General features: G+C 45.6%; 74 protein-coding genes and 2 tRNA genes (1 of these 76 cut by a window edge). 61 read left to right on the top strand and 15 right to left on the bottom strand.

Annotated features, from left to right (window positions below; genetic code table 11):
• From COU47_03055 to COU47_03075, 5 genes are all read right to left on the bottom strand, one after another.
• Window positions 1-347: hypothetical protein (locus COU47_03055; GenBank protein ID PIR69325.1), on the bottom strand; the 347-nt coding region annotated here is incomplete at its 3' end.
• 11 nt (window positions 348-358) lie between these two features.
• Entirely contained in the window at window positions 359-940 is a 582-nt protein-coding gene (locus COU47_03060; GenBank protein PIR69326.1) for a hypothetical protein, read from the bottom strand.
• Between the two features lie 64 nt (window positions 941-1,004).
• A complete protein-coding gene (locus COU47_03065) occupies window positions 1,005-1,238 on the bottom strand; it encodes an NrdH-redoxin (GenBank protein ID PIR69327.1) in 234 nt (77 codons plus the stop codon).
• A gap of 24 nt (window positions 1,239-1,262) precedes the next feature.
• Complete coding sequence (locus tag COU47_03070; GenBank protein PIR69328.1) at window positions 1,263-2,318, bottom strand: hypothetical protein; 1,056 nt, start codon at window positions 2,316-2,318, stop codon at window positions 1,263-1,265.
• A gap of 4 nt (window positions 2,319-2,322) precedes the next feature.
• Window positions 2,323-2,619 (bottom strand): hypothetical protein, encoded by a 297-nt coding sequence (locus tag COU47_03075; protein ID PIR69329.1) that lies wholly within the window; start codon window positions 2,617-2,619, stop codon window positions 2,323-2,325.
• Between the two features lie 91 nt (window positions 2,620-2,710).
• On the opposite strand from COU47_03075, the gene COU47_03080 reads away from it, so the two are divergent.
• Genes COU47_03080 through COU47_03090 form a run of 3 tightly spaced genes read left to right on the top strand, consistent with a single transcriptional unit; the run spans window position 2,711 to window position 4,191 of the window.
• On the top strand, window positions 2,711-3,103 hold the full coding sequence (locus COU47_03080; GenBank protein PIR69330.1) for a DoxX family protein: 393 nt from the start codon (window positions 2,711-2,713) through the stop codon (window positions 3,101-3,103).
• 6 nt (window positions 3,104-3,109) lie between these two features.
• Window positions 3,110-3,874, top strand: a complete 765-nt coding sequence (locus tag COU47_03085) for a hypothetical protein (protein PIR69331.1) — start codon at window positions 3,110-3,112, stop codon at window positions 3,872-3,874.
• 8 nt (window positions 3,875-3,882) lie between these two features.
• Complete coding sequence (locus tag COU47_03090; GenBank protein ID PIR69332.1) at window positions 3,883-4,191, top strand: hypothetical protein; 309 nt, start codon at window positions 3,883-3,885, stop codon at window positions 4,189-4,191.
• A gap of 120 nt (window positions 4,192-4,311) precedes the next feature.
• Here the strand turns inward: COU47_03090 and COU47_03095 are convergent.
• Window positions 4,312-4,385: transfer RNA gene (locus COU47_03095), tRNA-Gln, on the bottom strand.
• Between the two features lie 101 nt (window positions 4,386-4,486).
• Here COU47_03095 and COU47_03100 point away from each other — a divergent pair.
• The 12 genes from COU47_03100 to dnaX all read left to right on the top strand — a co-directional run bounded on the left by COU47_03100 (window position 4,487) and on the right by dnaX (window position 13,926).
• On the top strand, window positions 4,487-4,762 hold the full coding sequence (locus tag COU47_03100) for a hypothetical protein (protein PIR69333.1): 276 nt from the start codon (window positions 4,487-4,489) through the stop codon (window positions 4,760-4,762).
• Window positions 4,763-4,799: 37 nt separating this feature from the next.
• On the top strand, window positions 4,800-5,885 hold the full coding sequence (locus tag COU47_03105) for a hypothetical protein (GenBank protein PIR69334.1): 1,086 nt from the start codon (window positions 4,800-4,802) through the stop codon (window positions 5,883-5,885).
• A 172-nt stretch (window positions 5,886-6,057) separates the two neighbouring features.
• Window positions 6,058-7,053 (top strand): hypothetical protein, encoded by a 996-nt coding sequence (locus tag COU47_03110; GenBank protein ID PIR69335.1) that lies wholly within the window; start codon window positions 6,058-6,060, stop codon window positions 7,051-7,053.
• Window positions 7,054-7,341: 288 nt separating this feature from the next.
• A complete protein-coding gene (locus COU47_03115; protein ID PIR69438.1) occupies window positions 7,342-7,983 on the top strand; it encodes a hypothetical protein in 642 nt (213 codons plus the stop codon).
• Window positions 7,937-8,407: a hypothetical protein gene (locus COU47_03120; protein PIR69336.1), complete on the top strand. Its 471-nt coding sequence runs from the start codon at window positions 7,937-7,939 to the stop codon at window positions 8,405-8,407. The genes COU47_03115 and COU47_03120 overlap by 47 nt, the downstream gene beginning before the upstream one ends.
• Before the next feature lie 19 nt (window positions 8,408-8,426).
• The gene (locus tag COU47_03125) at window positions 8,427-8,852 is read left to right on the top strand and encodes a hypothetical protein (protein PIR69337.1); all 426 of its coding nucleotides are present in this window, start codon (window positions 8,427-8,429) and stop codon (window positions 8,850-8,852) included.
• Window positions 8,833-10,107, top strand: a complete 1,275-nt coding sequence (locus COU47_03130) for a hypothetical protein (protein PIR69338.1) — start codon at window positions 8,833-8,835, stop codon at window positions 10,105-10,107. Before COU47_03125 ends, COU47_03130 begins: the two co-directional genes overlap by 20 nt.
• A 48-nt stretch (window positions 10,108-10,155) precedes the next feature.
• Window positions 10,156-10,377, top strand: a complete 222-nt coding sequence (locus tag COU47_03135) for a hypothetical protein (GenBank protein PIR69339.1) — start codon at window positions 10,156-10,158, stop codon at window positions 10,375-10,377.
• Between the two features lie 38 nt (window positions 10,378-10,415).
• Complete coding sequence (locus COU47_03140) at window positions 10,416-10,628, top strand: hypothetical protein (protein ID PIR69340.1); 213 nt, start codon at window positions 10,416-10,418, stop codon at window positions 10,626-10,628.
• Window positions 10,629-10,702: 74 nt separating this feature from the next.
• Window positions 10,703-11,896, top strand: a complete 1,194-nt coding sequence (locus COU47_03145; protein PIR69341.1) for a hypothetical protein — start codon at window positions 10,703-10,705, stop codon at window positions 11,894-11,896.
• Window positions 11,897-11,964: 68 nt separating this feature from the next.
• Entirely contained in the window at window positions 11,965-12,669 is a 705-nt protein-coding gene (locus COU47_03150) for a hypothetical protein (GenBank protein ID PIR69342.1), read from the top strand.
• A 15-nt stretch (window positions 12,670-12,684) separates the two neighbouring features.
• The gene (gene dnaX / locus COU47_03155) at window positions 12,685-13,926 is read left to right on the top strand and encodes a DNA polymerase III, subunit gamma and tau (GenBank protein PIR69343.1); all 1,242 of its coding nucleotides are present in this window, start codon (window positions 12,685-12,687) and stop codon (window positions 13,924-13,926) included.
• 32 nt (window positions 13,927-13,958) lie between these two features.
• Here the strand turns inward: dnaX and COU47_03160 are convergent, their stop codons facing one another.
• From COU47_03160 to COU47_03170, 3 genes are all read right to left on the bottom strand, one after another.
• Window positions 13,959-14,234 (bottom strand): hypothetical protein, encoded by a 276-nt coding sequence (locus COU47_03160; protein ID PIR69344.1) that lies wholly within the window; start codon window positions 14,232-14,234, stop codon window positions 13,959-13,961.
• 12 nt (window positions 14,235-14,246) lie between these two features.
• A tRNA-Gln gene (locus tag COU47_03165) sits at window positions 14,247-14,320 on the bottom strand.
• 44 nt (window positions 14,321-14,364) lie between these two features.
• Window positions 14,365-15,831: a hypothetical protein gene (locus COU47_03170; GenBank protein ID PIR69345.1), complete on the bottom strand. Its 1,467-nt coding sequence runs from the start codon at window positions 15,829-15,831 to the stop codon at window positions 14,365-14,367.
• A 127-nt stretch (window positions 15,832-15,958) separates the two neighbouring features.
• Here COU47_03170 and COU47_03175 point away from each other — a divergent pair, with 127 nt between their 5' ends.
• The 4 genes from COU47_03175 (at window position 15,959) to COU47_03190 (ending at window position 19,420) form a co-directional block, all read left to right on the top strand.
• Window positions 15,959-16,900: a hypothetical protein gene (locus COU47_03175; GenBank protein ID PIR69346.1), complete on the top strand. Its 942-nt coding sequence runs from the start codon at window positions 15,959-15,961 to the stop codon at window positions 16,898-16,900.
• 51 nt (window positions 16,901-16,951) lie between these two features.
• Window positions 16,952-18,163, top strand: coding sequence for a hypothetical protein (locus COU47_03180; GenBank protein PIR69347.1), 1,212 nt, complete (start codon window positions 16,952-16,954; stop codon window positions 18,161-18,163).
• Window positions 18,164-18,270: 107 nt separating this feature from the next.
• Complete coding sequence (locus tag COU47_03185; GenBank protein PIR69348.1) at window positions 18,271-18,636, top strand: PadR family transcriptional regulator; 366 nt, start codon at window positions 18,271-18,273, stop codon at window positions 18,634-18,636.
• Window positions 18,626-19,420, top strand: a complete 795-nt coding sequence (locus COU47_03190) for a hypothetical protein (GenBank protein PIR69349.1) — start codon at window positions 18,626-18,628, stop codon at window positions 19,418-19,420. Before COU47_03185 ends, COU47_03190 begins: the two co-directional genes overlap by 11 nt.
• 335 nt (window positions 19,421-19,755) lie before the next feature.
• Here the strand turns inward: COU47_03190 and COU47_03195 are convergent, their stop codons facing one another.
• Window positions 19,756-19,995: a hypothetical protein gene (locus COU47_03195; protein ID PIR69350.1), complete on the bottom strand. Its 240-nt coding sequence runs from the start codon at window positions 19,993-19,995 to the stop codon at window positions 19,756-19,758.
• 166 nt (window positions 19,996-20,161) lie between these two features.
• On the opposite strand from COU47_03195, the gene COU47_03200 reads away from it, so the two are divergent.
• The 12 genes from COU47_03200 to COU47_03255 all read left to right on the top strand — a co-directional run bounded on the left by COU47_03200 (window position 20,162) and on the right by COU47_03255 (window position 28,611).
• A complete protein-coding gene (locus tag COU47_03200) occupies window positions 20,162-20,422 on the top strand; it encodes a hypothetical protein (protein PIR69351.1) in 261 nt (86 codons plus the stop codon).
• A 119-nt stretch (window positions 20,423-20,541) separates the two neighbouring features.
• Window positions 20,542-21,462, top strand: coding sequence for a hypothetical protein (locus COU47_03205; GenBank protein ID PIR69352.1), 921 nt, complete (start codon window positions 20,542-20,544; stop codon window positions 21,460-21,462).
• A 429-nt stretch (window positions 21,463-21,891) separates the two neighbouring features.
• Entirely contained in the window at window positions 21,892-23,694 is a 1,803-nt protein-coding gene (typA, locus tag COU47_03210; protein PIR69439.1) for a translational GTPase TypA, read from the top strand.
• A 72-nt stretch (window positions 23,695-23,766) separates the two neighbouring features.
• Entirely contained in the window at window positions 23,767-24,039 is a 273-nt protein-coding gene (locus COU47_03215) for a hypothetical protein (GenBank protein ID PIR69353.1), read from the top strand.
• Between the two features lie 63 nt (window positions 24,040-24,102).
• On the top strand, window positions 24,103-24,525 hold the full coding sequence (locus COU47_03220) for a hypothetical protein (protein PIR69354.1): 423 nt from the start codon (window positions 24,103-24,105) through the stop codon (window positions 24,523-24,525).
• Window positions 24,526-24,553: 28 nt separating this feature from the next.
• Window positions 24,554-24,739: a hypothetical protein gene (locus COU47_03225; GenBank protein ID PIR69355.1), complete on the top strand. Its 186-nt coding sequence runs from the start codon at window positions 24,554-24,556 to the stop codon at window positions 24,737-24,739.
• Window positions 24,740-24,817: 78 nt separating this feature from the next.
• Complete coding sequence (locus COU47_03230; protein PIR69356.1) at window positions 24,818-26,290, top strand: hypothetical protein; 1,473 nt, start codon at window positions 24,818-24,820, stop codon at window positions 26,288-26,290.
• Between the two features lie 43 nt (window positions 26,291-26,333).
• Window positions 26,334-26,651 (top strand): hypothetical protein, encoded by a 318-nt coding sequence (locus COU47_03235; GenBank protein PIR69357.1) that lies wholly within the window; start codon window positions 26,334-26,336, stop codon window positions 26,649-26,651.
• 68 nt (window positions 26,652-26,719) lie between these two features.
• Entirely contained in the window at window positions 26,720-27,079 is a 360-nt protein-coding gene (locus tag COU47_03240) for a hypothetical protein (protein ID PIR69358.1), read from the top strand.
• 9 nt (window positions 27,080-27,088) lie between these two features.
• Window positions 27,089-27,481: a cupin domain-containing protein gene (locus COU47_03245; GenBank protein PIR69359.1), complete on the top strand. Its 393-nt coding sequence runs from the start codon at window positions 27,089-27,091 to the stop codon at window positions 27,479-27,481.
• 51 nt (window positions 27,482-27,532) lie between these two features.
• Entirely contained in the window at window positions 27,533-27,895 is a 363-nt protein-coding gene (locus COU47_03250) for a hypothetical protein (protein PIR69360.1), read from the top strand.
• A complete protein-coding gene (locus tag COU47_03255) occupies window positions 27,892-28,611 on the top strand; it encodes a hypothetical protein (protein ID PIR69361.1) in 720 nt (239 codons plus the stop codon). Before COU47_03250 ends, COU47_03255 begins: the two co-directional genes overlap by 4 nt.
• 50 nt (window positions 28,612-28,661) lie before the next feature.
• Here the strand turns inward: COU47_03255 and COU47_03260 are convergent, their stop codons facing one another.
• Window positions 28,662-28,997, bottom strand: a complete 336-nt coding sequence (locus tag COU47_03260) for a hypothetical protein (protein ID PIR69362.1) — start codon at window positions 28,995-28,997, stop codon at window positions 28,662-28,664.
• A 26-nt stretch (window positions 28,998-29,023) separates the two neighbouring features.
• Between COU47_03260 and COU47_03265 the strand changes: the two genes are divergently transcribed.
• The 3 genes from COU47_03265 (at window position 29,024) to COU47_03275 (ending at window position 30,843) form a co-directional block, all read left to right on the top strand.
• The gene (locus COU47_03265; protein PIR69363.1) at window positions 29,024-29,251 is read left to right on the top strand and encodes a hypothetical protein; all 228 of its coding nucleotides are present in this window, start codon (window positions 29,024-29,026) and stop codon (window positions 29,249-29,251) included.
• Window positions 29,252-29,374: 123 nt separating this feature from the next.
• Window positions 29,375-30,418, top strand: coding sequence for an arginine kinase (locus tag COU47_03270; GenBank protein PIR69364.1), 1,044 nt, complete (start codon window positions 29,375-29,377; stop codon window positions 30,416-30,418).
• Between the two features lie 11 nt (window positions 30,419-30,429).
• Window positions 30,430-30,843, top strand: a complete 414-nt coding sequence (locus COU47_03275; GenBank protein PIR69365.1) for a hypothetical protein — start codon at window positions 30,430-30,432, stop codon at window positions 30,841-30,843.
• Window positions 30,844-30,998: 155 nt separating this feature from the next.
• Here the strand turns inward: COU47_03275 and COU47_03280 are convergent, their stop codons facing one another.
• Window positions 30,999-31,628, bottom strand: a complete 630-nt coding sequence (locus tag COU47_03280) for a hypothetical protein (GenBank protein ID PIR69366.1) — start codon at window positions 31,626-31,628, stop codon at window positions 30,999-31,001.
• A 48-nt stretch (window positions 31,629-31,676) separates the two neighbouring features.
• Between COU47_03280 and COU47_03285 the strand changes: the two genes are divergently transcribed.
• From COU47_03285 to COU47_03295, 3 genes are all read left to right on the top strand, one after another.
• On the top strand, window positions 31,677-32,207 hold the full coding sequence (locus COU47_03285) for a hypothetical protein (protein PIR69367.1): 531 nt from the start codon (window positions 31,677-31,679) through the stop codon (window positions 32,205-32,207).
• Between the two features lie 98 nt (window positions 32,208-32,305).
• Complete coding sequence (locus tag COU47_03290; GenBank protein ID PIR69368.1) at window positions 32,306-33,082, top strand: hypothetical protein; 777 nt, start codon at window positions 32,306-32,308, stop codon at window positions 33,080-33,082.
• 118 nt (window positions 33,083-33,200) lie between these two features.
• Window positions 33,201-33,971: a hypothetical protein gene (locus COU47_03295; GenBank protein ID PIR69369.1), complete on the top strand. Its 771-nt coding sequence runs from the start codon at window positions 33,201-33,203 to the stop codon at window positions 33,969-33,971.
• A 46-nt stretch (window positions 33,972-34,017) separates the two neighbouring features.
• On the opposite strand, the gene COU47_03300 is transcribed toward COU47_03295, so the two are convergent.
• Entirely contained in the window at window positions 34,018-34,662 is a 645-nt protein-coding gene (locus COU47_03300) for a hypothetical protein (protein ID PIR69370.1), read from the bottom strand.
• Between the two features lie 144 nt (window positions 34,663-34,806).
• On the opposite strand from COU47_03300, the gene COU47_03305 reads away from it, so the two are divergent.
• From COU47_03305 to COU47_03355, 11 genes are all read left to right on the top strand, one after another.
• Window positions 34,807-35,163 (top strand): hypothetical protein, encoded by a 357-nt coding sequence (locus tag COU47_03305; GenBank protein ID PIR69371.1) that lies wholly within the window; start codon window positions 34,807-34,809, stop codon window positions 35,161-35,163.
• Complete coding sequence (locus tag COU47_03310) at window positions 35,164-35,409, top strand: hypothetical protein (GenBank protein PIR69372.1); 246 nt, start codon at window positions 35,164-35,166, stop codon at window positions 35,407-35,409.
• 87 nt (window positions 35,410-35,496) lie between these two features.
• Window positions 35,497-35,706, top strand: a complete 210-nt coding sequence (locus COU47_03315; protein ID PIR69373.1) for a transcriptional regulator — start codon at window positions 35,497-35,499, stop codon at window positions 35,704-35,706.
• A 4-nt stretch (window positions 35,707-35,710) separates the two neighbouring features.
• A complete protein-coding gene (locus COU47_03320; protein ID PIR69374.1) occupies window positions 35,711-36,079 on the top strand; it encodes a hypothetical protein in 369 nt (122 codons plus the stop codon).
• A gap of 187 nt (window positions 36,080-36,266) precedes the next feature.
• Complete coding sequence (locus COU47_03325) at window positions 36,267-36,827, top strand: hypothetical protein (GenBank protein ID PIR69375.1); 561 nt, start codon at window positions 36,267-36,269, stop codon at window positions 36,825-36,827.
• 2 nt (window positions 36,828-36,829) lie between these two features.
• Window positions 36,830-37,444: a hypothetical protein gene (locus tag COU47_03330; GenBank protein ID PIR69376.1), complete on the top strand. Its 615-nt coding sequence runs from the start codon at window positions 36,830-36,832 to the stop codon at window positions 37,442-37,444.
• A gap of 2 nt (window positions 37,445-37,446) precedes the next feature.
• Window positions 37,447-38,151, top strand: coding sequence for a cytochrome C biogenesis protein (locus COU47_03335; GenBank protein ID PIR69377.1), 705 nt, complete (start codon window positions 37,447-37,449; stop codon window positions 38,149-38,151).
• On the top strand, window positions 38,151-39,281 hold the full coding sequence (locus tag COU47_03340; GenBank protein PIR69378.1) for a thiol-disulfide isomerase: 1,131 nt from the start codon (window positions 38,151-38,153) through the stop codon (window positions 39,279-39,281). Before COU47_03335 ends, COU47_03340 begins: the two co-directional genes overlap by 1 nt.
• 61 nt (window positions 39,282-39,342) lie before the next feature.
• Complete coding sequence (gene msrA / locus COU47_03345) at window positions 39,343-39,885, top strand: peptide-methionine (S)-S-oxide reductase (protein ID PIR69379.1); 543 nt, start codon at window positions 39,343-39,345, stop codon at window positions 39,883-39,885.
• A gap of 1 nt (window position 39,886) precedes the next feature.
• Window positions 39,887-40,423, top strand: a complete 537-nt coding sequence (locus tag COU47_03350; protein PIR69380.1) for a hypothetical protein — start codon at window positions 39,887-39,889, stop codon at window positions 40,421-40,423.
• Window positions 40,424-40,436: 13 nt separating this feature from the next.
• Entirely contained in the window at window positions 40,437-41,198 is a 762-nt protein-coding gene (locus tag COU47_03355; protein PIR69381.1) for a hypothetical protein, read from the top strand.
• Window positions 41,199-41,437: 239 nt separating this feature from the next.
• On the opposite strand, the gene COU47_03360 is transcribed toward COU47_03355, so the two are convergent.
• Window positions 41,438-42,202: a ZIP family metal transporter gene (locus COU47_03360; protein PIR69382.1), complete on the bottom strand. Its 765-nt coding sequence runs from the start codon at window positions 42,200-42,202 to the stop codon at window positions 41,438-41,440.
• A 392-nt stretch (window positions 42,203-42,594) separates the two neighbouring features.
• Between COU47_03360 and COU47_03365 the strand changes: the two genes are divergently transcribed.
• The 10 genes from COU47_03365 to COU47_03410 all read left to right on the top strand — a co-directional run bounded on the left by COU47_03365 (window position 42,595) and on the right by COU47_03410 (window position 51,252).
• Window positions 42,595-43,014 (top strand): hypothetical protein, encoded by a 420-nt coding sequence (locus tag COU47_03365; GenBank protein PIR69383.1) that lies wholly within the window; start codon window positions 42,595-42,597, stop codon window positions 43,012-43,014.
• Window positions 43,005-44,126, top strand: a complete 1,122-nt coding sequence (locus tag COU47_03370; GenBank protein ID PIR69384.1) for a hypothetical protein — start codon at window positions 43,005-43,007, stop codon at window positions 44,124-44,126. The genes COU47_03365 and COU47_03370 overlap by 10 nt, the downstream gene beginning before the upstream one ends.
• A gap of 133 nt (window positions 44,127-44,259) precedes the next feature.
• Window positions 44,260-44,700, top strand: coding sequence for a hypothetical protein (locus tag COU47_03375; protein ID PIR69385.1), 441 nt, complete (start codon window positions 44,260-44,262; stop codon window positions 44,698-44,700).
• Between the two features lie 302 nt (window positions 44,701-45,002).
• Window positions 45,003-45,803: a hypothetical protein gene (locus tag COU47_03380; protein ID PIR69386.1), complete on the top strand. Its 801-nt coding sequence runs from the start codon at window positions 45,003-45,005 to the stop codon at window positions 45,801-45,803.
• 54 nt (window positions 45,804-45,857) lie between these two features.
• The gene (locus COU47_03385; protein PIR69440.1) at window positions 45,858-46,109 is read left to right on the top strand and encodes a hypothetical protein; all 252 of its coding nucleotides are present in this window, start codon (window positions 45,858-45,860) and stop codon (window positions 46,107-46,109) included.
• Window positions 46,109-47,686: a hypothetical protein gene (locus COU47_03390; protein PIR69387.1), complete on the top strand. Its 1,578-nt coding sequence runs from the start codon at window positions 46,109-46,111 to the stop codon at window positions 47,684-47,686. Before COU47_03385 ends, COU47_03390 begins: the two co-directional genes overlap by 1 nt.
• Before the next feature lies 1 nt (window position 47,687).
• A complete protein-coding gene (locus tag COU47_03395; GenBank protein ID PIR69388.1) occupies window positions 47,688-48,398 on the top strand; it encodes a macrolide ABC transporter ATP-binding protein in 711 nt (236 codons plus the stop codon).
• 4 nt (window positions 48,399-48,402) lie between these two features.
• Complete coding sequence (locus COU47_03400) at window positions 48,403-49,647, top strand: hypothetical protein (protein PIR69389.1); 1,245 nt, start codon at window positions 48,403-48,405, stop codon at window positions 49,645-49,647.
• 64 nt (window positions 49,648-49,711) lie between these two features.
• A complete protein-coding gene (locus COU47_03405) occupies window positions 49,712-50,512 on the top strand; it encodes a hypothetical protein (protein PIR69390.1) in 801 nt (266 codons plus the stop codon).
• Between the two features lie 17 nt (window positions 50,513-50,529).
• Window positions 50,530-51,252, top strand: a complete 723-nt coding sequence (locus COU47_03410; GenBank protein PIR69391.1) for a hypothetical protein — start codon at window positions 50,530-50,532, stop codon at window positions 51,250-51,252.
• A 52-nt stretch (window positions 51,253-51,304) separates the two neighbouring features.
• Here the strand turns inward: COU47_03410 and COU47_03415 are convergent, their stop codons facing one another.
• The gene (locus COU47_03415; GenBank protein ID PIR69392.1) at window positions 51,305-52,117 is read right to left on the bottom strand and encodes a hypothetical protein; all 813 of its coding nucleotides are present in this window, start codon (window positions 52,115-52,117) and stop codon (window positions 51,305-51,307) included.
• Between the two features lie 52 nt (window positions 52,118-52,169).
• Between COU47_03415 and COU47_03420 the strand changes: the two genes are divergently transcribed.
• From COU47_03420 to COU47_03430, 3 genes are all read left to right on the top strand, one after another.
• Window positions 52,170-53,027 (top strand): hypothetical protein, encoded by an 858-nt coding sequence (locus tag COU47_03420; GenBank protein PIR69393.1) that lies wholly within the window; start codon window positions 52,170-52,172, stop codon window positions 53,025-53,027.
• A gap of 171 nt (window positions 53,028-53,198) precedes the next feature.
• Window positions 53,199-54,464, top strand: a complete 1,266-nt coding sequence (locus COU47_03425; protein PIR69394.1) for a hypothetical protein — start codon at window positions 53,199-53,201, stop codon at window positions 54,462-54,464.
• A gap of 154 nt (window positions 54,465-54,618) precedes the next feature.
• Window positions 54,619-54,898: the start of an oligoendopeptidase gene (locus COU47_03430; protein PIR69395.1), read on the top strand. The gene runs 1,538 nt beyond the window's last position; the window shows 280 of its 1,818 coding nt (coding positions 1-280); its start codon is at window positions 54,619-54,621; the stop codon falls past the right edge of the window.

The raw sequence follows: 54,898 nt of genomic DNA on the forward strand, positions 1-54,898 counted from the left end.
ACTCTACCTTGCGCATAGTTGGCAAAATGTCTATATACCCAATTCACTTCTCCATCATATTCCTCCACAATTCTTGTTAGTGTGGGATGAAGTCTAGCACAAAATGAGCAGTTAAAATCTGAATATTCAATAACAGTAACTTTGGCATCAGTAGCGCCACGGATATGATCATCCTCACTTGGCATTCTGAATTCACCTGATGGCTGTGCACCTGTGTTATTAGCGTTATTGTCACTCGCTACTGTTCCATTGTTGTTGCCAGTAAAAAAGACTGCTCCAGCAATTAAAAGTCCCGCGGCAATAATCGCCAACGGTACTCCATATCCATTTTGTACATTTGTTTGCATATATTTACGTGTTAAAAGCCACCATGGCCTGTTTGTACACCACGCACCTTTTCTGGTCCGCGGTTGTCATATCTTTTAATAAAATCACTGACACGGCCTTCGTCCACGACACCATTTTCTATATCAAACGTATCTACTCGTCCCCAGGCAACCAGTGAAATATCGCCCTCGTTTTTTGGTCGCGGCGACACCACAACATATTGACCAGCAAATGATTCGAGGTCGTCAATTATCTTCTGATCAAGATCGGGAAGGTAGGCAATCCAAATATCTCCATGTTCAAGGTTATGGATTACTCGTTCATCAGGAAGTGGTTCATCGTAAAAACCACCACGAGCTGGTGAGGCATAATGCCAACCAGAAGACGGAGGATTTGAATTATATTCTGGGTGTTCTGCACCATCCGCAATATGGTCACGTCCTTGTATGTCATATGCCACACTGAAGTCTTCTCCGTCAGGACCAGCTGTTTGTGCAAGCAAGAATAAGCCATATCCAATAGAAACTACGACAAGGATCCACAGAGCATACTTTGTAAATGATTTCTGTAGCCTTACTCGTTTAGCTTGTGTGCGTTCTTTCTCCCGCGCCATTTCACGCTCCTGCTTTTTTTGTTCGTAATTTTTTTTGGTTCTTCCTCCATATCTATCTCTTTAATTAAAGCTCAAGTAACGACTTAACTTTTGGTTCATCAAATCCTACAATCATTTCATCATCAATAAAGATAACCGGTACGCCCATCTGGCCACTTTTTTGGACCATTTCCTGTCTCTTTTCAACATCACTTGAAACATCGTGATCAGTGAATTCGATATTATTCTCTTTAAAAAATTCCTTGGCTGCGTGACAGAAGTGACAGGTTGGTGTTGAGTAAATTGTTACGTTTTTCATATATATTGTTTTTATTAGTAATAATTACTTGTAAAGCTCGGTCTCTGGATGTACCGCAAGCCACGAGAACCAAAAGCCTGGTATTGAGGCAAGCGGTGCTCCGTCTGCGGTAAATGTTATTTCTCCAGAATCGGTTTTGCTGACTTTAATCTCACGTCCGGCAAATGTGTCAGCTATCGTGCCGGAAAGCGCATCATCATGGTATGCCTTAAACGCTCCATCAATCTCTATTCCGTGCACCAATGCTTTTGGATGTAGCCGTGTGTCACTGAATGTTGCGCCGAAAGAAACTGACTCGCTGGTGTAATAATCGCCGTATGGATCACGACCATAGTTCCGAGCAGCTCCAGTATCTTGTGAGAGTACTTTTGTATTGGGATGCACTTCCTTCCAATCCCCGAAACGAACCACATCAGAACGAACAATTGGGAGTTTTTTTCCTGTGTGTACACCGAGAACTGCTTCACCGAGTACTTGGGACCAAAGAGATTCGTTTTCTTCGCTTCCAGCTCGGTTGTACATTAAGAGATTCGATTGCCACAGCCGCCCTGATACCCCAAACTCTTGCACTTCGCCATCAACCCGTCGTTCAAACACAATGCCGGTCGCACACAAAGGACAATATGTTACTAATACTGGCTCACCGGCAATAGTGTCATTTACGATCTCATGCCAAACGAGAATGCTGTATGGGTAAAAACGACTTTCGCCACCCACAGTTAAGCCAAGTCCCGGGTCACTGTTGTTAAGAAACGTGGCTTCAGAAACCGAAATAAACTTAGGGTCATCAATAGAAGGAATGCCGTCTTTACCAGGACCACCAGAAAGGATTTCATTCAAGGGGATAGAATGTTTAACCCCATCTGTTACTAAAATGTCTCTTTGTGTTTGCATTGTTTGTATTGAAGAATTAACGGATGATGACTCCTCTAGATTCTGCACCCCACTATTTTCTTGCTGTTCTTGTTCATTTAAGAAAGTAGTCTCACCACTCGGGAGTGGAAACACCCTATTCTGAAAATACCAAAAGCCGAGTGCTCCAAGTGCGACAATTATGATAATGATGAGTGAGTATTTCATAAAACTATTTTAAAGATTCAATTACTTTAGCGACCTTTTTAGTAAGAGGGGTGTCTGCAGGCAAATAACACTTCTTCTTTCCCATGCGGATACTCTTTACGACCCCACGGGCTTCCAAATATGCCAACTGATGCGATGTGGCTGACTGGGTTATACCGACATTCTCAGACAATTCGTTGACGCACAAATCTCTCTTTGTGGAGAGTAGTAATTTCATTAGATCGTAACGATTGGTATTTGAAAGAATCTTCATAACCACTCGAGCAGTATCACCTTTAGTATTATATGATGATTTTGACATATGTTCATATGTTATACACAAGCGTTTCTTCTGTCAAATTTTATATCTTGATATACTGGTAGCTGTATATTATTAGTTAGCTTTCAATACTATGGAAATCACATTACTTGTTGGGCGTATCATTTTCGGAGGTTTTTTCTTCATGATGGGAATGATGCACTTTAAAAATTTGAAGGATATGACCGCATACGCAGCATCCAAAGGCACTCCTGCCCCAGCATTAGCCGTTGCTGGTTCCGGCCTCCTTATTCTTCTTGGTGGTCTTGGAGTTATTCTGGGTACGTATGTGGATATCTCACTTATTCTTATTGCCATCTTCCTATTTTTTGTAACGCCAAAAATGCATCAATTCTGGAAAGAGACTGATCCAAACGTAAAGATGATGGAGATGCAACAGTTTTTGAAGAATATGGCGCTCCTCGGGGCAACGCTCGTATTGTATGCTCTTTCTTCTTCAGGGTGGCCATTAAGCATTAATTTCTAACGCATTATGAAAACATTTACACAGATACAAAAAGCAGATAACAAAACTCACGATAACCCAATTGTGTTAGTACACGGCTCATGGGGATCGTCAGCAATGTGGATGGGCTATACGCAGTTCCTTACTTCAAAGGGCTGGGATGTATATGCGCTTGATCTGCGCGGACATGGGAATAGTGAGGGCGAAGTTAGAGGAGCAACGATGAAAAACTATGCCGATGATATTGCTCAGGTTGTTGCGGAAAATGATCTTGAGAACCCAGTTGTTATTGGTCACTCTATGGGAGGTCTTGTGGCACTTATGTATGTTGCGGAGCACGGAGCAGAAGCTGTCGTTGCTATTGACCCAAGCCCAAGTAAAGAAGTACAGGGTGAAGGTGAAAAGAAAGATTACCCGGAGACATATTCACCTATGGACGCAGGAATGCCTACTGACCCGATGGAAGTTATGAAAGCACTGCCTGATATTCCGCAAGAAAAACTGATGAAGATGAAAGAGATGCTCGGTATGGAATCTGGTGTTGCCAGAAGTGAACGCAAGCTTGGTATTGGAATACCAAAAGAAAGACTCACCATGCCGGTATTGTTCGTTGGCGGTGAACTTGGTGAATCAGTACCATTTGGTATCGGTATCGAAACCGCAGAAGCTATGGCTGACTATTACCAAAAAGATGTTATAGAAATAAAAGGAGCGACACATCCAGGTATTCTTATTGGCGAGCATGCCATGGAGGCTGTTACTCAAATTGAAGACTGGCTTTCAAAGCAGTAATTGATTGTATGTATAATCCTCAGAACCTTCACGAGTGTGAGATCGAAAAGAAACGAAACCCTCGGAGAATTGTTGATGGTCTTATGACTGCAATCGGTGGTGTCGCATCTGTTTCAAGCATCCCACAGGTAATAAAGATTTACGAAACAGGGACAGTGTCAGGTATTTCTCTTACTACCCAACTAGTCGCACTATTTGCAGTCTGTTCCTGGTTTTTATATGGTTTGTATATTCACAATAAACCACTTGCGATAACAAGCGGTTTATCAATTCTAGTACTGGCCACGGTAGTCGTTCAAATATTTATTTATCAATAAGCCCATAAAAGAAAAACCACCCTATCGGGTGGTTTTTCTTTCTGGCTACTGCTCTCAGCAGGTATGCAATTTTTGGAATAGAAACTGGTGATTTGACCCGTCTCGGTCACTCTCACTAGTTGGCTGCGGGACTAGGATTCGAACCTAGGTTACTTGATTCAGAGTCAAGCGTCCTACCACTAGACGATCCCGCAAGTATAATTACAATACATAAAAAATATTTCTTTTTCAATCGCAGTTGACTTTTCGGGATGTATTGATATTCTTTTATAAAGCACAGTTCTCTGGGAGGTGTATGGTGAAAGAAAAAAAAAGGAAAGAGACGATGCATGACGAAAAGTGCCCGCCGCTTGCAGGAGTTGAAGAGGTAATGATGGAAACACTGGATGCAGCAGAACCCATGACCGGCACGATGCTCCACGCCATACTGGAGGAGCGAGGGTATTCTCAATCTGTCGTTAATGAGCATTTGTGGTCGCTTATTGACCGGGGATACATAGAAATGACTGATGACGGCAGGTTCATCAAACACGAAACACCCATGCAAAACGCTTCATGCGATTTTGTATAAATAAAAACGAGGCACATGCCTCGTTTTTTTATATGGCGTGTGGTATATTGCTCATATGAGAAAGATATTTATTGTTGTTCTTATTGTAATGGCGGCAGCACTTGTCGGGTACTATTTCGGCTTTGATATCGGATTTGAGCGCGCAATCAATCTTTTTAGGGGAGCAGATGACGGAATAGCAAGTACGCGCACATATACAAATAGCGATGTCGGCTTTTCGTTTTCGTACCGGTCCTCTCCGGACGGGTATGTAGAAAGCCACATTCCAAGCGACGACGCATTCGGATTTAAGGGCGGGGTCATACTATACAAAGAAACCGACTGGAATGAATTGCAGGCAAGCGATATCCCCCGCGAAGGTCCCCCAGGCATTATTGTTGAAGTATTCGAAAACCCCGGCTTGTTTTCAGCGCGGGAGTGGGCGACAGAAAACCCCCGTTCCAATTACGGACTTTCTTTTGATGGAACGGTGCAGGACATTATGCAAGACAGCGTTATGGGCGTTCGGTATTCTTTTGACGGGCTGTATGCTGCAGAGGCGGTTGTGTTTGTATATAACGAAAACATCATCATGATGACTGTTTCGTATTTTGAAAAAAATGACGGCCGCATAGATGATTTTAATGCGTTCCTTGATACTCTGATGTTTGGCGGCATAGAAACATTTGAAGATTGCGTGCGCGCGGGCTTTCCGGTGATGGAGAGTTACCCTCGCCAGTGCCGGGACGACAACGGAAACATGTTTACTGAATTTGTCGGCAACGAGCTCGAAAAAACGGACCTTATCCGTATTGATTCGCCCCGCCCCAACCAAGGTATCACAAGTCCGCTTACGCTCACGGGAGAAGCGCGCGGTGTCTGGTATTTTGAGGCGTCGTTCCCCATTATCCTTACGGATTGGGATGGACGCATTATCGCCGAGCATTACGCAGAGGCGCAAAGCGAATGGATGACCGAAAACTTTGTTCCATTTGAGGGCGTGCTTGAGTTTGAAAAGCCGTATAGCGATATGGGGACTATTCCCGATTTTATGAAGCGCGGCACACTCATACTCAAAAAAGACAATCCGTCCGGACTCCCCGAGCACGATGACGCGCTCGAAATACCAATTCTGTTTGAGTAATATACAACTACAGAGGGGTTTAGGGTGGTGACGGGCATGTTTCTTCGTGAACGAAATCTCTAGTAGAATGACCACAAAAACAACCCAAAGGGGTTGTTTTTGTGTGGCTTGACTGTTTCAGCATTTTCTTGTACACTTGTTATTAAATTCATTAAAAGGAGGTGTTTGTTTTATGCGGAAGAATATCATTTTTTCTGTATTGGTTTTGTGTCTTGTGTTGGCTGCGATTAGTGCGCGTGCTGCAACGACATGCCAATTTGAGATATCGGGCGATACCATGTCTCTTACCGGAAGTTGTATGACCGACGAGACTATATTTGTTCCCGACGGCATGACGCTTGATTGCGGCGGGTACGAGATAATCGCCGTTGACCCGTTGGTCGGGGCATTCACCGGGGCGGTAATCAAAAACGGTGGGACAACTGCCCATGTAACGCGCTGCATCGTCAGCGCTGTAGATCTGCAAAACGCCTGTAAGGGCGGGGATGATAGATTGCGTGGCATTCTGTTCGAGGGCGCATCCGGTTCTATTACACAGAATTCGGTAGACAACATTAATAAGGGAGCGTCGGGTTGCCAGGAAGGGAATGCGATAGAAGTACGCAATGCTCCGTTTGACGGTACGCATCCGGACACGCAAAGTGTTGAAGTGGCTCATAACCAAGTTACCAATTGGCAAAAGACCGGCATAGTGTGCAATGGTGATGTGTATTGCGATATGCGTCACAATGCTGTCGGGGCTTCAGCTACCCAGCTAAATCTTGCAGCAAACAGCATTCAGGTAGGATTTGGCGCAACCGGCATCGTCGAGCACAATTATGTGGAAGGCAACCAATGGCTTGGCGCATCTGATTTTGGAGCGACTGCCATGCTGTTATACGATGTTGATGGAGTGATTGTCCGCCAGAACAACATTCGCGGCAATGCCGATATCGGTATCTATGGCTTTACGACGAATTCCATCATCGACAACAACAGAGTTTTTGATGACGATACGATATACTCGGAATTCGGAGAACAGCACGGTGACTTCGGCATCATTGACCTGGGAAGCGGGAATGCATTCACAAACAACAAGGTGAAGGATTTCACGGATCCGTATTACGGCATTGAGGGAGGAAAGAACAAGGCAATCCCCGGTCCTCAAAAAGAGAACATTTTCTTTTAGTTCTTTAGACGAAACAATATAAAATACACGTATTAAGACAAAACAGCCCTACGGGGCTGTTTTTATATGAGCAGAATGCAATTGAGTACGCGTTTGTTTTGATATATACTGTAAAAATACTACTATTAATTTTCTATACATATGGCTGACGGACAATTTACGCCGGAGAGCAATATGCCTCCGACTCAAAACCAAGGTGAATTATCAAAAAAAGAACGCCGCGAACGGCGGAGACAGGAGCGCAAAGCAGAGCAGCGTTCAGCCCAAAAAAAAGGAGGCATGAAACGGATGCTTGTGTGGGTTGGGGTTGTCGCCGCGATAGCACTTGTGATATATGGCATTGTCCTCGGTGTTCTCAAAACTGCGGAAAATTCTCCGGTGCCGTCCTCGGTAGACGCAATATCCGAAACCGATTGGGTAAAGGGGGAGCGCACCGCACCCGTTATTGTGGTTGAGTACGGAGACTTTCAGTGTCCTGCGTGTAAGGCGTATTATCCGGTTGTAAAATCATTAAGTCAGGAATTTTCAGGCACAGATGTTGCGTTTGTGTTCCGGCACTTCCCGCTGCGGTCTACGCATCCAAATGCAGAAGACGCATCGCGCGCCGCACAAGCATCGGGTCTTCAGGGTAAGTTTTGGGAAATGCACGACTTGCTGTACGAGCGGCAGGATGATTGGGCAAGGGTCCGCAATCCGAATGATATTTTCAAAAAATACGCCGAAGAGATTGGTATTGATGTTGCGCAATTTGAATCCGACATAGATAGCGATGCGGTAAAGAGCGCAGTAGATACCAATCTGTCGGGAGGTCTGTCGGCAGGAGTGAATTCTACGCCGAGCTTCTTTATTAACGGAAATTATATCTCTAATCCTTCAAGTATTGATGAATTCAGAGCACACATCACAGATGCCCTCGGTACTTCCTCCTAAGTGGGTTCTTATAGTATTCGCGCTTGTAGCATTTATTGGGTTTATAGATGCGGTGTATCTTACGGCTGTCCATTTTTTGGGGCAGTCTCCCGGGTGTTCCATACTTGAGGGATGCGAAGAGGTTACATCAAGCGAGTACGCAACTATTGGCTTTATACCGATATCGCTTTTTGGCGCGGTGTACTATTTGTTTGTGTTTTTGCTTACCATTCTTGCACTTGATGGGGGAAAGCGCGGCGCACTTATCGCCGCCATTATTACCACATGGATAGCGTTTGCGGTTACCTTAGTGCTCGTATTCCTTCAGGTGTTTGTTATTAAGGCTCTCTGCCTCTATTGCATGGCATCTGCGTTAACCACAACAATCCTTTTTGTTATGGGTCTCGTCTTGCTACAATATAAGAAAGGCCGATCGCTTTCATAATTAGTATTCATATATTTATATGTTTAAAACCATATCAGTTTTTCTTTTGCGTGTTGGGCTCGGCAGTCTCTTTTTTTACGCGGGCATCACAAAAGTCATGAATCCCGATTGGAGTGCCGCAGGGTACTTGGCAAATGCCAAAACATTCCCATCTTTGTATCAATGGCTTGCATCCGCGGGCAACATCGGATGGGTGAATTTTGTGAATGAATGGGGGCTCACGCTTATCGGCGCGTCATTAATCCTCGGCATTTTTGTACGATGGTCAGCATTTGCAGGAATTATAATAATGCTCTTGTACTACTTCCCAATCCTTCAATTCCCGCATGTCGGAGACCACTCCTACATTGTTGATGAACACATTATCTACTCGCTTGTGCTTTTGGTATTCATTGCCATCAAGGCGGGGCATTCTTGGGGCATAGATGGGCTGCGTTCGAAATAATAGCGCATTAGGCAAAATGTTTTCTTCTATACAGAAAAGAACAATCCCTCTTTTTTTGGCCGGCATACTTTTTGCCGGCCTTTTGCCTGTTTCGTCCCTGCACGCGCAAACTATCGATGTTGCAGGACTGATTGATCTTTTAGAAAAGCAAATAGCGGCTCTTCAAGAAAAAATAGCGGAATTAGAAAATGTGTCCGGCGGAGATGCCACCCTGGAAACATTCGGCGACATTGGGTTTTTTCAATCGTATCTTGAGCGGGGAATAATGAGCGATGAAGTAAAAGATTTACAGGAGTTTTTGGGAACGCTTCCCGGCATATATCCAGAGCATATTATTTCCGGTTATTTCGGTCCGCTTACCGAAAGCGCAGTCAAGCGGTTCCAGGCAACATATGACATAGAAACACTGGGTGTGGTGGGGCCGAAAACCCGGGCAAAATTAAATGAGCTCTTAAGGCAGGGGCAGCAAAAGGTCCCTCCGGTGACGACGCCAAGCTTGGGCGGAAGTGAACCAATAGACACAACGCCCGCACCGGAGGAACAGCCGCAAGCAACAATGCCTCCAAGCAAACCCGTCGAATTGCCAACACCGGCGTCATTTCATTTAGAACCAAAGCCCAGCTATGACGAAGCGGTTCTCGCGCAAAAAATACATGATCTTGTAAATAATGAACGGGCAAAAGCAGGCCTTGCGCCGCTCGTATGGGATTGGCAGATAGCGCAGGTTGCATTTTTGCATAGCGCAGACCAGGCGCGCGATAATCAGGAGCTTACCGATCCTGATATTCTTTGCAACTATCCGCTTATCCGCCACGAAGGGTTCTTGTTCGGGTATTCGTTAAAAGAGCGTTTTGATAACAAAAACCTTGCGTTCAGAAGAGGTGGAGAAAATATCGGAATCCTTTCTGCGGTAAAAGATCTTGTATACCAATTTCCGCAAGATAATCCTCCTGCAGAATGCCCGGATATCCCGACATTCCCAGTAGGTGACGGTACGCAGGAAGAACGCACGGCACTCTATCAAAGCATTTTTCAGCAATCACTTGAAGCAGTACGCGGTGCCGACCGCGGTATTGTGTGGGTAAATCGTTCTTGGCACTCGGCGGATGAGGTGGCGGTGCGCATCGTTGAGGGGTGGATGAATTCTCCCGGGCACAAGGCAAACATCTTAACGCCATATTTTGATAGTGATGGTATCGGTGTGGTTGCGGTAAATGACTTTTTTGTTATTACACACGATTTTGTCGACAAATAGCCTTTTGGTATAATAAACATATACAATTATTAGTAATTATAATGATGTATGGCAATATTTGATTTTCTTAAAAAGAAAGAAGATGCCCCGAAGGCTGGAGTGCCGGTAGATGGCCACATGTACACATGCCAAAAGTGCGGCAAGCAAAAAACAAAGGCCGAAGGCGTGTTTATGCTTGAGGGCTCAACATTTTGCTGCAAGGAATGTTGTGGCGACCCCGCAAAAGGCGAGCATAAAGAGAAAAAAGATGGCGTGTGCGAATTTTGTTAGCTCGTAACTATTATTGATTTTAGTATCGCTATAGTACTATGTGGAAAAATTGGATTTTAGGAGTGCTTGGACTGTGGGTCATTCTTATGCCATTTTTGGGCATGCCGCCTACGCTTATGCGCACCATTTATATTGTGACGGGTATCGCAATAGCGGTGCTTGGGTTCTGGTCGGCGACTGCAAGGCATGGTCACAGCGATGATGATCTTCCTCCGCAGCACATGGAACAGCGCTTTCCTCCGCAGCAGTAAATTGTGCGAATTGGATTCTTGCCTGATAAAGCCCTTTGTTAAGGGCTTTATTTTATAGTAGGATAGAACTAACAATGAGCGCGCTCAAAAAACATCATTGGCTAGGAATCCTTTTTGTATTAGGCGGTATATTGATTGCCGTTATTTTATTTTCTGCGCCCAGTAAATCAGAGAGTCCTGTGTATATAAAACAAAACCAGGCCGAGGATATGAAAAACGAAACCGCAAATATTGATGTAGCGACAGATAGCGGACCAAAAAAACCAACTCCGCCTCCTCCCGTCTATGTGGCGACACCTGAACCGCTTAAGGCAATTTATATGACAAGCTGGGTTGCGGGCACTCCAAGTTGGCGCAAGGATCTCATGCAGTTTATTGATGAATCTGAGGCAAATGCCATTGTTATTGATGTAAAAGACTATACCGGCTATGTTTCTTTTGACACTGACAACCAAGCCATCCAGGAGCTCGGTTCAATTGAGAACCGCATTCCTGATATCCAGTCGTTTATCCGGGAACTGAATGACCGGGGTATCTATACCATTGCGCGTATCAGCGTGTTCCAAGACCCGTACTTTGTAAAACAGCGCCCGGATCTTGCGGTAAAAACATTGAATGGAGCCGTTTGGAAAGATCGCAAAGGCATCAGCTGGGTAGATATGGGGGCGAAAGAATATTGGGACTACATTGTAGAGATCGCTAAGGCATCGCACGAAGTCGGTTTTGACGAGATTAATTTTGACTACATCCGCTTTCCATCGGATGGCAACATGAAAGACATCTCGTATGATTATTATGATGAGGTTAATGTAACTAAGGCGGAAGCGCTGGAACAATTCTTTGCGTATCTTTCTCGAGAAGTAAAGCCGTTGGGCATACCGATATCCGCTGATCTTTTTGGTATGACTACCTCCAATTACGATGACTTAGGCATCGGGCAGGTGCTTGAGCGCGCAGCTCCCCATTTTGATTACATAGCGCCCATGGTGTATCCGTCGCATTACCCTCCGACATTTATTGGTCTTGCGAGTCCTGCGCATCACCCGTACGAAGTGATTTATTACGCAATGACCAAGGGCGTTGAGCGTTTGATTGCTGCGAGCTCTTCTCCGTCAAAGCTCCGCCCATGGATACAGGATTTTGATCTGGGGGCAACATATGATGCCGCAATGATACGCCAAGAAATGCAGGCAGTGTACGACGCCGGACTTACCAGCTGGATGTCGTGGGATCCGTCGAACAAATACACCAGGGATGCGTACCGATAGGCATTTCCATTTTCCTTCGGTTTGCGTTATAGTGGTCTCTATACATTATTAATTCATATTTCATACATATGACGGAAGAAACTCAAGAAACAAAACAAGAAGTAAAAAAAGCAGGATTTTCTATTTCAACACCGGTTGCAATTATCGTTGCAGGATTATTTATTGCGGGTGCGGTTATCTATGCAAACAAGACTCCCCAGCAGCCGGCGCCAAATGGAGGCCAGCAGCAATTAAGTGCGAAAGAAGTACAAAAAATATTAACGGTGCGTGATGACGATTATATTTTGGGCAATCCTGACGCGCCGGTAACATTTTTTGAATTCGGTGATTTTGAGTGCCCCTTCTGTGCAAAATTCCACGCAGAAGCATGGCAGGACATTGTTGCAAACTATGTAGACACAGGGAAGGTCCGGGTCATCTGGAGACATTTTCCGCTCAATTCTATTCATCCGTTAGCACAACCCGCAGCGGAAGCTTCAGAGTGTGCGGGCGAGCAGGGCAAGTTTTGGGAATACCATGATGGTGTCTACGAAACGCCGAGCCTTACCGCATCAGCGCTTATTTCTGTTGGGCAGGATATTGGTCTGGATATGAACGCGTTTCAGGCATGTCTTGAAGCGGGGACATACAGCCAGAAGGTGGCCGACGATTTTGACTTAGGACGGAAAGTAAATGTTACCGGGACCCCGACATTTTTCATCAATGGAAATCCGATCATAGGCGCGTTGCCGTTTTCAGACTTTGAGCCGGTTATTGAGCAGGAATTACGGTAAGTATCTTTTTCATCTTTGCTAGAGGAGAAAAAACAGGGCATGTGCCCTGTTTTTTCTTTCCCGTTTTTTTGTGGTAATCTAGTAAGGATGAAAGAGGAATTTGTACTCTATCGCAAATACCGGCCGCAGCATTTCAGTGAAGTATTTGGCCAAGAGCATATCGTAAATGTGCTCTCAAACGCTCTTCTGCAAAAGCGGATTGCGCACGCCTATCTCTTTTCTGGCCCGCGCGGTTCGGGCAAGACCAGCATCGCACGCATCTTTGCGCGCGCGGTAAATTGCGCTGTTTTAGCTCGTCCGGAGAACGATTCGTCAAAACGGGCATCCCGTATAAGTCCGCAAAGCTCCGGCGGAAAAACTCCGCCATGCAATGCGTGCGAATCATGCAAAGCATTCATGTCTGGGCAAACGCTCGATTTGATAGAAATGGACGCCGCATCAAACCGGGGGATTGAGGAGGTGCGTGCACTTAAAGAAGGCGCGCTTACGCTGCCTTCGCAGGGTGTCTACAAGGTGTATATTATCGACGAGATGCACATGATGACGGCGCCCGCATTCAATGCGTTCTTAAAGATACTCGAAGAGCCGCCCGCGCATGTCATATTCATTATGGCAACAACCGAGCCCGAAAAAATTCCGGACACGATTATTTCGCGCACGCAGCATTTGCATTTCCACGCGTTACCCGAGGCAACGGTAACGAAAGCGCTTGCGCATGTCGCGAAAAAAGAAGGTTTTACGATAGACGCTGAAGCAGTATCGCTCTTGTCCTTTTTGTCAGAGGGCTCGCTCCGGGATGGATTGAATTTATTGCTGCAGGTACAGGGGATTGCAGGGAAAACCGTAACCGCAAAGCATGTCCGCGATGTGTTCGGGGTGCCTGCACGCGAGCTTGTGGAGGGCCTTATGGATGCTATTTGCAGCAAGAACGCGGATGCCGCAGCGCACGCCATATCCGAAATGAGCAAAATATCCGTTTCGTATGATGTTTTTTTACAGCAAACAATCCGCAACTTCCGTTTTCTGCTTTTAGCGACCCTTGACCCGAAGTTCTCCGATAGCATGAAGGGTTTGATAGGAGAGCAGGAGTTTGACTACATTGCGGGGAAGAGAGGAACATTGACGGGAGAGGAATTGCGTACGATTCTTGCGACGCTCCTGTATACGGCAAATGTGCATTACCAAAGCCCGTACCCATCATTACCCTTGGAGCTTGCGGTATCAAAAATAATGTCTGTGCTTCTGCGCACGGCATAAAAAAGAAGGCGCTGCGCCTTCTTTTTAATTTATCATTGTTTTATTTTATTATTCTCCACCGGGAGAATTTTTTTATATAGCCCCCATGGCTGTGTCCATCCGCGCGTTTTCCACCGGAAAAGGAAATGTACGCAGATGCTTATAGCGAATAGCGCAAGAAATACATATCCGGTAACCGATAACCCTTGCCACGCATATACAACGCCCGCTATCCCGGATATTACAATATATTTGATAATGCGAAACGCGCGCGATTGTCCGCGGATGACAATGTATTTTTCTTTTTCGTACACATCTCTAAAAGCCATGATAGTTCTCCTTTGCTGTCGGGCTTGGATTCGAACCAAGATTAACGGCTTCAAAGGCCGCTGTCCTACCATTGGACGACCCGACAATATTAAAAATGATAATAGAAATAACGCCGTAAATCAATCGGGCTTATTTCAACACGCTCCACATAACGGGGTCTTCGCCTCCGTCAAATTTAAAGACGGCAACTCCCCGTACGCCGAGTTTTCGTGCGAGCGCAACTTTGTCTGCAATCGCTTGTGCATCGCTCCATGAGAGAAAATTAAACGATACAGCTCCTGTCCCCGCATTAGCGTTATGTACGATAAGCGAGTTTTCTATGGTGTGCCGTATTGATTCGTCTTCAGGGGGTGCTACTATCGCAAGCGTTTTTGGATCATAGGTAAGCCCCAGCTCTCCTGCGCTGTTCCGGATGGGAGAAACATTAAGAGCTGTTGCAATATCCGCCGCATAACCGGGATTGAACGGCCAGAGTACTTTGTATTGATATTTTTCTCCGAAGATAGATGTTACCGCATATTCGTACCCGTATGTAGGTATGCCGATTATCAATTTGTTTCTTGAGATGGTCTGCGCGGCAAGGGTAACGAGTGATTCCACCCAGTCAGTATCGGCTACGGGAGCGTAGGGGGCGCTTCGTAAGCCGTTTAAAACCAAATCTATTGTGCCCTGGTCGTACGCCATTATCTCCACACGGTCACAGTATTTATTCATCTCAACATAATCGTTCGCGTAGTCAGTCGCGTCCCCGGGGATAGTTGCCCCCGGACTATAGCGGTGCTCAAGGGGCATGCGTGCTTCTATTGTGCAGTACACCCATTTATTCCCCATGCGCTGATAGAGTCCGCGCAAAAATGTAGAAAAGTATGTTATTGTGTCATGCCGTTTTGCTTCAAAATCTATATCAATGCCGTCAAAGTCATTTTCTTTTACAAGTTGCGCTATTTCGTCTTCAAGTGCTATCCGCTTTTGCGTGTTGCTTAGTATTGCGTGTATCGAATCACCGTTGCCCCACATAATTGTCGGGACAACTCGCACATTATTCCGTTTTGCTTCAGCGATAAAACTCTTCCACGGCTCTTCGTTAATCTTTGCGGTGTCGGCAAGCGTGCCGTCGCTTTTGACGCTGTAACCGAACGGCATTATGCTTGTAAGCTGCGGGAGATGAGGCAGCACATCAAGCGTTCCGCTTGCAGCGCGCCAGTAGGGAATCCATCCGCTAAATTCAAACGGACCCCGTGCAGCGGGAGTGAGTTTTGCGGGATTGATTGTTGTCGGATTGTCCGCAGCAGCTCCCACTGACGCAAGGGCGGCCCGTGTCTTGGGACCGACAACGCCGTAGCCGGTTGTTGCAGACGAGCCCGAGCAAACCACATTATGGTCGCATTGGAATGTCTTGACTGCAGTGTCCGTGAGCGGCCCAAAATATCCTGTTGATTTTCCTACAGCAAGATATCCGAATGAAATAAGCTGCTTTTGGACAGAGACAACATCGTCTCCCGAAACACCATACGAAAGGGAGCGTTCCGCGGCAGACGCCCCCGGAGGTACCAGAGCCAAAAGTCCAACGAACAAGAAAAATGCGATGCGTTTCATGTTCTTATAATAGCAGATTTTTGCTTGATTAGATTGGCTCTTGTAGCTCTACGGTTCCCGCGTTCGCCGTTGAAATAGAACACGCAATATGTCATACTAGCGTCTATACTATTAGTTACTAAAAGGTATGAAATATATTATATACATGTTTGTGCTTGCCGTTGCGTTCGTTTTTAGCGTTACTAGCGCAGGCGCGGCAAGCGATTATTATTTGAAAATAGGCGACATTAAGGGCGAGTCTACTGATACAAAAGGCGAGGCGTCAATGGAATTTCACATTCAGGCAGTACGGGTAGGTTCTGAAACAGAGATAGAAATAGAGAACGAGATGGAGGAAGAACATTCCGAAGACGAAAGCGAAAATGACGATTCAATGAAAGAAGAGCGTTTTGAGCAAGATGGCATGATGAAGGGGGATGACGATTCTGATAGTGCGGATGACGCGACGATGGAGGATGAAGACGATGATGATGGCCAGACCCTTCGCGGCGTATACATTAAACTCGGCGATATTAAGGGGGAATCAAGCGGCAGTGGTAATATGAACGCGACATTCTTTTCTGATTCGGAGATTCGCGTATCGGGAGTAGAGGTACGCGGGTGGGACCCGGTTCTCAAGGAAAGCGTTAGGGGTGCTGCGTCAGGAGTTCCGGAGACAACAGAAGAGCTTGCTGTGCTTGCGGCATCTGCGGTGTCCGAGGATGAAAACCTTGAAAGCGTTTCGTTAAATTTTGAAAAGATAACTTGGGAGTATAAATCATATGGCAAGCTTCTTGGGTTTATCCCCGTGTCTTTCACAAAGACCATAACCGTATCAACGGATCCCGAGACAACAGGTGAAGTAAAAGTAAAATTTCCATGGTATCGTTTTCTGACACGCGTTGATGTATCAGGAAAAGAGCTGGGGCAGGAGATAAGCTCTGCGTTTAAAGGTGAGGGCATCGCGGGGCTGAACCCCGAACACGAACCGCCGACAATTGAAACGCGCGCCCGCATTTTTACAACCATCTCAAATGTGCTCAAAGCACGCCATGAAGCAGCAATGGGCTCCATACGGAATATCAAATAAAGCACCCGATATACAAAACAGTTCCGCTTTTAGCGGAACTGTTTTTGCGTTATGATATGCGTGTATGTAAAAACGGGCATCGCTCCCGTCATTATCAGCTATCTATTGTATATGAACAAAAAACTATTGTTATCAGGGTTTATTGCGGCAATGATTGCCGTACCCGTAACGTTGCACGCAGCGGATTTTTTCCCGCATGACCGTGACAGCAAGAACATGCAAAATGTCTTTGTTGCGGGAGCGGAGGCCTTTCATAATTTATATGTTGCAGGCGGCTCAGTTACCATCGCACAAGACATTTTGGGTGATCTCTTTGGCGCGGGCGGGAGTGTGAATGTTGCAGGGAACACCGAGAAAGACTTATTTGCGGCAGGTGGCATTGTGAATGTTACGCGCCCGGTAGGCGAGGATGCGCGTCTTGCAGGCGGCACTGTTTCGGTTGATGCGCCCATTGGAGGCGATCTTCTCCTTGCGGGAGGAACGCTTATTCTTACCAATTCCGTACAAGTCGGAGGCGACTTATGGGCGGCAGGCGGCACGATTACTTTTGGGGGAAATGTTGCGGGTGAGGCTCGCATTGCAGGAGGCGAAATATTTATTAATGGGACAATCACAGGGCCGGTAACCATAAAAGCCGAGCGCTTGTCATTCGGCTCGCAGGCACATGTTGCAGGTCCTATAACATACCGCGGCGTAAACGAAGCGGTTATCCAGAGCGGTGCGGATGTTGGTGTAATAGATTTTGAAAAGAAAGAAGCGCGGGCAACGGGTGTGCGTGATGCTTTCAAGTTCAGCTTGGGCGCGTTCTTTTTTGCAAAACTCCTCATGATGATTGTTGTCGCGCTCCTTCTCATTAAATTTTTCGGCAAAAAAGTATCAGGCGTTGTTGCGTCCTCATCCGAAAAATTCTGGAGCAATCTCGGCATCGGTGTTTTGGGGCTTATCGCAACTCCCATTATTTCAATCATCCTTATGGTGACAGTATTGGGCGCGTTTGCGGGCATCCTGCTCTTGATAGCATTCATCTTCTTTGTGCTTATCGGGTGTACCATCGCGTCTCTCTTTATCGGGCGTTTGATAGAAAAGCTCCTTAAGATGAAGTTTGATTCGCGTCTTACTTGGAAAACCGTTCTTATCGGTATCATGGCAGGAGCTATCATTGGACTTATCCCGTTTGTCGGGTGGATTGCGATGTTTGTTTTCTACGCGATAGGGTTTGGGGCTATGCTCCGGGCGCTTCGTGGAACACTTGAAGCCTCATAACAAGAGAAGTACAAAAACACCCCGCAAAAGTGGGGTGTTTTTTGATTGGCGTACCGCGTATGTCTCTACCTATTGACATATATCCGTAACGGATATAATATAAAAACATGATAAAAAAAGAAACAATCTATACGCCCCTTACCCCTGCCGTGCTCCATATTCTTCTTGCGCTTTCTATAGAGGATCGCCACGGCTACGGCATTATGAAGCAAGTCGAGATTGATTCGCGGGGAAAGGTAAGCATGGGGCCGGGCACACTGTACGGCTCAATAGGCCGCATGATTGATGCCGGGCTCGTACGCGAGAGTGACAAAAAGACAGACCCCGACATGGATGATGAGCGGCGGATTTATTACACAATAACCGGTCTTGGCAAAAAAGCGCTTGCGGCTGAACTAGAACGCTATCGCGAAGTAGTAGCGGTTGCAAGGCAGCAGCGGTTTTCTCCTAACACCTTTGTGTATGTCATCTAAGAGCGCGTCACAAAAATATCGGCGTTGGTATGCGGCATTGCTCCGCTTGTATCCGGCATCGTACCGGGTGCGCTTCGGCGAGGGGATGGAGCAAACATTTAACGACATTCTCCGCGAGCGTGCCGGCGAAGAAAAAGGATTGTTTGTTTTTATGCTTTGGATGTGCGTCGAAACATCCGTGGGCATTATTAAAGAAAATATAACAAATGTGTTTATGCGAACAACCACAAAAAGACTAAGTATCTGGGCTGTTGCCGTATCATTCATATTATCGATACCCCTTGTGTTAACTCTTCTGGGCAGTGGCACAGCAGGAGAGGGGTGGCATTGGACATTGCCTGATTTTGTACTCATTGGAGGCGCCCTATTCAGCATTGCGCTCGCATATGAATTAATAGCAAGAAGGACAAAGATAACAGTGTACCGAGCAGCTTTCAGTCTTGGGCTTGCGGGAGCATTTCTCCTTTTCTGGGTAAATGGTGCCGTCGGCATTATTGGAAACGAAGGCCAGCCTGCCAACGTGCTGTATGGCGCAGTATTTGTAGTCGGTCTCGTTGGCTCTCTGGCATCGCGCTTTCAGCCAAAAGGAATGGCGCGCACATTGTTTGTGGCAGCGATTGTTCAAATGCTGGTTCCGGTAGCGGCACTCATTATCTGGCCGTCTTCAGCAATCTCCTGGTCTCCGAGCGTTCTCGGCGTGTTTATTCTCAGCGCATTCTTTGCCGCATTTTTTCTTGTATCTGCCATGTTGTTCCAGCGTGCAGATGCTCTGGCATCAAAATAGAAGATTTGCTTGAGAAAAAAATAACCCGCATATCGCTCTCTGCGATACGCGGGTTTTTGATTATCTTTTTTTCGGCGGTGTTTCCTTGTTGGGCTTCTTGTTAGAAGTTTTTACGGGAGACCGTCCCTCAAATGCTTTCAAGAAGCGTTTTTTTTGTTTCACCTTTTTAGATCCTTGAAAAAATCCTGATCTCATCTAATCCTCCTCCCCGAAGATTAATCTGTGTAAGACAAAAAGTACCAGCATCGTTACTGCTATAGTACCTCCAAGCGAAGATACGATAATCCGGAAGTTATATAACACTATTCCATAGTCATCCATTATCTTCCTCCTTGTTAGTATGGTGGTCTTGTGCCCCCGCTTCTCCGCGGTTTCGGTTCCATAATATCTTTTATTTGCTCATGAAAATCACGCGACGAGGTTCGTTTTGGCTTCCATGCGTACCCATATGGGTATGTGGGCGGTATCGCATTCATGATTTTGTCATAGTTGCTTGCAAAAACGAGCACTAATGTCATGAATGCAAATACTATGACAAAAATAAAAAGAACAAATACAACGACATCAACCCTCATTGTCTTTTCTCCTGTATTTTTTCAAATATTCTTAGTTGCAATCATACCTTATTTTTAAGGGAAAGTCAATCCCGTTAAACGCTGGTAAAAGCGAGCAGAGTGTCTCATTGACAAAAATTATTTTATATGCTACTTTGCTTTTAACTTAACAAAGGAGGAAAGTCTGTTGGCAAAAAATAGGCTAGAAACGCACATAACGAGTTATACATATATAAACAGCTATGGGTCCACGCTTACGGTAGATCCTGCCCCCCGTCCAAAAGGCAGGATGGACGATATGACCACCGAGGATTTCGAAAAGAGATATAGAGCAGAGGGCGAGGCGGTCGCGGACCACTTACGGCGCACATTCTGCACAAGAACCCTTGCAGAGACAGTAAAAGCACTTCAAGAAAATCATGACATACGAATGATGTCGCAAAAGTAGCTCTAAAAAAGACAGCCATAAGAATTACACCCTCCATGCCGTGGCATGGAGGGTTTTTATTTTATAGAGCACAAAAGCATGCTATATTTGAAATGCTTATTATTTAGCACGCTTTTATTATGAAAACATTTCTACTTCTTATTATCATTGCGGGTGTTGTTATTGCGGGGGGGTTATTTTTCTTCGGGAAAAAGGCAGACATCGGCGAAGCGCCGATGGGAGCCGCAAGCCCGAAAGACGCAACCTACATTATAGAGGACGAATCAGTAACGCTTACGGACGGAGTATCAGAGGTGTATGCTATCGAGGGCTCGGCCGCAAAAACAACCACGCGCTATTTTGGAAACGAGGTTTATCACGACTTTAACGGAGACGGCAGAGAGGATGTCGCGTTTTTGCTTACACAAGAGACGGGCGGTTCGGGCACATTTTTTTATGTGGCAGCTGCTCTTAACACCGAAAACGGCTATGTCGGGTCCCGGGCGCTCTTTTTAGGAGACCGCATCGCTCCGCAATCAACGCATATGTCTACAAACCCACGCCAAAAAAATGTTATCGTTGTAAATTACGCTGACCGTGCGCCTGATGAAAGCTTTACAGATCGGCCTTCTGTCGGCAAAAGCATATGGCTTATACTGAATACCCATGCAATGCAGTTCGGGGAGGTAGTCCAGGATTTTGAGGGAGAAGCAAATCTTTCAATGATGTCTTTGGATATGAAAAAGTGGCTTTGGATGCGCGCGGACTTCAGCGATGGGCGCGAGATAATACCAAAAGAACCGACGGCATTCACAATCTCATTTTCTGATGACAGTACATTTTCTGCGACAACCGACTGCAACTCTATGAGCGGCTCGTACGAGACGGATCAAAACACTATCATGTTTAAAGATATCGCCATGACAAAAATATATTGCGAAGGCTCTCAAGAAGGGGATTTTGCGCAATTCCTTACGGATACCATAAAGTATCACTTTACTTCCCATGGCGAACTCATTCTTGAGCTTGCGTCCGGCAGCGGAACAGTAACATTTCGATAGGGAAAAGTTTTAAAGCAGCGAACAAACAGCCCGCCACTTCTGTGGCGGGCTGTTTGTGTAAAGGAAATAATCACCGTTCGCTTGAGTGCTATTGTATGATGCGTACAGTGTGCTATAACAAGGAGGCACTATTATTCACATATATATATGGCAAAAAGAGACACGGGGCTTAAGCCTCACATCAAATCAAAACGCTCGCACAAGACAAAAAAGAGACTCGCCATCAAGAAACAAATGCTTGAGGCGCTTGCGGCAAAACGGCGCCGCAAATAAACGGGAGCTTTTGCAGAACAAAAATAGCGCGTCATGCGCTATTTTTTGTGCCCTTCGGCCCGAGTGCCTATTGTACAAATCGCCATGTGTGCTATAATGGATAAACACTCGGATTTTCTCGCTTTTCCCTTCGGGGGAGGGCATTTTTTTATTCCAATGAACAACCAAGAGATACGAAACATCGCAATAATCGCCCACGTGGACCACGGCAAAACAACGCTCACCGATGCCCTTATGCGCCAGACCGGTGCGGTAGAGGCGGGCGTATCTATGGATTCAAACTCGCTTGAGCAAGAGCGGGGTATTACCATTTACGCAAAGAATGCCTCAGTTACATACAAAGGCACAAAGTTAAATATCGTAGATACGCCGGGACACGCGGACTTTGGTTCCGAAGTAGAACGCGTACTCCGTTCTATTGATGCGGTGCTGTTGGTGGTAGACGCGCAAGAGGGTCCCATGCCGCAGACGCGCTTTGTACTCAAAAAATCGCTTGAGCTTGGATTAAAGCCTATTGTTGTTATCAATAAGATAGACAAGCCCGCAGCAGACCCAAACTGGTGCGAGGAGCAGGTGTTGGAATTATTCCTTGAGCTTGGCGCAAACGACGGGCAGGCAAATTTTAAAGTGGTCTATACCATCGGGCGCGAAGGTGTCGCAAAAAAATCACTTGCCGACGACATGAAAGATTTAACTCCGCTCCTGGACACCATTTTAGAAACAGTCCCGCCCGCGACCTCCTACAAAGAAGGCGATGCTCTTAAGGCGCAGGTGTTCAATCTCGGATACGATAATTTTACGGGGCGTCTCGCGGTTGCCCGCATTTACGAAGGCAAGGTTACGGACGGCGCGCGCATTTTTATAAAACAAAAAGGAGGAGAGACGCGTGCGGCAAAAGTAGCAAAAATATCTACATTCACGGGACTGCAGCAGGTAGCAACACCCGAAGCGTTTGCAGGCGACATTGTTCTTATCGCGGGGCTTGGCGACATTATGATAGGCGATACGCTCACAACGGACGAGAATGCCTCAGCGCTTCCGGCCATCGCAATTGACGAGCCGACCATCAGTTTGGATTTTATGCCGAACACATCGCCTTTTGCGGGGCGCGAAGGCAAATTTGTAACAAGTAGACAGCTAAGCGACCGTCTTAAAAAAGAACTGGAGATAAACGTCGGCTTGCACGTGGATTTTGCCGAGACCGATAAATTCAGGGTGTACGGGCGGGGAGAGATGCACATCGCAATCCTTTTAGAAAACATGCGCCGCGAAGGGTATGAGGTTTCGGTCTCGCAGCCCCAAGTAATCATTCGCCAGAACGAAGAAGGCAAAAAAGAAGAGCCGTTTGAGGAGGTGATAGTAGATACACCGAGCGAATTCCAGGGCGTCATTATTGAACGTCTCTCAAACCGCGCGTTCATCATGCAAAATATGATAACGGAAAATAATCAGGTACGGCTTATTTTTGAAGGGCCAACTCGCGGGCTTTTGGGATACCGCGGGCAATTTGTGATTGATACAAAAGGCGAAGGTATTTTGTGTTCGCGCGTTACGGGCTTTAAGCCGTTTGCGGGGGACATAAAAAAGCGCGCAACAGGGTCTATGGTGTCTATGGCGTCGGGAAAGGCGCTCGGGTTTTCGTTATGGAACTTGCAGGAGCGCGGGACCTTGTATATCGGGCACGGTGAAGAAGTATACGAAGGCATGGTCATAGGCTCCACATCCAAGGGGCATGACATGGAAGTAAACCCGACAAAAGGAAAACAGCTTACCAATGTCCGCTCGTCGGGTTCGGATGAGGCAATTACACTCACGCCGCATCAGGTGCTCACAATCGAGAACGGGCTTGAAGTAATGACGGACGATGAATTTTTGGAAGTAACTCCAAAGTCCGTACGGCTCCGCAAAAGCAAACTCAAAGCAATTGACCGCGTAAAGCACCGCCGCGATGCGGAATAACAATCTGCGCGCTTGACTGTAAAAAATACGTATTTATAGTAATCTCGCAGGAGAAAAAAAGGAGGGTTTAATATGTTGATGAAAAGTGTACTGAGATGGTCTGGGCTTGGTGCGTGGGGGCTTGTGCTTTTCTTGATAAGCGCTATTAGTGTTTCAGTAACATTGCTTGGCATTGCAGGTTTCTTGTTCTTTATAATTGGCATGATCTTGTGGAATTCCTCCGCCACTCTAACAGGTTTAGCATGGATACTATTTTTTTCTGCGGTTTTTCTTTTTGGTGGAGGGGTGATTTTAATTGCCCTGACTGACGAATGGAAATCGTTCAAAGAAGAAATTTTTGGATAATTCAAAAAGCGGAATAGCGTATACACGCATTCCGCTTTTATTTTTTAATAGTATAATGAAAGTATGAGCTGGGTCATCTATGCAATTTTGTCGGCATTCTTTGCGTCATTGGTCGCTATCTTTGGAAAGATAGGCGTGCGGGGGATAGATAGCAACCTTATGGTCGCGATACGCACGGTCATTATTGTTGCGTTTGCGTGGGGTATTGTCTTTGTGCAGGGAAACGCGGCTGATATTTTTAAGATACCAAAATACACTTATACCTTCATCATTCTTTCGGCGATTGCAACCGGACTTTCGTGGCTTTTTTATTACAAGGCGCTTCAATTGGGAGAAGCGTCGCGCGTTGCTCCTATTGACAAATTAAGTGTTGCGCTTACTATTATTTTGGCATTCGTTTTTTTGAGCGAAAAGCCAACGCTCGGCAATGTTTTAGGCGGTTCGCTCGTTGCGGCAGGAGTATTGGTGACAACGCTTATTAAATAAATTATTATTAGCACTATTTTAACAGGGTATGAAAATATTTAAAAAACACACATTTGAATGGTGGGAGGTGAGCTTTTTAAAGATTGGGCTTGGGTCTCTCGGTGTTCTTTTGGGTCTGTATTTCCGGGAAGCGCTCATGAGTGTTATGTGGCTCTGGTGGGCGATTCTGATTGTCACTGTCTTTTATTTTGGCGGGCGCATGCTAAAGGAATAACAGCTCTCGTATACTACCCCCGGTGCATCCGGGGATTTTTTATTTGCGTTATTTGTCACATGCGGCATAATAGATTTTATGAAAAAAATACTCATTATCGCGGTTATTATTGTGGGCGCTGCCGGGCTTTTCTTTTGGAAGGGTCCGTCTCCAAAAGCGGGATACACCGCGCTTGCCCCTGACACTATTGGCGGGGAAGGCGTGCTCTATACCTACACTATAAAAGGAGAATCAAACGGAGGCGGGGCGCTTTCGTTGTCGTTTACTGACGACGGCAATTATTCATTAATCAATATTGCGCTTGACCTGAATGACAGCGGTGCATACGAGGATGACGAGTGGGTAGCTGAAAACCAGATTAGTTATGTCCAGAGAGGTACGGACAACAATTTTGCGGTAGACTTGCCCGAAGGAGAGCTGCCAAGCACTATTACAGGTATTGCAGCATTTTCGGCGGAACCCATGACAGAAGGCTGGTGGGACGGCGAGAATACGCGTACGATAACTATTACTACGGAATCATTTGAATTGAATGATATTTTGGGACTTGATGTCCCGGGCAATGGTCCGGGAGTGTACAGAGGGTATGCCGACGGTTTTTCGGCGCGCATGCCTGTCGCGTATGCCCAAACCTTTCCCACGGTGAATGTAGACAGCCAGCTGAATATCGGCGATTTGCGCCAATCAAATATGGAATGCGCGCCGACATCCATTACGAACAACCTTACCGGGCTTGCGGGCGCGAACGGCAGGAACGATTTGCCTTCAGCAGAGACCATGGTAGACCAGCTCAAATCGGATCTCAAATTTGGCGATGAAGGCGTTGCGGGTGTTTTGGATAAAAATTACATTGCAGGCAAAAACGCGTTTATGCGAAGATATAATCTTCCTATTGTTACGACCGAAATATCAAACCCGTCTATTGAAGATATAGCAAACGCGATACAAAGCGGCGCTGTTGTAGAAATGGATCTTGCGTTTATCGAAGTAACTCCACAAGGGAACAATCATGTCGCAAGCCATGTCGTAACGCTTACTGGCGTATCTTCAAACGGCTCGAGTGCTACGCTTCGCGGGCGCGATTCAGCTACACCTACCGGGAACGAGTCATGGCAGTTTTTCCCCAAGCGCGCCGGCCAACCGTCTTCTCAAATGCACTACCCCATGTGGAGGAAGGGCGCCACAGTTATAAATAAAATATACATACAGCGGTATGTATCAGTTGATGATGCGGTTGCGGCAGGTGTGTTGCCGCAGGGCGTTGTGGGGAGCACCTACCCGGTAGACATGCTTGTTATTGGCGGGAAATATTATCCCAAAGACCAGTTTACGGTTGGCAACAACCCAGAGGACGCATGCGGAGCGCCGCACTATCACAAACACACAACCGCGTACGGCTTGCAGTCAAAAACAAGCATTGCGATAGTGCAGGCAAATGATCCCAATCCAAACTCCTGCGGATTCGGTAAAGTATCTGATGTACCCACCGAAACCGTCCGCTTAACATGGGAGCAGCAGCAGGCGATTGCCGGCGCTCTTTTAACACCCTAGCTGCTCACTTGTTTGAGGAAGAATACTTATGTTTAATAGAAGCATGAAAAAACCTACACTTATTGCGCACGCATTTTTGCATGCAATTGCGGGCACTCTATATATTGCTGCTGTCGCAACATTTATGAGCCGTGTCGGGCAAATTCTCGGACCGGATAAGCCGGGTGAGATTTTGGGTCCGGTGGTATTTCTTCTCATGTTTGTGATTTCGGCGGCAATCATGGGTTCTATTGTATTGCTGCGTCCTATCATCTGGTATTTAGATGGCAAGAAAAAAGAAGCATTAGGGTTCTTATTATATACCGTTGCATTTTTGATACTTATTGCTCTTACTGCAGTTGCATTAATCGCAATATTTTAAATGTATCTTGCAGTGTAAAAAATCCGCCTACACAGAGGCGGATTTTTGCGTTATCATAGAAGGCGATCATGACATCAAAAACAGTTCTTATATTGCATAGTATTGTATTCGGCTCGTTTGTGCTGTTTTCGTTAAGTTCGCCCATTTTTGCAGTATGGTATTCGGAATTTTTTTCTTCTTATTTTTTCCCGGCAGCGATAGTTCTGACGCCAGTCGTGTTCGGGTTGTGGTATATGTTTCGGGGATGCCCGTTTACCGTATGGGAAAATTATTTTCGTAAGCGCGAGCGCAAACTGCTCATAGCAAAGAATTCGTGTATTTATCACTATGCGCTTGAGTGGTTCAATGTCCGGATTCCGCTACGGCTCATCCAGCCCGTGCTTGTTTTGCTTTTTATCATTCCCATATTTGTGGGGCTTGTGGTATAACATAATAGTATGAAAGGATTTATCACCAACATAGAAAAGTTAACGCTTGAGAACACCGATTACCGGCGTGTCTTGTATACTGCGAAAAACAGCCAGCTGGTGCTTATGAGCCTCAAGCCCGGGGAAGAGATAGGCGAAGAGATACACGAGGAGCATGACCAGTTCATTCGTTTTGAAAGCGGGACGGCAAAAGTTATTTTGAACAAGACCGAAGAGCATGAAGTGGCGGGGGACGATGCGGTCGTTGTTCCTGCGGGCATGTGGCACAATGTCATAAACACTGGAGACGAAGATCTCAAGCTCTACACTATCTATTCACCGCCCGAGCACAAAGACGGCACGCTCCAGCCGACAAAGGCGGACGAAAAAGAGGAGCATTTTGACGGACAGACGACCGAATAAACGGCTCATACGGGGTGTGAGCCGTTTATTTTTGGTATTATAATAAGAACAATGAAAATGCTTACCTGGACATCGCGGATGCTCGGATTATTTTTTATCGCTTTTGTGAGCGTATTTGCGCTTGATGTATTCGGGCAAGGATATGGCAAGGGCGAATTATTGCTCGCGCTTTTTGTGCATCTTATTCCGTCGTTCCTGCTTGTCGCGGCGCTTGTTGTTTCATGGCGCAAGCCAGATGTGGGCGGCGCATTTTTTATCGCGCTCGGGGTGGTTTCTGTTTTCTTTTTTCATACATACAGAGATTTTTTCAGTTTCGGCTTGATTACTCTCCCCGCGCTCATTATCGGTGCTTTGTTTTTATTGCAGTGCGGGCAGTCGGGGATGACGCTCTTTTTGCAGCATAAGAAAAAATGACAGAGATTTCTCTCGTTATCTTTTTAGCAAGCGCGCTTGTAGCCGAGGCCGTGGGGACAATCGCGGGATTTGGTTCGGGGCTTATGCTTACGCCGATCGCGGCATTCTTCTTTGATATTAAAACGACCATTGCCATCGTAGGCCTTTTTCATTTTATCGGACAGTTTGTGGACGGTATTATCTGGTGGCGGTATATAAATTGGCGGATAGGGTTATTGTTTTCTGTCGGAGGGATATTATTTTCCTTTGTGGGAGCCTATCTTATTGCCTATATTCCGGGGCGTGGCCTTGAGATATTGCTCGGCGTTTTTTTAATAGCGTATGCAATTCTCTCGCTTATCGGGAAGGAGGCGCGCTTACCCCGCTCGGATGGCGCTATAGTAATTACGGGGGGCGTCGTCGGGTTTGTCGCGGGAGTTATCGGTACTGCGGGCGCAATACGGACCGCGGCATTATCATCACTTCATTTAAAAAAAGAATATTTTTTAGGGACATCTTTTGCGATAGCGTTTTTCGTGGATATCACGCGTATAGGGGTGTATTTTAAAACAGGTCTGTTGGAAGTTAATTTCTTTTTATGGGGAGCTGTGCTTGTTGTCGCGGTGCTCGGGAGTTTCGCGGGGAAAGCGCTTGTGTCGCGGATTCCCGCGCCATTGTTCAATAAAATTATTTATAGTATTTTGCTTCTTGCCGGCATCCGGTTTTTGTTTTTGTAAAAACGAAATAGAAAAAACCCCGCATATGCGGGGTTTTTATCGTAAAATAATTAGAATGCCTTTTCTGCGTATTTTCCGATGAGGGGCAGGGGGCGGTTGATGTGCTTTACCGCAGAATATGTCCACACTACAAGTTCAAATATGAGGAACGCGCGGATAGCCCACAGCAAGAGAGGCTGGAGAGAATAGAATCCCCAATACCCCACGAGCGACAATACGCCCTGGAGGGCGAGTGCCGTTACTACAAGGCCGATAAGCTGTTTTTTCGCGTGCACTGAATGATGGAACATGATTGATATGCAGGCGGAATCAATAATAAACGACGGATGCCCGTCCGCCGGCGGGCATGTGTGTATAAAAACAGCATACCGTATTTTCTTTAGCATTCATAGATTTGATATACTGAACATATATGTATACATTTTTAAGTTCGGGGGCAGTTGCCGACTGCCTCAAGACGGTGGGGGACGCGGCGCTTTGCAGCACGCTCCATACCGCGTATCCGCCCTTGTGGTGGGTATCAACCACATTCGGTACTATCGTATTTAGCCTATTCTTTCTTACCTGGGCGCTGGTACTCGTAAATCTTGGCTTACTTATGTTCTTTTTGGTGCATAAGCTCTTCGGGAAAAAGAAATAAACGCGACAATATATATAAATAGGAGGTTTTATAAGACCTTATTTTTTGTTTTTGTCAAGGTTACCATGTGAGCATATTTGGGTATACTGCGTTATAGATTTAGTTCACATAAAAGGAGGCTATATGACACACCAAGACATCCTTTCCGCGTTACGCGGCAGTTCGTCTCTTCTTGCAAAGCATTTAGAGCCGGAATTATTAGATTCACTGGAAGGCGCACGCACAAGCCGTGGTTTTGCGATTGCTGATGTTATCCGTTCCGGGGTTGAAAACACCGATAGCGGAGTGGGGGTATACATCCCTGACGAAGAATCCCTTGAGACCTTTGGTCCATTTTTAAAAAAGATAATTACGGCATACCATGGGTTTGGCGAGGGCGATTCGCATAGACGTGATTTTGCGGTTGCCGAAGATGAACTAAAAGATTTGGATCCGACGGGCGAGTTTATTATTTCTACGCGGGTTCGTGTCGGGCGGAATCTCAAAGGGTATCCCTTTGCGCCGGGCATCACTCAGGAAGAGCGGAAAGAGGTTGAACAAAAGATAGTCTCAGCACTCGGTACATTAACGGATGATCTTGCGGGCATGTATTATCCGCTTGCGGGGATGAAAGAAGATATACGCGCGCAGTTAGTCGCCGACCACTTTTTATTCAAGCAGGGCGACCGCTTTTTGGAGAGTGCCGGTGCAAACCGCGACTGGCCTGATGCTCGGGGTATTTTTCATTCCGCAGACAAGAAGTTCTTGGTATGGGTGAACGAAGAAGACCAGCTGCGCATCATCTCTATGGAACAGGGCGGCAATCTTCACTCGGTGTACAACCGCTTGGTGCGCGCATTCACGGCGCTCGAGAAGAAGCTGGACTTTGCCTATTCCGAGAGATACGGATTCCTTTCAAGCTGTCCTACGAATTTAGGAACCGCAATGCGTGCAAGCGTGCATATTAAGCTTGCGGGGCTTGAGAAAAGCGGAAAGCTCAAAGAAGCATGCGATGCGCTTAAGCTTTCGGTGCGCGGGATACACGGAGAACATTCCGAAAGTGCAGGCGGCGTATATGATATTTCAAACAAGCAGCGGCTCGGCATTTCGGAAGCAGACATCATCCGGGTGCTTGCGAACGGCGTTCGTAATCTTATAGCGCTTGAGAAAAGCCACCTGAAAAAATAGCTATTCTATCTGTGCATAAACCGGGCATCCGCCCGGTTTTGTTTTTATATGTGGTGCTGTATGATGGGTATGCTTATATGTTCAGCCAATTGATTGCACAGATACACGCGGGTATCACCCCTGATGTTATGGGATGGTTTGTTACCGCAATCACCATTACATACTCTGTTATTGGTCTTCCTGCGCAAATCTATAAAAATTGGAAGCGCAAATCACTCGAAGGATTTTCAAACATATTGTGCGTGTTGGTGTTTTTTACATTTTGGGGGTGGTTTTTGTACGGCATTATTCAGAGTGATAACTATATTATTATTGCAAACGCTCCGGGTGCCGTTGCGGTAACCGTTTTATTGTTCCAGATGTTTTTATACCGGAAAAATCCGGTACGGATTTCTGCAGGCACGTCTGCAAAAAATACTCTATGAAAAACTACGCAAAGACCGGCGGGAAAAAAGGAATGCCCGCGTATCGCACACCTTCGGCGTTCCGGTATAAAAAACATGTGGCAATAGTTACCCTAAAAACAAACCGTACTAAGAAAAAGCCGTATAAAAAATAAAAGAGCGGCTCATCCGTTCTTTTATTTTTTTTCGGGTTCCTTCCATTCAGTCATTTTTATTACTTCTCGCTCCATGGAATCCGCAAGGCGCAGTGATTTTTCTATCTTTGGATGGAAGAGGGGGGTGTGAGGTATGTAATCTAATTTTTCAACGAGATCCCAGGCATCTTTATCGGTAACGACCCAATCCGGACTGTATGTTGCGAGATTAAAAGGCCGTGAGTAACTCCTTAGTGTTTTGGTCCCGTCTTCTACATAATATTCATTGAAGTAGGAAAGCATGAGTTCGCGCAGGGACCGGTATATCGGATCGCGGTAGCGAAGTATCACATGGTTTGTTTTGCTGAGCGCTCCCCATCGGTTATGGCGCTTAAATACGGTAACGACATGATTGTCGTCTTCGTCTATGGTGTTGAGATCTACGATGAGGGGCTTTTCGCCGTGATACCAAAGAATGGCTGCGGCGAGCATTGCCCCTTCCATGCAATGGGCTTCTTTGTGGCGCAGCGTGTAGAGCGGAGAGCGATATGTTTCTCCTCCTAATTCAAAATTAATAGGAAGCGTATCTAGAAAGTCTTGTATCTTATGAGGAGAATTTAATGTCTTAAAAATTTTAAATTCTTTGTGTTGAAAATAAGGAAATGGTTTCACATATATAGTGTATCAATATTTTTTTATACAGAATAGAATATATATTGTATGGGATTCGATCTTACGCTATTCAATGCGTTGCATGCATATGCCGGGCAATCCCGGATTGCTGACTGGATAATCATTTTTTTTGCGGAATATGCCCAATATCCCGTTATAGTTGCATTTTTTATACTATTATATGTGTCGCACTATTCGCGGCAGAGAAAAATACAGCTATTGTGGGTTTCGTTCGCATCTGTTTTTCTTTCACGGGCTATTATTACTGAAATAATCCGGTTGTTCTATCATCGGGAGCGTCCACTTTTTGATATGAATGTTCATGCGCTTTTCTCTGAGTATTCCTGGTCGTTTCCCTCGGGGCACGCGGCTTTCTTTTTTGCGTTTGCGGCGGCAATATACTTTTACAACAAGGCCTGGGGCGTGTGGTTTTTCGTTGCGGCATTGCTTATCTCTATGAGCCGGGTTGTCGGGGGCGTCCACTACCCGGTGGATGTGTTAGGAGGAGCGGTTGTCGGTATTGTGTCCGCTTCTGTTGTTTTCTTTGTTATAAAAAAGGTGTCGGGGGAGAAGCGTTGACCGGCATAGGGATTGACATATATATGTTTTTTATCTATAATTTTAAAAATTCAGCATGTTGAAAATAGGAGGTATTGAGCATGATTCGATTACGAATAATGTTGTCTTTCATCATGGCTGTTCTTGGTGTCGGATCTTTTTGGGTGATTGATGTTAGCTGGGGTGCACTTTTTGTGTTCGGGCTCCTCGGCATCATGACCCTGCTTTTCGTATCTGCATTTATTATATTCGTGTCCTCGTTCATGCAGGTAGGCATGTTGCCGAACGGACAACTCTGCTACAATCCGAATAATTGGTATTGGCGAGTGATGGATTCGATATGGGGCAATGGGTGGGGTGATACCGTCTCTCTTTGCAAGGCATACTGGCGTACCGTAGAAACTATAATTTTAGGGATGCTTGTAGCGGTTATCGCGGCATTCTTAATCGGTGTTGTGCCTGCTATCGTGTACGCGTTCATAAAAGACGCAAGGAGCTCCCTCATGGTAACAGGCGGTGTTATCGGAGCCTTGTCGTTCATAATCGGCATGATATGGCTTGATAACAAATATTCCTGGTTTGGTTACGTCTGGAAGACGGTTGTTGCGTTGATACTTTTTGGTTTGCTTGTGGTGTTCCCAAGCATGGAGATAATGCAGGAGCGCGGAATCTTATTTTGGCCCGCGTTACTTGTATATCTCAAATATGCAGGCCTGATTGTGGGCTCGGTTGTAGCAGCGATTGCAGTAATAGTTGGGTGTGTGGCGGGCGCGATATACGCGACACCGGCGCTCCGCAATTCTGTAGTGTGGCAGGGGTATTCTTTTGTAAAAGAAGAGACGTGCCCGATACTTGTTAGTTGCCCCACAGCAGGAATAAAAGAAAAAACCTCATAACAACAGTGAATAAAAAAGCGTATCCGTTGCGATGCGCTTTTTATGTTATTGAGATTGTGTTTCGTCCCCTCCCGTAGCATAATAGGGAAAAGAATTATTATTTATTTTTGATTTGTATATGAAAGCGGTTATTATTTCTATTCTTGTAATAGTATTAGTGGCGGGCGCGCTGTATGTCAGGAACATGCAAAAAGACGCATACCCCGGAGGAGACGAACCCCTAAACGGGATAAGCGACGCCATGTCCGGTTATTTTGAAAAACAAATGATTGCGCGGGGCGTTGACGCTATAGGCGGCCAGCCCATTGAAGGGTTTGACGCGCATTTGCTTATGATTGCGTTTCCCGGGCTCGTGGTGAATGATTTTGATGGTGTGGAGACATTTGAGGGGCGATATAGTGTCGTAGACGGCGCGCTTGAGTTTATGCGCGAGCAAGAGAGCCCGATATCTTCTGCGGAACTCACGATTTCATCGGAGGGCTACAAACAATTGCTTTTGCATGTGTCGCGCCGTTTGAAAGCCGACATCTCAAGCGACAGCGCGATAGATGCGCTTATTGATTTAATTGATGTGCAGGCATTCGTCTCGATGAGGCTTGGAGAAACCGCAGGAGACTTGGATGTTACTATTACGCCGCTTGAAGTGCTTGAGGATAGCCGTTGTCCGACGGACGCGGTGTGTATCCAGGCGGGGACTATACGGCTTCGTGCCCGTTTAGTAAGCGGACTTGGAGAGGCTAATCAAATATTTGTTCTCGGTATGCCTATTACTACGGAGGCTGAAGAAATAACGCTTGTATCTGCAGAGCCAGAGCCATTTGCGGGTGTACTGATAGAAGACAGCGAATATCTGTTTCGGTTTGAAATAACAAAACGGAAGTCATTTTAGACACACTATAAAAAATCCGCCGCGATATGCGGCGGTTTTTGTATAATTATGCTTTCTCTTTCCAGTCGGCATTCATTTTGCCGGCTGAGCGTTTAAACATCTGGATGAATGTTTTGAGTGGCATATCCCAAATAGATGGATAGGTGTCGGTCCGTGCGGTATAGTCGTCACGCAAATCGCGGCGGACAGTACGCTTGCCTTTTTCTTCGTTAAGTGTTTGATAATCATCTTTCCCCGGTGTTTTTTCGTGTTCACCGAAACCGCACACGACGCATAAGCGGTATCCGCTCGTATCATCATCATAATCATGTATATACGAACCCTCGTAGCCGTCGTAGCTCAGGACACATGGGTGGGGGCACTCCCTTCCTAATGTTTCTTTCATTGCGTCAATGTCATTCAGCAGCGTGCTGTATTGGCGGACGGTGATATCGCCGTTTGATGTTTTTGCCATAGCGCAAAGAATCTTATTTCTGAGGGCTATGGCGGCTTCTGGTATCCCGGTTTCTATAAAGATACGGTCGGAGATTGTCTTGATATCCCGTTCCGCATCCCGGATATGTTCTTCAAGACTGTGTATGTTCCCCAGCATTTTTTTTGATTCTGCCAACAGTTCTTGTTTTTGCTGCTTGAGCTTTTTGATGTATTGCTTTGTCTCCTCAAGCTTCTTTTTGAGATTAGCGCTTCCCATGGGGGCGTCTCCTTTGTGAAAGAATGTATTTTTCCTACTATATCAAAAGCGAAGAGGAACAAAAAATAGGCGAGATAGGTGTAATGGAATAGGTTGACAAAACATAAAAAATATGATAGAATCCTCCGCAGAGGAGGATTAATAATGAACGAAGAACAAAAAAAGAAAAGATCGGTAGTTTTTTGGGTTGCGTATGCTGTATATTATGTAATTACCTTTTTTACGGCTCCGTGGTTCCGGGCAAAATTATATCTTGCTTGGGATGAATATCAGGAGTTCGGGCATTATCGGGAACGGGTATCCGTTGTGGACGTTATCTGGGCTATGCAGCATTTTTTTGCGGATAAATGGGAGCGGCAGTATTATTATAGGCAACGCATTAAACGGTACCCTCGCTTACGCTGGCTTGTTCTGTTCACTCCATGGATATTTGAAAAGCCGGCAATGTTTGATTTAATAGTGCGGGAGGGGCTCACAAAAAAAGTTTTGCGGGAGGTATGAATGGGGCTTACTATCATGCTGGGCGGCAAGTGTTTACGCGCTCTGGCGGAGCGCGGGGAATGCGAGATACTTATGAGAAGGTCTTACGCTCGCATTATCGATCCAGGCAACATTATTGCTATCCCAATTGTTCTTGCTCGCGAACAAAATATAGAACACATGCCTGTTCTTGTTGAGAGCATACAAGACACGAATAAGCGGGGCATAGTATCCGTCTCGCTCAAAAGAGCAGAAGAAAAAAAATAAATCCCAAGACGCTGTTTTAGCTGCGGCCGAACGAAATATGTTCGGCCGTTTTTATTTTTTTAATATTTGGTATAGTATGACTGCATCATGAGAGAATATGTTTCAAATAGTGTATATGATTTGCGGAGCAAGCGGGGCATCACACAGCAGGAGCTCGCAGACAGCCTAGGCGTTACCCGTCAGACCGTTATTGCGATAGAAAAAGGAAATTATATCCCTTCGGTGCTTTTAGCATTAAAGATATCACGGTTTTTTAGGGAACCGGTTGAAAAAATTTTTATTTTTAGTAAGAAATGATAGTATGCACACTGTGTTTGCAAAGGAAATCATAATATCGGTCATTCTTATAGCGCTTGGTATTCTGTTTTTGAATCCTTTTATGATATGGATGCCCGCACCCCTGCTCTATATGGTTAGCGCGGTATTCGTCATATTGTTCGCTGTGTTTTTGGTGTTTGTGTGGCGCGAGCGCGTGCGCGATGAACGCGAGGACTTGCATCGGATGATTGCGGCGCGCATCGGGTACTTGTTAGGCATGGCAACGCTTGCGAGCGTGCTTTTGGTGCAGGCGGTTATGACGCATCATACTGACCCCTGGATTATTGCGGCGCTTCTTATTATGGTCATGGGGAAGACCGTAGGCATGATCTATAGCAGGATGCGATATTGATCTATCCACAGGAGATGTAAAGCATGCTTTACATCTTTTTTAAAAGCGCTATACTGGTGAGTATACCCGAGGAGAAGCTTGCTCTCGGCATAAGAACTTTTGCCAGTTGCTTCTAACGGGACAGGGTCTTTTTATTTTTTATTAGCACTTATAGATTTTTTTAATCATGAAATCAAAAGGATTTATTATGCCGCTTATTATTGTGATAATCGCGGCGGGTATTATTGGCGCTGTAGTGTACATGCAGCGATCATCCGATACATACAAGGGCGATGACGCCATGATGGAAGATGACATGACGAAGGATGATGCCATGATGGAAGGAGATGAAATGATGGAAGGAGACGCAACCATGGAAGTACCCGCGCCGGGCAATGAAGGGGTTGATGAAATGATGGAAGGCGGTGATGTGATGATGGAGGGTGAATCTCCAAAAACAGTTACTGTCACCTATACGCAGAATGGCTTTTCTCCGTCTCCCGTGAATGTGAGTGTCGGTGACACGGTCCGTTTTATGAATGAAAGCGGGCGCTCATTTTGGCCTGCATCCGCGTTTCATCCGACACACACCGTATATCCCGGTTCGGACATAAAAAAATGCGGCACAGCAGAAGCAGCAACTATTTTTGACGCGTGCCGAGAAATTGTTTCCGGGCAGTCGTACTCTTTTACGTTCACTGAAGCGGGGACATGGAATTATCATGACCATCTGAACGCATCGGAGTTTGGTTCTATTATAGTGAAATAGCCATGCGCGAAACCCGCACAGGATTTGGAACGGTCATTCTGATAGTTTTTGCGGCGATTATTCTTTTGGGTGGCGGCGCATACATTGTTTTAGAGAAGAACACCGCTACTGATCGCGGCAGCGAGGAGCGTATGGATACCGAAAAAGATACGGGCATGACGGAGGAAGAAGCACCGAAAAAAGATGATAAAGATAATACCGCGAGCAAGGATTCAATGGATGGCGCAGACACAGAGACATCTTTTAGCAGCGTGGTGCTTGCGGGGTCGGAGTCACTGCTCCTTGATTTTTCAAAAATGGATTACGAAAAAGCTCTTTCCTCAAAAAAGATAGTAGTGCTTTACTTTTATGCGAACTGGTGCCCGATATGTAAGGCGGAATTTCCGAAGATGCAATCGGCGTTCAACGGGTTTTCAGATGCAGATATTATCGGTTTCCGTGTGAACTTTAACGATAACGAAACCGACCAATACGAAAAAGACCTTGCGCGCCAGTTCGGTGTTGCCTATCAGCATACGAAAGTCATCTTGAAAAATGGAGAGCGGGTACTCAAATCTCCTGAGTCATGGGAAGAGAACCGCTACATATCCGAAATTAATGCCATAGCAGTGAATTAATTATGCTTGATGTGTCGTTCATCGTCGCTTTTTTAGCAGGGTTGGTATCGTTTTTATCTCCCTGTGTGCTCCCGATAGTCCCGGGCTTTTTGGCGTATCTTTCAGGAACATCTACTTCGGAATCCGCAAGCCGGCTCCGTATCTTTTTGAACAGCTTTGTGTTTGTTCTCGGATTTTCGGTCGTATTTGCCCTGTTGGGTGTGCTCCTGAACACGCTTTTAGAATCGGTTGCGTATGATGTTCAGATATGGCTCGCGAGGATTGGCGGTGCGATCATTATCTTTTTTGGGTTGTATCTTGCTGGGCTCTTTCATATCCCGTTCTTAGAACAGCAGCATAAATTCGCCGTAAAAAAGAAATTCGCAAATTCATACATCACCTCATTTTTATTCGGCGCTGCGTTTGCTGCCGGGTGGACTCCATGCGTGGGTGCAGCGCTTGGCGCTATTCTTGGACTGGCGGCCACCGCTCCCGGGAAAGCATTTTATCTCTTGTTTATGTATTCATTAGGGCTTGGCGTTCCGTTTCTGATCGTGGGGCTTTTTGTTTCCCGCGCAGAGGCTTATATCAACCGGTATGCAGGAGCACTTTCGTATGTAAGCAAGGCATTCGGCATCATTCTGATCGTTCTCGGAGTGCTTGTTTTTACCCAGAGCTTGAATTTGATAGCAAATTTCGGTTTTCTTAATAACTTGTTGCTGCAGTGATGACTGTATCAAAACAAACAATCTTTTCTGTTGTAGTACTGGTGCTTGTTGTGGGTGCGATAGTGTATCTTGAATCACGGAAAGCGGACATCCCGTCATTATTGGGGAACCAAGATGTAACTATCTTGAACGAAGGAGAGCGCGTTGCCGAAAAAGAAAAAAAATTTGAACCGGCAAAAGAAATATCAACGCCGGACGGATTTATCAATACCGATGGTGTTACGATAAGCGAGCTTATCGGTAAAAAAATCATCTTGGTTGATTTTTGGACATATTCCTGTATCAATTGCCAGCGCACTACCCCGTATTTAAATTCATGGTATGAAAAATATGCGGACGACGGGCTGGTTATTTTGGGTCTTCACACGCCCGAGTTTGAATTTGAGAAAGATTATGACAACGTGGCTCGTGCGGTGGAGAAATTTGGCATTGAATATCCGGTTGTATTAGATAACGACTATTCTACATGGCGATCGTATGAGAACCGGTATTGGCCACGCAAATACTTGATAGATATAGATGGCTTTATTGTGTATGACCACATTGGTGAAGGAGCGTACGAAGAAACGGAACAGAAGATAGTAGAATTGTTAAATGAACGGAGCGCCGTATTAGGAGAAGATGCGGTTACGCTGGACGAAAAAAACCCGGAGTATATCCAGGATGTTGAGTTTGATAAGGTGCAGTCTCCCGAAATGTATTTTGGGTACGACCGTTTGCAATATATTGGAAATACATTTTTACGCTCATGTTTGGATTCGGTTTGCGATTTTGATGCAAAAACAGATATTCAGCGAAATACATTTAATTTAGATGGCTCGTGGCAGATAGGGCCGGAGGATACGGTGCTCAAGAACGGCGAGGGTGCAATCATACTCGGGTTTTCTGCGTCAAAAGTAAATCTTGTTGCCGGGACTGACGGTGGCGAGATAGAAGCAGAGATATATCTTGATGGAGAGCGGGTTGATGCGGCATACAAGGGCGCGGATGTTGATGAAAATGGTGTTGTGCGGTTCGGCGCACATGACCTGTATAATCTGATAGATTTGCATGGAGACTACGGCGAGCATGTCCTCTGGATAATGATAAAGCAGCCCGGACTCCAGGCATTTGCGTTTACGTTCGGGTAATATGCAAAATGTATAAATAACAAAAATACCGCCTATGCGGTATTTTTGTTATGATGACGATATGAATAAAAAAGTAATTGTTTTTGGCGGAGGCTGTTTTTGGTGCACCGAAGCCGTGTTCAAAATGCTTAAGGGTGTTCTTTCTGTAACCCCGGGTTATGCGGGCGGTACGACAAAAGACCCTTCCTATGAAGACGTATCAGCGCATAAAACAGGACATGCCGAAGTCGTGCGCATTGAATATGATGCTGATATCATGCCGCTCCATGATTTGTTAACGGTATTTTTTGCAACGCATGACCCGACAACGCCCAACCGCCAGGGAAATGATGTCGGTGAACAGTATCGCTCCATTATTTTGTACACGGACGAAGAGCAAAAAAAAGAAGCGGAAGCGTTTATCGAAAAATTAAACGGATCAATGGAGGAAGGCGAGCCAATAATAACCGCAATACAGCCGCTTGATGCGTTTTATGAAGCAGAAGATTATCACAAAGATTATTTTGAGAAAAATCCGCAAAATCCCTATTGTCAAATAGTTATCAACCCCAAGCTCGACAAGGTCCAAAAGGAATTTGCAGAGCTGGTAAAAGAAAATGAATAGTATGCACGAACACACTCATGGGCAGGAACACGCGGGACATGTGGATACGTCAGCGATTCGCCGTTCATTCCGCGATTTTATTCCCCTTGTGGTTATTTTTGGGGTTATTGCTCTTTTCACGATTATGCAAAGCATGCGAGCGGGTGCGTGGGAGACCGCGTATCTTATGCGCAATTTTATGGGAGCATTTTTTATCGTATTCGGAGGATTTAAAATCATACGATGGAAGGGCTTTGTGGATGCATACCAGATATACGACATTGTCGCAAAACGAAGTAGGGTGTATGGGTATACATACCCCATAATAGAGTTAGGGCTTGGGTTTTCGTATCTTTTTTCGTTCCAACTTGCTCTTGTTCAAGTAATAACAATAGCAATCATGTGCATCGGGGCTATTGGAGTAGGGCAGGAGCTAGTGAAAAAGAACACCATCCCATGTGCTTGTCTTGGTGTGGTGTTTAAAATACCTATGACCAAAGTAACGTTTTTTGAAGACATTCTCATGGCGGCAATGGCTGCGGGGATGTTTTTTGTGTAATACTGAATTGTGTATGTTTGAATTAACTAACAGGGTGGCGTTAGTGACAGGAGCGCGTCGAGGTATGGGGCGTACGCATGCGCTTGCGTTGGCGCATCAAGGCGCTTCCGTTGCGGTAACTGACATTGATGCGAATGAGTGCATGCCGGTTGTGGAAGAAATAACAAAAGCGGGAGGCAAGGCGGCATGTTTCAAAATGGATGTTTCCAATAAAGCAGAAGTGGAAGCAGTGTTTGATGATGTTATCAAACAGTTTGGGAGGCTCGATATTTTGGTGAACAATGCGGGTATTTATAAATCGCGCCCCGCGCTAGATATAACGGAAAAAGAATGGGACCAAATGATAGATATAGATCTCAAGGGGCAATTTTTGTGCGCTCAGCGCGCAGCACGCGAGATGGCAAAAAATTCTTGGGGTAGGATTATTAACATTGCCTCAATTGCTTCGGGGCAGACGGGTGTGGGTATTTTGGGTGGCACCCACTATACAGCGGCAAAGGGCGGAGTTATCGGGATGACGGAATCGCTTGCTATAGAATTTGCGCCATTGGGTATTTTGGTAAACGCTATAGCCCCGGGCGCTATTGATACGCCGATGGTAAATGCAGCAGAGATGCCAAAGGAGGCAATGGAGGGGCTCATTGCTTCTTTGCCGCTGAAACGGATAGGAAAGTCCGAAGAAGTGTCTGCCGCTGTAGTGTTTTTGGCTTCGGATGAGGCAAGCTATATTACCGGTTCTACGATATATGTAGATGGCGGGTGGCTTGCGGCGTAGTGTTCAGTTATCCACTTGTAATTTTTGCGGGAAAGAGTACTATGAAGATAGCAGTACTCTTATATAGGGCGGTTCCGATCAAATAATTTTTTATATGCGTCCAAATCGCGAAAATCCGAGGATTTTATGCCGAGGGCGCACACTATATAAGAGCGGACTAACTGCCAAAAAGGAGTACTGCAACAAAAAAATCCCACATGCTGGGGATTTTTTTGTTTTTAAGATACTGTTTTTAGGAGCTACTCAAAGAAAAGCAAGGAGAACATTGCGGCAATTCCTACGAGGATAAAGAGTATTTCAAGGAGCGATTGTTTTGTGCCGTGCTGCTTATGAAGCTCGGGGATAAGATCTGCGGTTGCAATATAGATAAAGTTTCCCGCTGCAAGCGCAATGATAAAGGGGAGCAGCGGCTCTATGGTACCCCCAAAGATAACTACAAGAAGAACGCCCGTTATAGCAACTAGTGCAGAGAGGAAATTAAACCAGAGCGCTTTTGCTTTTGAATATCCTGCGTGAATCAGTATGCCAAAATCCCCGATTTCTTGAGGAATTTCATGAAGGATTATCGCAAGTGTTGTCGCAATGCCCACCTCAACACTTATAAGATAGCTTGCGCCGATAATAATGCCGTCTACGAGGTTGTGGAGGCCGTCCGAAAGCAGAATGAGCCTGCCCACAGGAAGAATGTCTTGGCAGTCTTCGCAATCTGTAGGTTTTTCGTGGTGGTGATGGTGCCAGCCGAGTATTTTTTCAAATATAAAAAAGAATACAATGCCCGCGATAACGAGAAGCGGAATAAGCGGCGAGCCGCCGCCCGTCTCGAGTGCCTCGGGAATCAGGTGCAAAAAAGCGTCGCCGAGAAGCGCACCTATCGCAAGCGCGACAAGAAAAAATACCGCTTTGCGTATCTTTTTTTCATCTATTGAGATGATGATAAGTCCGATAAGCGCGATAAGGCTTACCGCAAAAACACTTATGAGAGCATAGAATGTGTGTGTTTCCATATATCCTCTTTTTATATTAAAATGGACCTTTGCATTTGACTATAGCGCATACGCACACCATGTCAAGTAGATGCGAATTATTTGCATTTATTTTGTGTGTGCGCTATTATATTGAAAATCCCAAACCAAGGAGGTATATATGAGCAAGACCACTGATGGCCTGAGTGTTTTTTTGTGCCATACGGGGAGTTGTTGTGCGAGCATCAGTTCCACAGAAGACGGAGGTATGCGTATTGAGGATGCTGATAAGCCAGAACGCGGCGGTATCACTCTTACCCGGGATGAGGTTGCGGAGCTTAAGCGAGCAATACAGAACGGCAATATATAGTTCTTTTATAAGGCCGCGCACGAACGCGGCTTTATTGTGACATTGTGTGGGATATAATGGTCGTATGAAGCAAAAAAAAGAAAAATTTAAAACAATACTTCATGATGCGGGTTATAGAGTTACGGCAGAGAGAATGGCGACGCTCCTGCTTCTTTCTCGTTCAAAAAAGCCCCTTTCCGTGCATGATATCGCGCGCGTATTGCGAAGCGTGCTTGACCAAGCGACAGCATACCGCATACTTCGATTATTTGAGCGATCAGGAATTGTCCGGCGTGTTGAATTTGGTAAAGGACGCGTGTATTACGAAATAGCTGATGCGAAAGACCATCACCATATCGTATGCACTGAATGCGGTGCTATAGAGGATTTTGAAGGATGTACCGCAGAACGCATAGAAAAAGAGGCGCTTAAACAATCAAGGCGCTTTTCTTCCGTGCGGAAACACTCGTTAGAATTATTCGGCGTTTGCAAATCATGCGCATAAATGCACGCATTATATTGCATATGTGGTGTGCCGGTCTTTTTATTCTAGGGCCTGTATTTGTTTTGGCTCAAGAACAAGCAATTCCCGAAATGTTTCGATTGAAAGTGCTGGATATTACTCAGGAAGGAGAACGCCCCATTATCGGGACGGACGCCAAAGCGTTTTTTCAAAATATACGAGGCGAAGTTCTTTCGGGCGAGAAAAAAGGCGATACTATAGAACTTGAAAACGATAGGATGCGTCTTCGTGTGGGAGATACTATATTTGTGCGCGCGTTGGAAGCGCCCACCGGGGAAACATTTTATACTGTGGATGACGTCGATAGGCGCAATTCTTTGTTCTTTTTTGTAGGATTATTTATGTTGCTTGTGATCGTATTCGGGGGGAAGCAAGGCATCCGCGCGCTTATGAGTCTTGCCGGCAGTTTTTTTGTTATTTTTTATTTTTTGCTTCCGTCTATTCTTTCGGGCGTATCGCCACTCTTGGTGAGCGCAGGTGTTTCTATTGTTATTCTGGTGATCGCTATTTATTTTACTCATGGCTTGACGCGCACATCAACAGCGGCACTCCTCGGTACCATTGTTACTATTTGTGTTACCGTGCTTTTAGCGCTCATTTCGGTACGGGCAACCCGTTTATCCGGTTTTACCGATGACACAAGTGTTTTTTTGAATTTTAATACCGCGGGCGCTTTGGATTTTCAGGGATTATTACTGGGAGCCATTATTATTGGTGTTTTGGGACTTCTTGATGATATAGCAATAACGCAAGCGGCTGCGGTAAAAGAGATTTTTCATGTGGACGCCTCGCTTTCGCGGAAAGATGTGTATGCTCGCGCGCTTCGTATAGGCAAGGAGCATGTAGGAGCGTTAGTGAATACGCTTGCACTTGCGTATACGGGCGCGGCACTTCCGTTATTGCTTCTCTTTTATGGATCTGAAGCATCTGTTTTTTTGATAATAAATAGAGAAATATTTGCATCAGAAATTATCCGCACTATGGTAGGAAGTATTGGCATTATTCTTGCGGTGCCCATTACTACGGGTCTTGCGGTATTATTTTTGGTGCAGAAAAAAAGAAGGGATCCGGAAAAAGGAAACATCTGTGCTTGAAGAGAAAAAGAATATGTTTTTCAAGTAACTATTTTTTAAGTCCTCCATGGGGGACTTTTTTATTTTCTCCAACATTTGATTCTTAGGGAGATAAATGCTATATTTTCCAAAGTTCTTCCACAGGAGGTTTTTGATGCAGAAAACAAACAAGGCGTTTTTGTTCTTTGTTCTGTTAATTGGATTTCTTTTCGTGGGATTTTCTAGCGGAGCCGATGAAACGCCGATATTGCCTGATTATACTGACGCGCCATTTCAGTTTGTGGCGGACAATGTGACAGGAAGCTCTGTTTTTCATCCGGAACAAGCGTTAACGAGGATCGAATGGTATGACACCGGAAATATTCAGCGGCCTGATATGGTAGCAGAGCCGAGCATGAACCATTTTGTCAGAGAAACCGTGTTCATATATACGCGAGAGAACGGCGTGCGTTATGCGGAATGGATACATCGCAGTACCGCTGTGTATAGGTATGCTTTTGTCCGGCGGACCAGAATCTACGGCTTCGTATGGGATAGCGCGAGAAATATGTTTATTTTTGACAAAAAGAAGGAGTTCAACTCATCCACGTATTAGAAAAAAACTAAAATTCAAAAGCTCCCGCCAAGGAGCTTTTATTATTTTTGTTATGGTACACTATAAAAATACGATCCGATTATTATTTGTTATAAGAATACTATGGAACATTTTGTTTGTACTGGTGGCTGTGGGGGTATATCGGGCACTCCAGGCGTCTGTCAGACAGAAAGCTGCCCGCATCACAAACATTCTCTTGAATCCTGTTCGTGCACCGATGGGAGCCATGACGATGTCAAAAGAAAGGCAGAATTGGAAGAGCTGAAACAAACGGAAGAGGGGTACAGGAATGCTGACGGCGTATGATTGAATCAGTTGTTCTGGGACTGCTGCAAGGCTTTGCAGAATGGCTTCCGATAAGCTCGGAAGGACTTTTGGTACTTGCGCAAGTAAATCTATTTGGCGAAACATCGATTATCCATGCCGTTGAGCTTTCACTTTTTTTACACTTAGGGACATTTTTTGCAGCTCTCATATATTTCCGGAAAGATGTTAGGCGTATTATACTGAATTTATTTTCTTACTCGCGTATTGATAATGTATCCCGCAGAGAGATCCGGTTTTATGCTGTTGCAACATTGGTGAGTGGCGTGTTGGGCTTTTCTCTCTTGTTTATTGTTTCTCGCGCGCTCGGTGAAGTAAGCTCTTTTGAGTTTGTGGGGAAGATAATCACTGGCGGTATTGCGGCATTGCTTTTTATTACCGCAGGATTAGGATTTTTACGCAAGGTAAAAGGAACGCGCACTAAGGAATTTCTTTCGCTGGGGGATGGTATTATTCTCGGGATTGTCCAAGGGTGTTCAGCGCTCCCCGGACTTTCCCGTTCAGGAACAACTGTTGCAGCATTTTTGCTCCGTGCATTCGATGATGCGTCTGCGCTGCGGTTGAGCTTTATTATGAGTTTGCCCATAGTGCTTGGAGGAAACATTGTTTTGCAGGTGAGTTCTTTCTCGGTAAGCGCTGAATTGTTTATGGGTCTTATTGCTGCGTTTGTGTCGGGATTTGTTACGATACATATCTTATTGCGTATTGCCCGAAGGGTGCAATTTTCTTGGTTTGTGCTTTTCTTTGCCGTGCTTACTGTGGCATCGCTCTTTCTTTGAAACGTACATTTCCTACTTGTATGATTTTTAGGAACATACTATTATACAAGTATGATGCGTAAACACGGAAAGGGGAATCATTTTTTCTTCGGTACTACCACCATGGGTGAAAAGGGCCAGGTTGTTGTTCCTGCGAAAGCCCGCAAAGCGATGGAGCTTAAAAAGGGAGAAAAACTTCTTGTGTTCGGCACGGGGCATGACATGCTCGCGTTCACTAAGCTTTCTCATATTGAAGAGTTTGCGGCACACCTCTCAAAGCGTTTGGGCGCTATCCGCTCGATCGTAAGAAAAACAAGATCAAAGTAATGCATTATCCTTCTATGTTGATTTTTTCTTTTGTACGAAGACATATAATAGTGAGCATCATTATTGCCGTAGTTGTTATCGGCGGCGGTTTTTTGATATTTGGTGGCGGAGACAAATCTACAATCGATTTTGCTGAGGTTCTTCGCCGCGATCTCGTGCAAGAAGTAAGCGTTACCGGCAACGCGGAACCCGCGCATGCAGTTGATCTTGCGTTTGAGCGCACGGGAAGGGTGGCGCGTATTTATGTTAGTGTCGGAGAAGAGGTATCCGCGGGCGCATCGTTGGTTGCGCTTGAAAATAGCGATATAGTTGCGCAATTACGGGATGCGGAGGCTCGGGTGAGCATTGAACAAGCGGTGCTCGATGAACTTTTGCGCGGGACTCGTCAGGAAGAGGTCCGGGCGCAGGAGATCAAGGTAGAAAACGCACAAACAACGCTTAATGACGCAAAGAAAAACCTGGTTGATGTTATTCTCGATGCATTTACAAAGGGGGATGATGCGATACGCAATAAGCTTGATCAAATTTTCGTAAATCCTCAGGGAGGAAATTATAATATTCATTTTACGGTTAACAATCCTCAGCTTGAAAGCGACATTGAAACAGGGCGTGCCTCCATAGAAACAACTCTTGATGCATGGCAGGTCTCGCTTGCCGGATTGTCAGCGCAAAACGATCCATCCTCTTTTTACGCGATAGCAAAAACAAATATTACCGACATCCGTTCTTTGTTGGACAAAGCGGCGCTTGTCGTAAATCAGACACAGGCAGGACCCACTATCTCGCAAGCAACGCTTGACGGGTATAAAACGGACATAGCTGCGGCGCGTACTGTGGTCAATACTGCCTCGTCAAACCTTTCTTCGGCTCAGGAAAAATTACAAAATGCGATATCCTCTCTTTCATATGAAGAACAGCAGCTTATAGTCAAAACAGCAGGGGCTACGTCGGAAGCTATTCGCGTACAAGAAGCAAAATTAGACCAGGCAGAAGCAGCGGTAATCGCGCGGCAAGCAGATCTCGCAAAAACCATATTGCGCTCGCCGCTTCACGGCATTATCACCAAGCAAGACACAGAGGTAGGCCAGATTGTTACCGCGGGGCCCCACGTTGTTTCGCTGATATCCGAATCGGAATTCGAAATAAAAGTGAATATTCCGGAAACTGATATTACAAACGTGAAGATAGGGAATAGCGCGCGGGTGACTCTTGATGCCTATGGAAAAGAAGAAGAATTTGGCGCACATGTTGTTATGATAGACCCGGCGGAAACGGTCATCGAAGGAGTGGTGACATACAAAACAACGCTTCAATTTGATGAACGGGATGAACGCATAAAACCGGGCATGACCGCGAATGTTGATATTTTAACTGCGGAACGGAAAAACGTGCTTGTTATCCCCACACGATCCGTTTCTACGAAGAACGGGACTCAATTTGTACGCGTCCTCCACGAGGACGGTTCTATAGAGGAGCGCGCCATAGAAACGGGTCTTCGCGGATCATTTGGCGATATAGAAGTGACAAGTGGGCTTAAGGAAGAGGAGAAGATCGTCACTTTCTTTGACGAAGAGTAGTATGGCTTTTATTGAGCTTAAAAATATAGCAAAAGAATATTCGGACGGAACCCGGGCTTTGCGCGGGGTTTCTTTTGATGTGGATGAAGGCGAATTTGTGGGGATTATGGGGCCTTCCGGATCGGGGAAATCTACGCTTTTACACATCCTCGGATTTTTGGATACGCAATCAAAAGGGACTTACACATTTGAACGCAAGACGTTTGATGATTACGGCCCGGAGGGCATTGCGCGGCTGCGTAATGAAAAAATGGGATTCGTGTTCCAGATGTTTAATTTGCTTTCCCGCGCGAGCGTATTGGAGAACGTAAAACTTCCCCTCACATATTCTTCGGTGCCGTCATCAGAGTGGGACAAGCGGGCGCTTGAAGCGATTGAATCAGTAGGGCTCGCGCATCGCGTGGAACATGAGCCATCAGAACTTTCTGGGGGGGAAAAACAACGCGTTGCTATAGCCCGCGCGCTGGTTAATAATCCCGAGATTATTTTTGCCGATGAACCGACTGGTAACCTGGATTCGAAATCAGGGAAGGCGGTCATGGAGATTTTGCAGGAGCTGAATGAAAAAAGGGGCCATACGGTATTTTTAATAACGCACGAAACATATACCGCGGAACACGCAAAACGGATCATTACCATTCGCGATGGCGAGATAGCAAGTGACTTTGAAGTGAAAAAACGCAGATGGGCCCGCGATCATTTTGCAAAGTAATAGTATGCAACTGAGCCAAACAATAAAAACAGCATTTGCAGCACTCCGCGCGCATCGTTCGCGCTCGTTTTTGACGATTCTCGGTATCGTTATCGGCATTACTGCGATTATTATGGTCATGTCTATCGGTGAAGCAGCCCAGGGAATCATTGTAGGAGAGCTCGGAGGATTGGGAGCCGAAACCGTTGTAGTGCGTCCCGGGAAAGAACCATCGGGTCCCACTGATATTGCGGAATCATTATTTTCCGACTCGCTCAAAGAGCGTGAACTGCAAGCGCTTCAGCGCAAACAAAATGTACCCAACGCGATTGATGTAGCGCCTGAAATTCTTGTGCCGGGGAGCGTATCGTTTGAAGGAGAAACATTTCGTCCCACTATTCTTGGTTTTTCTGCTGAATTCATGCGCGATGCTTTGGGGCTAAATATCACTGAGGGCGCGATTTTCGATGACATTGATATACGCAATAAAGCGCGGGTTGCGCTTATCGGAAACCGGGTAAAGAAGGAATTGTTCGGGGATGGTAATGCGCTCGGAGAAAATATCACTATCAAGGGGACAAAATTCCGTGTGGTCGGCGTATTTGAACAACGCGGCCAGGTTGTGTTTTTCAATGTTGATGAGCTTGTGCTCGTTCCATATACCGCAGCACAGACATTCTTAACGGGAAATAATTATTATAATCAGATAGTCATACGCGCGGATTCTCCTGAGTCGGTTGATAGGGTTGTATACGATATCAAGGCGACGCTACGCGCGCTCCATAATATTGAAGACCCCACAAAAGATGATTTTTATGTTCAGACTCAGCAGGGGCTTGTGGAGCAAGTAAGTACTATCATTGGTATTTTCACCATGTTTCTTACATTTGTGGTGGCAATCGCTTTGGTTGTGGGAGGGATCGGTGTTATGAATATTATGCTTGTATCGGTAACCGAGCGTACGCGTGAGATAGGCCTTCGGAAGGCGGTTGGCGCCACTAATAACGATATCTTAAAGCAGTTTTTAATTGAAGCTATATTTTTAACAGGATTCGGAGGCATTATCGGCATTCTTTTGGGTACATCTCTTTCATTTGGTGTGGGGTTGCTCGTAACCCAATTTGCGGGACTTTCTTGGGAATTTGTTTTTCCGGTTACCGGCGCTATTCTTGGGTTGCTTGCCTCAAGCGGAGTGGGGGTAGTGTTCGGGTTATATCCCGCTAAAAAAGCGGCTGAGAAAAGCCCCATAGAGGCGCTTCGTTACGAGTAGCAAAACATACCATTGTGCATAACTACACTCGCCGATTGGCGGATGCTGTTTTATAATAAAACATATGAAAACATATCGAATGCTCGCAATTTTTCTTGCGTTTATCGGGCTCGGTATTATGATTTACCTGTCTTATTTGCATTACGCCAACACGCAGTCGTTTTGTGATTTTTCTGAAGAGGTATCGTGCGATGTGGTAACTACAAGTTTGTATTCCGAGGTATTTGGCGTTCCCATATCCCTTTTGGGGGCAGGATTTTTTGGCGTATTGTTGCTTTTGCTCTTTTTGAACAAGAAAGATGATGTATTCCAGGCGGTATTTTTCCTAACGCTTTTAATGCTTGTTCCCTCTTTGTACTTTACACTTCTTGAAGCTACTGTGATTGGAGCATTTTGCGTGTTATGCGAATCGTCAAAGGCGGTTATGGGTGCAATTCTTGTAGTTTCATTTTTGGCAGTACGAAAGGTTGCCCCCTTTCCATATAAGCAAATTATCCCAATTGTTATCGGCGGTCTTCTTGTTATTGGGGTCATATTTTTTGCGCAAGCAGGAGGCGGCACTAAGGAGGATTATTCCGAATTATTTTTATGTGCGAATGATAATGGAATAACATACTATAAGTCAGTTAGGTGCAGTAGCTGCAGACAACAGGAAAAAGTATTTGGACCCGCATACACAACATTGCGTGCGATTGAGTGTCATCCGGAAGGAGATAATCCGCAACCCGAGCTTTGTCTAGAGAAAGAAATATCAAAAACCCCGACATTTATTCTTGAGAGGGACGGGCAAGAAGTAAAACGAGTTATCGGCATCCAGCAAATTGATGCATTTGCCGAGTTCGCGGAGTGTTCTATTGATAAGTAATTTATATTTTTAATTTTATGTTAGAAGGAAATCTCACACTAGGTATTATTATTGGAGCAGCGCTTCTGGATAGCATCAATCCTTGTGTCATTGGTGTTTTGGTATTTTTGATAGCGTTTATGACACGGGTGTTTAAGAGCAGGAATCGTATGCTTGTAGGGGGTCTTGTGTATACGCTTGTTGTGTACCTTACCTATTTGCTCTTAGGATTTGGTATTCTCCGGCTTACATTTTTGAGCCCTGATGTCGCAACTACATTTTATTGGATTGTAGCAATCATCGCCATTTTTGCAGGTTTTTTGGAGATAAAGGATTACTTTTGGTACGGGAAAGGATTTTCGTTGCAGATGATACCCGGCGCATCAGCCCGCATTAAGGCATACACGGATTGGATTGAGCGCATACAATCTCGTCACTTCAGCTTACTCCTACTAACTATGGTAGTGTTGGGTGTTTTTGTCGTTCTTGTTGAGCTCCCGTGCACAGGTGCTCCGTATTTGGCAGTGCTCGGCCTTTTGTCTCAGGGGCATTATGCATCTGCGGTGCCGTTATTGCTACTGTATAACTTCATATTTGTTCTTCCGCTTCTCTTTATCATTGGGTTTGCGTATTTCGGGACCTCCTCAGAACGATTAGAGGCATGGCGGCGTCAGCATCGCGGACTTATGCGTCTTTTGGTGGGCATCTTCCTTATCGTGCTTGGATTCTACATGATCTATTCGTTGAATCCGGTGTTTTAAATTTCCATTGCGCCACAAAAGAGAAACCCCTGAATTATTCAGGGGTTTTTTGTTACCTTCGTGAGGGTGTGTATGGAAAAAGGGGCGTATGTTCCGGAGCTCTTGGCGCTTTTTCAGGAATGGTTTGGGCACACGCGTTAAATCCGTTTTCTTTATCTGTATCGCAGAAGCGCTTTATGGGAATGGCAAAGCTAATGCCGGAACCCGGCCAAAGAGCGGTAGGCACGCCTATAAGATCGCCTTGGCTATCAAATAAGCCGCCACCGCTGTTCCCCGGATTGACATGCAGGTAGAGCTCCATAAATGGATACAGAGTGCCAGGCATCTTTCGTGCGGGGTGTGTGATGTAGCCCCATGAGACATCCCACTGGAGAATTCCAAACGGATGGCCAATCGTGATAACCTCTTCCCCGATAGCATCATCGCGGTTCATGTTATCAAAATCTCGAGCGTCAATCTTTGCATATGACCCGAAGGTCGTATCTATTTTCAGCCGAGCCATGTCTTTTTCGTTGTCTACCCATTCTATCTTTTTTAGGGGAAAACGCTCTCCGTTCCAGAGCTCGATAGTGATCTCTTTTATTTCGAACGAAGGCGGCGCAGTAACTACATGCGCGTTCGTAAAAATTATCCCGTCAGGGTGTACGATAACTCCCGAGCCTATGCCACGGAAGGTGGCGCCTGCAGGATTTTGCGTTGAGATGAAATCCACGGTAATCGCAACAACGACTCGTTTCGTTATTCGGAAATTTTGCCGTATGATGGGCGCATACGAGCTAAGCTCTTGCCGTGGGGGCGCAGATGATGCCGCTGTTACAAACGGAAGCATGCAGCATAACAGAAATACGGTTACTACTTTGGGCATATAATAACCCTCCCTTGTTAAAGAATACTCTTTTAGTATAGCATTTATTGTTTTGCCCCCGAAAAAGCGCTATAATAAAGGCATATCATTAATGTTTTTATATATGGAAACACCTATGGGAAAAAAATATCTATATATTGTGATTATCGTAGCCCTGCTTGCATTTTCTTATGCTGCAGTCGGACTTATTGGCGTATTAAAAAATTCTGTTGATCCGTCCTTTGCGCGGAGCTTTTCCGTATCGGGGGAGGGCAAGATTGTTGCCGTTCCTGATATCGCGCAATTTTCTTTTACCGTCATATCTGAAGGAGGAACTGACATCGCTACATTGCAGAAAAAAAATACAGAGAACGTAAATGCAATCATTGATTTTATGAAGTCAGAGGGCGTTGACGAAAAGGACATCAAGACCGAAAGCTATAATCTTTCTCCCCGGTACCAATACTATAATTGTTCGCGGCCAATTCCGCTTGATGGCGGTGCTGCAATAGAGCCGTGTCCTCCGCCGGAAATAGTCGGATATTCCGTTACGCAAATAGTTTTGGTGAAAGCTCGCGAAGGCAACTTCGAAAATATCGGCACACTTCTTTCCGGGGCAGTAGAGCATGGTGCAAATTCAGTGTCACAGTTATGGTTTACCATTGATGACCCTGCGTTTCTGGAACAGCAGGCACGGGAGGAGGCAATCACTAAAGCAAAGGAAAAAGCAAAAGCAGTTGCGCGTGCGGGAGGATTTCGTTTGGGGAGGCTTCTTTCACTGAACGAAGGAGGATACAGTCCGATATATAAGATTGAGACTGCGCGTGACAGTGCACTTGGCATAGGAGGAGCTTCGGTCCCCACGCCTGCTATTGAGCCGGGGTCTCAAGAAGTCATGATAACTGTAAATCTTACCTACGAAATACGATAAGCGGTATGCTTGCGATTATTTCGTTCCTGATTCTTGCGATATTGCTCGGCATTCTCTATTTTGCGGGGGTGCATTGGTTCTAAAATATTTTTTACAAAACACCTCTTTTAAAAAGGGGTGTTTTGTGGTATACTGTTCTGGCTGTTGGTTCTTTATAAATATACAAGGAGGATGTACTGTATGCATGAAACCTACATCATTGATGCAGGGCGGACTTGGACTGGTAAATATCTTGGTGCATATAAAGATATTCCGATATCTGATCTTGCCGGGTCGTTCTTGCAGCAATTTCTTAACAAGGCAGGGCTCGATGTTTTCCGCATAGATGGATGCTATATGGGCATTGTCTATAGTGCGGGCGCAGAACAGCATCCGGCACGGCAAGCCGCCATAAAAGCAGGACTAGGGTATGCCGTAGATGCAGTAAGTTTGTGTAAGGTATGCGCATCAGGTCTTGCTGCGGTAGAGTATGGCGAATTCAAAATATTACGCGGGAAGGATTTGGTCATTGCGGGCGGCATGGAATCCATGTCGAGAACCCCGTATCTTCTTTCACGAGAGAGACATATCGGCATAGATATTCTTAGCAAGGAAAAATCTAACTTCGCAGTTACCCTAAAAGATTATTTTGAGCTGCATGAGGATATGGATGCCGAGGCATTTCTATCCAAAACAAAGATATATGACAGCATGAATCTTGATGGTTTGTGCGATGCGTATGCTGAAGATAATGCTTTGATGGGGCACATAGCGGAGGAATATGTAAAACGCGAAGATATATCGCGCGAAGATATGGATGAGTATGCATACGAAAGTTTTGTCCGCGCAAAAGAGTATCAGAAAAAGATTGAGCGGCAAATCGTTTCCATCGATGGCATAGACATTGATTTTGACCAAGGATGGAGAACGCCTGACCGGGGAAAGATGAGGTCGTTACGGCCTGCCTTTGCTCCGGATGGAAAAATAACATCAGCGAACGCTTCGCAGGTTTCTGACGGAGTCAGCGCTGTGCTACTTGGGTCTAAGAAAGCGCATGCCTATTTTAAGAACAGAGGAAAAGAGGCTCTCGGACGGATACGCGCGTGCGCCACATTTTCCGGACATCCGAATGAGTATCTCTCCGCTCCTATATATGCAATAGCTGAAGCATGCAGACAGGCGGGCGTACTCGTTTCTGATATTGACCTCTTTGAAGTGAATGAGGCATTCGCGATAGTTCCCATGGAAGTCATGAAGGCATTTTGTGTGTCGCGTGACAGGATGAATATCTGGGGCGGGGCAATTGCCAACGGGCATCCGCTTGGCGCTTCGGGAACAAAAATACTTTCGAATCTTGCATATCAGTTGCAAGATACCGGCGCGCGGTATGGTATCGCGGCTGCATGCAACGGCGGCGGCGAAGCAATGGCCATAGTAGTAGAGAATCCTCCGAAGTAACAAACGCATATCCCGTTATCATGTTTTGGTACCGGGATTTTTTATTTACAGGAAATGCCATATACTGGATGATATATCGTTTACGCAATGGGTGTTTTGTGATATTGTTCTGCAGAAATATGATATTTACAAAATAATATATAGAGGAGGCAACATGACCCCAAAAAAAGAAAATAATCAGCAGATTCCCGCATGGGACCTTTCGGACCTATATACGGGACTTGATGACCCGCACATAGAAGCGGATATCAACAATACATATGAACGGGCAAAGGCATTCGAAAAGGCATACCGCAATAAGATTAACACTGACTCGCTTACATCGCCCTTTTTGCAAAAGGTGATGAAGGAGCTCGAAATCATATCCGAGCAATCGGCAAAATTATCTACATACGCGTATCTATTGTATGCGAGCGACACAAGCAACCCTGCAT

The organism is Candidatus Niyogibacteria bacterium CG10_big_fil_rev_8_21_14_0_10_46_36, from assembly GCA_002772995.1.
Taxonomy (GTDB): domain Bacteria; phylum Patescibacteriota; class Minisyncoccia; order 1-14-0-10-42-19; family 1-14-0-10-42-19; genus 1-14-0-10-46-36.

Bases quoted from the DNA above. Each gene is read 5' to 3' on its own strand.
- COU47_03135 (PIR69339.1), top strand. From the start codon at position 10,156: ATGGCAATATTTGATTTTCTTAAAAAGAAAGAAGATGCCCCGAAGGCT.
- COU47_03315 (PIR69373.1), top strand. From the start codon at position 35,497: ATGAGAGAATATGTTTCAAATAGTGTATATGATTTGCGGAGCAAGCGG.
- COU47_03160 (PIR69344.1), bottom strand. From the start codon at position 14,234: ATGGCTTTTAGAGATGTGTACGAAAAAGAAAAATACATTGTCATCCGC.
- typA (PIR69439.1), top strand. From the start codon at position 21,892: ATGAACAACCAAGAGATACGAAACATCGCAATAATCGCCCACGTGGAC.
- COU47_03300 (PIR69370.1), bottom strand. From the start codon at position 34,662: ATGGGAAGCGCTAATCTCAAAAAGAAGCTTGAGGAGACAAAGCAATAC.
- COU47_03220 (PIR69354.1), top strand. From the start codon at position 24,103: ATGAGCTGGGTCATCTATGCAATTTTGTCGGCATTCTTTGCGTCATTG.
- COU47_03150 (PIR69342.1), top strand. From the start codon at position 11,965: ATGACGGAAGAAACTCAAGAAACAAAACAAGAAGTAAAAAAAGCAGGA.
- COU47_03360 (PIR69382.1), bottom strand. From the start codon at position 42,202: ATGGAAACACACACATTCTATGCTCTCATAAGTGTTTTTGCGGTAAGC.
- COU47_03225 (PIR69355.1), top strand. From the start codon at position 24,554: ATGAAAATATTTAAAAAACACACATTTGAATGGTGGGAGGTGAGCTTT.
- COU47_03250 (PIR69360.1), top strand. From the start codon at position 27,533: ATGAAAATGCTTACCTGGACATCGCGGATGCTCGGATTATTTTTTATC.
- COU47_03355 (PIR69381.1), top strand. From the start codon at position 40,437: ATGTTTGAATTAACTAACAGGGTGGCGTTAGTGACAGGAGCGCGTCGA.
- COU47_03385 (PIR69440.1), top strand. From the start codon at position 45,858: ATGCGTAAACACGGAAAGGGGAATCATTTTTTCTTCGGTACTACCACC.
- COU47_03400 (PIR69389.1), top strand. From the start codon at position 48,403: ATGCAACTGAGCCAAACAATAAAAACAGCATTTGCAGCACTCCGCGCG.
- COU47_03245 (PIR69359.1), top strand. From the start codon at position 27,089: ATGAAAGGATTTATCACCAACATAGAAAAGTTAACGCTTGAGAACACC.
- COU47_03145 (PIR69341.1), top strand. From the start codon at position 10,703: ATGAGCGCGCTCAAAAAACATCATTGGCTAGGAATCCTTTTTGTATTA.
- COU47_03170 (PIR69345.1), bottom strand. From the start codon at position 15,831: ATGAAACGCATCGCATTTTTCTTGTTCGTTGGACTTTTGGCTCTGGTA.
- COU47_03110 (PIR69335.1), top strand. From the start codon at position 6,058: ATGCGGAAGAATATCATTTTTTCTGTATTGGTTTTGTGTCTTGTGTTG.
- COU47_03325 (PIR69375.1), top strand. From the start codon at position 36,267: ATGCCGCTTATTATTGTGATAATCGCGGCGGGTATTATTGGCGCTGTA.
- COU47_03285 (PIR69367.1), top strand. From the start codon at position 31,677: ATGGGATTCGATCTTACGCTATTCAATGCGTTGCATGCATATGCCGGG.
- COU47_03290 (PIR69368.1), top strand. From the start codon at position 32,306: ATGTTGTCTTTCATCATGGCTGTTCTTGGTGTCGGATCTTTTTGGGTG.
- COU47_03070 (PIR69328.1), bottom strand. From the start codon at position 2,318: ATGAAATACTCACTCATCATTATCATAATTGTCGCACTTGGAGCACTC.
- COU47_03230 (PIR69356.1), top strand. From the start codon at position 24,818: ATGAAAAAAATACTCATTATCGCGGTTATTATTGTGGGCGCTGCCGGG.
- COU47_03375 (PIR69385.1), top strand. From the start codon at position 44,260: ATGCAGAAAACAAACAAGGCGTTTTTGTTCTTTGTTCTGTTAATTGGA.
- COU47_03235 (PIR69357.1), top strand. From the start codon at position 26,334: ATGAAAAAACCTACACTTATTGCGCACGCATTTTTGCATGCAATTGCG.
- COU47_03405 (PIR69390.1), top strand. From the start codon at position 49,712: ATGAAAACATATCGAATGCTCGCAATTTTTCTTGCGTTTATCGGGCTC.
- COU47_03060 (PIR69326.1), bottom strand. From the start codon at position 940: ATGGCGCGGGAGAAAGAACGCACACAAGCTAAACGAGTAAGGCTACAG.
- COU47_03120 (PIR69336.1), top strand. From the start codon at position 7,937: ATGAATTCAGAGCACACATCACAGATGCCCTCGGTACTTCCTCCTAAG.
- COU47_03395 (PIR69388.1), top strand. From the start codon at position 47,688: ATGGCTTTTATTGAGCTTAAAAATATAGCAAAAGAATATTCGGACGGA.
- COU47_03190 (PIR69349.1), top strand. From the start codon at position 18,626: ATGTCATCTAAGAGCGCGTCACAAAAATATCGGCGTTGGTATGCGGCA.
- COU47_03305 (PIR69371.1), top strand. From the start codon at position 34,807: ATGAACGAAGAACAAAAAAAGAAAAGATCGGTAGTTTTTTGGGTTGCG.
- COU47_03390 (PIR69387.1), top strand. From the start codon at position 46,109: ATGCATTATCCTTCTATGTTGATTTTTTCTTTTGTACGAAGACATATA.
- COU47_03255 (PIR69361.1), top strand. From the start codon at position 27,892: ATGACAGAGATTTCTCTCGTTATCTTTTTAGCAAGCGCGCTTGTAGCC.
- COU47_03310 (PIR69372.1), top strand. From the start codon at position 35,164: ATGGGGCTTACTATCATGCTGGGCGGCAAGTGTTTACGCGCTCTGGCG.
- COU47_03265 (PIR69363.1), top strand. From the start codon at position 29,024: ATGTATACATTTTTAAGTTCGGGGGCAGTTGCCGACTGCCTCAAGACG.
- COU47_03185 (PIR69348.1), top strand. From the start codon at position 18,271: ATGATAAAAAAAGAAACAATCTATACGCCCCTTACCCCTGCCGTGCTC.
- COU47_03270 (PIR69364.1), top strand. From the start codon at position 29,375: ATGACACACCAAGACATCCTTTCCGCGTTACGCGGCAGTTCGTCTCTT.
- COU47_03415 (PIR69392.1), bottom strand. From the start codon at position 52,117: ATGCCCAAAGTAGTAACCGTATTTCTGTTATGCTGCATGCTTCCGTTT.
- COU47_03065 (PIR69327.1), bottom strand. From the start codon at position 1,238: ATGAAAAACGTAACAATTTACTCAACACCAACCTGTCACTTCTGTCAC.
- COU47_03330 (PIR69376.1), top strand. From the start codon at position 36,830: ATGCGCGAAACCCGCACAGGATTTGGAACGGTCATTCTGATAGTTTTT.
- COU47_03175 (PIR69346.1), top strand. From the start codon at position 15,959: ATGAAATATATTATATACATGTTTGTGCTTGCCGTTGCGTTCGTTTTT.
- msrA (PIR69379.1), top strand. From the start codon at position 39,343: ATGAATAAAAAAGTAATTGTTTTTGGCGGAGGCTGTTTTTGGTGCACC.
- COU47_03335 (PIR69377.1), top strand. From the start codon at position 37,447: ATGCTTGATGTGTCGTTCATCGTCGCTTTTTTAGCAGGGTTGGTATCG.
- COU47_03425 (PIR69394.1), top strand. From the start codon at position 53,199: ATGTACTGTATGCATGAAACCTACATCATTGATGCAGGGCGGACTTGG.
- COU47_03295 (PIR69369.1), top strand. From the start codon at position 33,201: ATGAAAGCGGTTATTATTTCTATTCTTGTAATAGTATTAGTGGCGGGC.
- COU47_03365 (PIR69383.1), top strand. From the start codon at position 42,595: ATGAAGCAAAAAAAAGAAAAATTTAAAACAATACTTCATGATGCGGGT.
- COU47_03370 (PIR69384.1), top strand. From the start codon at position 43,005: ATGCGCATAAATGCACGCATTATATTGCATATGTGGTGTGCCGGTCTT.
- COU47_03080 (PIR69330.1), top strand. From the start codon at position 2,711: ATGGAAATCACATTACTTGTTGGGCGTATCATTTTCGGAGGTTTTTTC.
- COU47_03215 (PIR69353.1), top strand. From the start codon at position 23,767: ATGTTGATGAAAAGTGTACTGAGATGGTCTGGGCTTGGTGCGTGGGGG.
- COU47_03340 (PIR69378.1), top strand. From the start codon at position 38,151: ATGACTGTATCAAAACAAACAATCTTTTCTGTTGTAGTACTGGTGCTT.
- COU47_03350 (PIR69380.1), top strand. From the start codon at position 39,887: ATGCACGAACACACTCATGGGCAGGAACACGCGGGACATGTGGATACG.
- COU47_03320 (PIR69374.1), top strand. From the start codon at position 35,711: ATGCACACTGTGTTTGCAAAGGAAATCATAATATCGGTCATTCTTATA.
- COU47_03205 (PIR69352.1), top strand. From the start codon at position 20,542: ATGAAAACATTTCTACTTCTTATTATCATTGCGGGTGTTGTTATTGCG.
- COU47_03410 (PIR69391.1), top strand. From the start codon at position 50,530: ATGTTAGAAGGAAATCTCACACTAGGTATTATTATTGGAGCAGCGCTT.
- COU47_03125 (PIR69337.1), top strand. From the start codon at position 8,427: ATGTTTAAAACCATATCAGTTTTTCTTTTGCGTGTTGGGCTCGGCAGT.
- COU47_03140 (PIR69340.1), top strand. From the start codon at position 10,416: ATGTGGAAAAATTGGATTTTAGGAGTGCTTGGACTGTGGGTCATTCTT.
- COU47_03100 (PIR69333.1), top strand. From the start codon at position 4,487: ATGGTGAAAGAAAAAAAAAGGAAAGAGACGATGCATGACGAAAAGTGC.
- COU47_03195 (PIR69350.1), bottom strand. From the start codon at position 19,995: ATGAGGGTTGATGTCGTTGTATTTGTTCTTTTTATTTTTGTCATAGTA.
- COU47_03115 (PIR69438.1), top strand. From the start codon at position 7,342: ATGCTTGTGTGGGTTGGGGTTGTCGCCGCGATAGCACTTGTGATATAT.
- COU47_03090 (PIR69332.1), top strand. From the start codon at position 3,883: ATGTATAATCCTCAGAACCTTCACGAGTGTGAGATCGAAAAGAAACGA.
- COU47_03085 (PIR69331.1), top strand. From the start codon at position 3,110: ATGAAAACATTTACACAGATACAAAAAGCAGATAACAAAACTCACGAT.
- COU47_03240 (PIR69358.1), top strand. From the start codon at position 26,720: ATGACATCAAAAACAGTTCTTATATTGCATAGTATTGTATTCGGCTCG.
- COU47_03380 (PIR69386.1), top strand. From the start codon at position 45,003: ATGATTGAATCAGTTGTTCTGGGACTGCTGCAAGGCTTTGCAGAATGG.
- COU47_03260 (PIR69362.1), bottom strand. From the start codon at position 28,997: ATGCTAAAGAAAATACGGTATGCTGTTTTTATACACACATGCCCGCCG.
- COU47_03075 (PIR69329.1), bottom strand. From the start codon at position 2,619: ATGTCAAAATCATCATATAATACTAAAGGTGATACTGCTCGAGTGGTT.
- COU47_03180 (PIR69347.1), top strand. From the start codon at position 16,952: ATGATATGCGTGTATGTAAAAACGGGCATCGCTCCCGTCATTATCAGC.
- COU47_03130 (PIR69338.1), top strand. From the start codon at position 8,833: ATGGGCTGCGTTCGAAATAATAGCGCATTAGGCAAAATGTTTTCTTCT.